The 54,974-nt window shown below is 69.6% G+C and carries 52 protein-coding genes and 7 pseudogenes (2 of these 59 running past the window's edge); 28 read left to right on the top strand and 31 right to left on the bottom strand.

Translation table 11 applies throughout. From position 1 onward, the window contains the following. Positions 1 to 693, top strand: the 3' portion of a protein-coding gene (locus ACGFZQ_RS45265) for a helix-turn-helix domain-containing protein (RefSeq protein ID WP_393845394.1). It extends 405 nt beyond the left edge of the window; 693 of the gene's 1,098 nt are visible here — the last part of the coding sequence; its start codon lies off the left edge, out of view; the stop codon is at positions 691 to 693. On the opposite strand, the gene ACGFZQ_RS45270 is transcribed toward ACGFZQ_RS45265, so the two are convergent. The 3 genes and pseudogenes from ACGFZQ_RS45270 to ACGFZQ_RS45280 form a co-directional block, all read right to left on the bottom strand. After that, the gene (locus ACGFZQ_RS45270; RefSeq protein ID WP_393845395.1) at positions 657 to 1,070 is read right to left on the bottom strand and encodes a cytidine deaminase family protein; all 414 of its coding nucleotides are present in this window, start codon (positions 1,068 to 1,070) and stop codon (positions 657 to 659) included. The two genes, ACGFZQ_RS45265 and ACGFZQ_RS45270, sit on opposite strands and share 37 nt — an antisense overlap. 21 nt (positions 1,071 to 1,091) lie before the next feature. After that, positions 1,092 to 1,385: pseudogene (locus ACGFZQ_RS45275) on the bottom strand (IS630 family transposase); the annotation flags it as partial. Positions 1,386 to 1,424: 39 nt separating this feature from the next. Next, complete coding sequence (locus ACGFZQ_RS45280; protein WP_393845396.1) at positions 1,425 to 2,099, bottom strand: uridine kinase; 675 nt, start codon at positions 2,097 to 2,099, stop codon at positions 1,425 to 1,427. Between the two features lie 407 nt (positions 2,100 to 2,506). Between ACGFZQ_RS45280 and ACGFZQ_RS45285 the strand changes: the two are divergent. Next, positions 2,507 to 2,985 (top strand): annotated as a pseudogene (locus tag ACGFZQ_RS45285) (ATP-binding protein). Between the two features lie 35 nt (positions 2,986 to 3,020). On the opposite strand, the gene ACGFZQ_RS45290 reads toward ACGFZQ_RS45285, so the two are convergent. The 4 genes and pseudogenes from ACGFZQ_RS45290 to ACGFZQ_RS45305 form a co-directional block, all read right to left on the bottom strand. Next, positions 3,021 to 3,389, bottom strand: a complete 369-nt coding sequence (locus ACGFZQ_RS45290; protein ID WP_393845397.1) for a hypothetical protein — start codon at positions 3,387 to 3,389, stop codon at positions 3,021 to 3,023. 307 nt (positions 3,390 to 3,696) lie between these two features. Further along, the gene (locus ACGFZQ_RS45295) at positions 3,697 to 4,422 is read right to left on the bottom strand and encodes a transposase (RefSeq protein WP_393845398.1); all 726 of its coding nucleotides are present in this window, start codon (positions 4,420 to 4,422) and stop codon (positions 3,697 to 3,699) included. 164 nt (positions 4,423 to 4,586) lie between these two features. After that, positions 4,587 to 5,441: a class I SAM-dependent methyltransferase gene (locus tag ACGFZQ_RS45300; RefSeq protein WP_393845399.1), complete on the bottom strand. Its 855-nt coding sequence runs from the start codon at positions 5,439 to 5,441 to the stop codon at positions 4,587 to 4,589. Positions 5,442 to 5,741: 300 nt separating this feature from the next. Continuing rightward, a pseudogene (locus tag ACGFZQ_RS45305) lies at positions 5,742 to 5,954 on the bottom strand (hypothetical protein); the annotation flags it as partial. A 131-nt stretch (positions 5,955 to 6,085) separates the two neighbouring features. Between ACGFZQ_RS45305 and tap the strand changes: the two are divergent. The 3 genes and pseudogenes from tap to ACGFZQ_RS45320 all read left to right on the top strand — a co-directional run. Further along, positions 6,086 to 7,540 (top strand): annotated as a pseudogene (tap, locus tag ACGFZQ_RS45310) (telomere-associated protein Tap); the annotation flags it as partial. Between the two features lie 10 nt (positions 7,541 to 7,550). Then, a complete protein-coding gene (gene tpg / locus ACGFZQ_RS45315) occupies positions 7,551 to 8,108 on the top strand; it encodes a telomere-protecting terminal protein Tpg (protein WP_393845400.1) in 558 nt (185 codons plus the stop codon). Positions 8,109 to 8,268: 160 nt separating this feature from the next. Then, entirely contained in the window at positions 8,269 to 8,976 is a 708-nt protein-coding gene (locus ACGFZQ_RS45320) for an alpha/beta fold hydrolase (protein ID WP_393845401.1), read from the top strand. 55 nt (positions 8,977 to 9,031) lie between these two features. Here ACGFZQ_RS45320 and ACGFZQ_RS45325 read toward each other — a convergent pair whose 3' ends face one another. The 3 genes and pseudogenes from ACGFZQ_RS45325 to ACGFZQ_RS45335 form a co-directional block, all read right to left on the bottom strand. Continuing rightward, the gene (locus ACGFZQ_RS45325; RefSeq protein ID WP_393845475.1) at positions 9,032 to 9,901 is read right to left on the bottom strand and encodes an endonuclease/exonuclease/phosphatase family protein; all 870 of its coding nucleotides are present in this window, start codon (positions 9,899 to 9,901) and stop codon (positions 9,032 to 9,034) included. Positions 9,902 to 10,113: 212 nt separating this feature from the next. Next, a pseudogene (locus ACGFZQ_RS45330) lies at positions 10,114 to 10,365 on the bottom strand (arsenite S-adenosylmethyltransferase); the annotation flags it as partial. A 115-nt stretch (positions 10,366 to 10,480) separates the two neighbouring features. Further along, positions 10,481 to 11,173 carry a TetR/AcrR family transcriptional regulator gene (locus ACGFZQ_RS45335; RefSeq protein ID WP_393845402.1) on the bottom strand — a complete coding sequence of 231 codons (693 nt, stop codon included), beginning with the start codon at positions 11,171 to 11,173 and terminating at the stop codon, positions 10,481 to 10,483. Between the two features lie 53 nt (positions 11,174 to 11,226). Here ACGFZQ_RS45335 and ACGFZQ_RS45340 point away from each other — a divergent pair, with 53 nt between their 5' ends. Next, the gene (locus tag ACGFZQ_RS45340; protein ID WP_393845403.1) at positions 11,227 to 12,345 is read left to right on the top strand and encodes an FAD-dependent oxidoreductase; all 1,119 of its coding nucleotides are present in this window, start codon (positions 11,227 to 11,229) and stop codon (positions 12,343 to 12,345) included. Positions 12,346 to 12,468: 123 nt separating this feature from the next. On the opposite strand, the gene ACGFZQ_RS45345 is transcribed toward ACGFZQ_RS45340, so the two are convergent. The 3 genes from ACGFZQ_RS45345 to ACGFZQ_RS45355 are packed head-to-tail and all read right to left on the bottom strand — an operon-like array spanning position 12,469 to position 16,134. Beyond that, the gene (locus ACGFZQ_RS45345) at positions 12,469 to 13,536 is read right to left on the bottom strand and encodes an NAD-dependent epimerase/dehydratase family protein (RefSeq protein WP_393845404.1); all 1,068 of its coding nucleotides are present in this window, start codon (positions 13,534 to 13,536) and stop codon (positions 12,469 to 12,471) included. Continuing rightward, on the bottom strand, positions 13,533 to 15,203 hold the full coding sequence (locus ACGFZQ_RS45350) for an AMP-binding protein (RefSeq protein ID WP_393845405.1): 1,671 nt from the start codon (positions 15,201 to 15,203) through the stop codon (positions 13,533 to 13,535). Before ACGFZQ_RS45350 ends, ACGFZQ_RS45345 begins: the two co-directional genes overlap by 4 nt. Before the next feature lie 4 nt (positions 15,204 to 15,207). Beyond that, on the bottom strand, positions 15,208 to 16,134 hold the full coding sequence (locus ACGFZQ_RS45355) for an alpha/beta fold hydrolase (protein WP_393845406.1): 927 nt from the start codon (positions 16,132 to 16,134) through the stop codon (positions 15,208 to 15,210). A 199-nt stretch (positions 16,135 to 16,333) separates the two neighbouring features. Between ACGFZQ_RS45355 and ACGFZQ_RS45360 the strand changes: the two genes are divergently transcribed. From ACGFZQ_RS45360 to ACGFZQ_RS45380, 5 genes and pseudogenes are all read left to right on the top strand, one after another. Next, positions 16,334 to 17,362 carry a 3-oxoacyl-ACP synthase III family protein gene (locus tag ACGFZQ_RS45360; RefSeq protein ID WP_393845407.1) on the top strand — a complete coding sequence of 343 codons (1,029 nt, stop codon included), beginning with the start codon at positions 16,334 to 16,336 and terminating at the stop codon, positions 17,360 to 17,362. 43 nt (positions 17,363 to 17,405) lie between these two features. Then, positions 17,406 to 17,666 (top strand): acyl carrier protein, encoded by a 261-nt coding sequence (locus ACGFZQ_RS45365; RefSeq protein ID WP_393845408.1) that lies wholly within the window; start codon positions 17,406 to 17,408, stop codon positions 17,664 to 17,666. Next, entirely contained in the window at positions 17,663 to 18,895 is a 1,233-nt protein-coding gene (locus ACGFZQ_RS45370) for a beta-ketoacyl-[acyl-carrier-protein] synthase family protein (RefSeq protein ID WP_393845409.1), read from the top strand. The genes ACGFZQ_RS45365 and ACGFZQ_RS45370 overlap by 4 nt, the downstream gene beginning before the upstream one ends. Positions 18,896 to 18,994: 99 nt before the next feature. Next, a pseudogene (locus ACGFZQ_RS45375) lies at positions 18,995 to 19,141 on the top strand (transposase); the annotation flags it as partial. A 407-nt stretch (positions 19,142 to 19,548) separates the two neighbouring features. Then, entirely contained in the window at positions 19,549 to 19,755 is a 207-nt protein-coding gene (locus tag ACGFZQ_RS45380; RefSeq protein ID WP_393845480.1) for a hypothetical protein, read from the top strand. 523 nt (positions 19,756 to 20,278) lie between these two features. On the opposite strand, the gene ACGFZQ_RS45385 is transcribed toward ACGFZQ_RS45380, so the two are convergent. The 3 genes from ACGFZQ_RS45385 to ACGFZQ_RS45395 all read right to left on the bottom strand — a co-directional run bounded on the left by ACGFZQ_RS45385 (position 20,279) and on the right by ACGFZQ_RS45395 (position 22,553). Beyond that, positions 20,279 to 21,373, bottom strand: a complete 1,095-nt coding sequence (locus tag ACGFZQ_RS45385) for an FUSC family protein (RefSeq protein WP_393845410.1) — start codon at positions 21,371 to 21,373, stop codon at positions 20,279 to 20,281. Between the two features lie 338 nt (positions 21,374 to 21,711). Continuing rightward, positions 21,712 to 22,038, bottom strand: a complete 327-nt coding sequence (locus ACGFZQ_RS45390) for a hypothetical protein (RefSeq protein ID WP_393845411.1) — start codon at positions 22,036 to 22,038, stop codon at positions 21,712 to 21,714. Between the two features lie 218 nt (positions 22,039 to 22,256). After that, complete coding sequence (locus ACGFZQ_RS45395) at positions 22,257 to 22,553, bottom strand: hypothetical protein (RefSeq protein ID WP_393845412.1); 297 nt, start codon at positions 22,551 to 22,553, stop codon at positions 22,257 to 22,259. A 334-nt stretch (positions 22,554 to 22,887) separates the two neighbouring features. On the opposite strand from ACGFZQ_RS45395, the gene ACGFZQ_RS45400 reads away from it, so the two are divergent. The 3 genes from ACGFZQ_RS45400 (at position 22,888) to ACGFZQ_RS45410 (ending at position 27,143) form a co-directional block, all read left to right on the top strand. After that, complete coding sequence (locus ACGFZQ_RS45400) at positions 22,888 to 23,196, top strand: transposase (protein ID WP_393845413.1); 309 nt, start codon at positions 22,888 to 22,890, stop codon at positions 23,194 to 23,196. 1,142 nt (positions 23,197 to 24,338) lie between these two features. Next, positions 24,339 to 24,827: a GNAT family N-acetyltransferase gene (locus ACGFZQ_RS45405; RefSeq protein ID WP_266590011.1), complete on the top strand. Its 489-nt coding sequence runs from the start codon at positions 24,339 to 24,341 to the stop codon at positions 24,825 to 24,827. A gap of 813 nt (positions 24,828 to 25,640) precedes the next feature. Next, the gene (locus ACGFZQ_RS45410) at positions 25,641 to 27,143 is read left to right on the top strand and encodes an MFS transporter (protein ID WP_393845414.1); all 1,503 of its coding nucleotides are present in this window, start codon (positions 25,641 to 25,643) and stop codon (positions 27,141 to 27,143) included. Positions 27,144 to 27,248: 105 nt separating this feature from the next. On the opposite strand, the gene ACGFZQ_RS45415 is transcribed toward ACGFZQ_RS45410, so the two are convergent. Continuing rightward, entirely contained in the window at positions 27,249 to 27,497 is a 249-nt protein-coding gene (locus tag ACGFZQ_RS45415; protein WP_393845415.1) for a hypothetical protein, read from the bottom strand. Positions 27,498 to 27,786: 289 nt separating this feature from the next. Between ACGFZQ_RS45415 and ACGFZQ_RS45420 the strand changes: the two genes are divergently transcribed. Together ACGFZQ_RS45420 and ACGFZQ_RS45425 are read left to right on the top strand one after the other, a co-directional pair. Beyond that, positions 27,787 to 27,927 (top strand): hypothetical protein, encoded by a 141-nt coding sequence (locus ACGFZQ_RS45420; RefSeq protein WP_393845416.1) that lies wholly within the window; start codon positions 27,787 to 27,789, stop codon positions 27,925 to 27,927. Next, a complete protein-coding gene (locus ACGFZQ_RS45425; protein ID WP_393845417.1) occupies positions 27,917 to 28,102 on the top strand; it encodes a hypothetical protein in 186 nt (61 codons plus the stop codon). Before ACGFZQ_RS45420 ends, ACGFZQ_RS45425 begins: the two co-directional genes overlap by 11 nt. Positions 28,103 to 28,219: 117 nt before the next feature. On the opposite strand, the gene ACGFZQ_RS45430 is transcribed toward ACGFZQ_RS45425, so the two are convergent. Beyond that, positions 28,220 to 29,248 (bottom strand): amidohydrolase family protein, encoded by a 1,029-nt coding sequence (locus ACGFZQ_RS45430; protein WP_393845418.1) that lies wholly within the window; start codon positions 29,246 to 29,248, stop codon positions 28,220 to 28,222. A 48-nt stretch (positions 29,249 to 29,296) separates the two neighbouring features. Then, entirely contained in the window at positions 29,297 to 30,916 is a 1,620-nt protein-coding gene (locus ACGFZQ_RS45435; RefSeq protein ID WP_393845476.1) for an FAD-dependent oxidoreductase, read from the bottom strand. A gap of 284 nt (positions 30,917 to 31,200) precedes the next feature. Here ACGFZQ_RS45435 and ACGFZQ_RS45440 point away from each other — a divergent pair, with 284 nt between their 5' ends. The 3 genes and pseudogenes from ACGFZQ_RS45440 to ACGFZQ_RS45450 all read left to right on the top strand — a co-directional run. Next, a complete protein-coding gene (locus ACGFZQ_RS45440) occupies positions 31,201 to 32,505 on the top strand; it encodes a cytochrome P450 (protein ID WP_393845419.1) in 1,305 nt (434 codons plus the stop codon). A gap of 744 nt (positions 32,506 to 33,249) precedes the next feature. Then, a complete protein-coding gene (locus ACGFZQ_RS45445) occupies positions 33,250 to 33,900 on the top strand; it encodes a DUF2637 domain-containing protein (protein ID WP_393845420.1) in 651 nt (216 codons plus the stop codon). Positions 33,901 to 34,025: 125 nt separating this feature from the next. Beyond that, positions 34,026 to 34,207, top strand: a pseudogene (locus ACGFZQ_RS45450) (ISAzo13 family transposase); the annotation flags it as partial. Positions 34,208 to 34,387: 180 nt separating this feature from the next. Here ACGFZQ_RS45450 and catC read toward each other — a convergent pair. The 12 genes from catC to ACGFZQ_RS45510 all read right to left on the bottom strand — a co-directional run bounded on the left by catC (position 34,388) and on the right by ACGFZQ_RS45510 (position 45,070). Then, positions 34,388 to 34,666 carry a muconolactone Delta-isomerase gene (catC, locus tag ACGFZQ_RS45455; protein WP_393845421.1) on the bottom strand — a complete coding sequence of 93 codons (279 nt, stop codon included), beginning with the start codon at positions 34,664 to 34,666 and terminating at the stop codon, positions 34,388 to 34,390. A gap of 12 nt (positions 34,667 to 34,678) precedes the next feature. Next, entirely contained in the window at positions 34,679 to 35,536 is an 858-nt protein-coding gene (gene catA / locus ACGFZQ_RS45460) for a catechol 1,2-dioxygenase (RefSeq protein ID WP_393845422.1), read from the bottom strand. 34 nt (positions 35,537 to 35,570) lie between these two features. Continuing rightward, positions 35,571 to 36,674: a mandelate racemase/muconate lactonizing enzyme family protein gene (locus ACGFZQ_RS45465; RefSeq protein WP_393845423.1), complete on the bottom strand. Its 1,104-nt coding sequence runs from the start codon at positions 36,672 to 36,674 to the stop codon at positions 35,571 to 35,573. Next, entirely contained in the window at positions 36,671 to 37,906 is a 1,236-nt protein-coding gene (locus ACGFZQ_RS45470; RefSeq protein WP_393845424.1) for an amidase, read from the bottom strand. The genes ACGFZQ_RS45465 and ACGFZQ_RS45470 overlap by 4 nt, the downstream gene beginning before the upstream one ends. A gap of 54 nt (positions 37,907 to 37,960) precedes the next feature. Beyond that, positions 37,961 to 38,485 carry a 4-hydroxyphenylacetate 3-monooxygenase, reductase component gene (gene hpaC, locus ACGFZQ_RS45475; protein WP_393845425.1) on the bottom strand — a complete coding sequence of 175 codons (525 nt, stop codon included), beginning with the start codon at positions 38,483 to 38,485 and terminating at the stop codon, positions 37,961 to 37,963. 58 nt (positions 38,486 to 38,543) lie between these two features. Next, positions 38,544 to 39,497 (bottom strand): PDR/VanB family oxidoreductase, encoded by a 954-nt coding sequence (locus ACGFZQ_RS45480; RefSeq protein WP_393845426.1) that lies wholly within the window; start codon positions 39,495 to 39,497, stop codon positions 38,544 to 38,546. A gap of 63 nt (positions 39,498 to 39,560) precedes the next feature. Next, a complete protein-coding gene (locus ACGFZQ_RS45485; RefSeq protein ID WP_393845427.1) occupies positions 39,561 to 40,328 on the bottom strand; it encodes an SDR family NAD(P)-dependent oxidoreductase in 768 nt (255 codons plus the stop codon). After that, the gene (locus tag ACGFZQ_RS45490) at positions 40,325 to 40,855 is read right to left on the bottom strand and encodes an aromatic-ring-hydroxylating dioxygenase subunit beta (RefSeq protein WP_393845428.1); all 531 of its coding nucleotides are present in this window, start codon (positions 40,853 to 40,855) and stop codon (positions 40,325 to 40,327) included. The genes ACGFZQ_RS45485 and ACGFZQ_RS45490 overlap by 4 nt, the downstream gene beginning before the upstream one ends. After that, positions 40,845 to 42,119, bottom strand: coding sequence for a Rieske 2Fe-2S domain-containing protein (locus ACGFZQ_RS45495; RefSeq protein ID WP_393845429.1), 1,275 nt, complete (start codon positions 42,117 to 42,119; stop codon positions 40,845 to 40,847). Before ACGFZQ_RS45495 ends, ACGFZQ_RS45490 begins: the two co-directional genes overlap by 11 nt. Then, entirely contained in the window at positions 42,116 to 42,484 is a 369-nt protein-coding gene (locus tag ACGFZQ_RS45500) for a hypothetical protein (protein ID WP_393845430.1), read from the bottom strand. Before ACGFZQ_RS45500 ends, ACGFZQ_RS45495 begins: the two co-directional genes overlap by 4 nt. 37 nt (positions 42,485 to 42,521) lie before the next feature. Continuing rightward, a complete protein-coding gene (locus ACGFZQ_RS45505; protein WP_393845431.1) occupies positions 42,522 to 43,691 on the bottom strand; it encodes an acyl-CoA dehydrogenase family protein in 1,170 nt (389 codons plus the stop codon). A gap of 140 nt (positions 43,692 to 43,831) precedes the next feature. After that, positions 43,832 to 45,070 carry an ROK family protein gene (locus tag ACGFZQ_RS45510; RefSeq protein WP_393845432.1) on the bottom strand — a complete coding sequence of 413 codons (1,239 nt, stop codon included), beginning with the start codon at positions 45,068 to 45,070 and terminating at the stop codon, positions 43,832 to 43,834. Between the two features lie 226 nt (positions 45,071 to 45,296). On the opposite strand from ACGFZQ_RS45510, the gene ACGFZQ_RS45515 reads away from it, so the two are divergent. From ACGFZQ_RS45515 to ACGFZQ_RS45555, 9 genes are all read left to right on the top strand, one after another. Beyond that, on the top strand, positions 45,297 to 46,400 hold the full coding sequence (locus ACGFZQ_RS45515) for a Gfo/Idh/MocA family protein (RefSeq protein WP_393845433.1): 1,104 nt from the start codon (positions 45,297 to 45,299) through the stop codon (positions 46,398 to 46,400). 8 nt (positions 46,401 to 46,408) lie between these two features. After that, a complete protein-coding gene (locus ACGFZQ_RS45520) occupies positions 46,409 to 47,317 on the top strand; it encodes a sugar phosphate isomerase/epimerase family protein (RefSeq protein ID WP_393845434.1) in 909 nt (302 codons plus the stop codon). Between the two features lie 60 nt (positions 47,318 to 47,377). Continuing rightward, on the top strand, positions 47,378 to 48,487 hold the full coding sequence (locus ACGFZQ_RS45525; protein ID WP_393845435.1) for a Gfo/Idh/MocA family protein: 1,110 nt from the start codon (positions 47,378 to 47,380) through the stop codon (positions 48,485 to 48,487). A gap of 39 nt (positions 48,488 to 48,526) precedes the next feature. After that, positions 48,527 to 49,417, top strand: coding sequence for a sugar phosphate isomerase/epimerase family protein (locus ACGFZQ_RS45530; protein ID WP_393845436.1), 891 nt, complete (start codon positions 48,527 to 48,529; stop codon positions 49,415 to 49,417). A 103-nt stretch (positions 49,418 to 49,520) separates the two neighbouring features. Next, positions 49,521 to 51,029, top strand: a complete 1,509-nt coding sequence (locus ACGFZQ_RS45535) for an ABC transporter substrate-binding protein (RefSeq protein ID WP_393845437.1) — start codon at positions 49,521 to 49,523, stop codon at positions 51,027 to 51,029. A 39-nt stretch (positions 51,030 to 51,068) separates the two neighbouring features. Further along, positions 51,069 to 52,010 carry an ABC transporter permease gene (locus tag ACGFZQ_RS45540; protein WP_393845438.1) on the top strand — a complete coding sequence of 314 codons (942 nt, stop codon included), beginning with the start codon at positions 51,069 to 51,071 and terminating at the stop codon, positions 52,008 to 52,010. Beyond that, positions 52,007 to 53,785 carry an ATP-binding cassette domain-containing protein gene (locus ACGFZQ_RS45545; RefSeq protein WP_393845439.1) on the top strand — a complete coding sequence of 593 codons (1,779 nt, stop codon included), beginning with the start codon at positions 52,007 to 52,009 and terminating at the stop codon, positions 53,783 to 53,785. Before ACGFZQ_RS45540 ends, ACGFZQ_RS45545 begins: the two co-directional genes overlap by 4 nt. Beyond that, positions 53,782 to 54,639, top strand: coding sequence for an ATP-binding cassette domain-containing protein (locus ACGFZQ_RS45550; protein ID WP_393845440.1), 858 nt, complete (start codon positions 53,782 to 53,784; stop codon positions 54,637 to 54,639). The genes ACGFZQ_RS45545 and ACGFZQ_RS45550 overlap by 4 nt, the downstream gene beginning before the upstream one ends. Continuing rightward, positions 54,636 to 54,974, top strand: the 5' portion of a protein-coding gene (locus tag ACGFZQ_RS45555) for a nuclear transport factor 2 family protein (protein ID WP_393845441.1). 144 nt of this gene lie beyond the right edge of the window; 339 of the gene's 483 nt are visible here — the first part of the coding sequence; its start codon is at positions 54,636 to 54,638; its stop codon lies beyond the right edge, outside the window. Before ACGFZQ_RS45550 ends, ACGFZQ_RS45555 begins: the two co-directional genes overlap by 4 nt.

Genomic DNA, 54,974 nt, shown 5'->3' on the forward strand with positions numbered 1-54,974 from the left:
GCCCTCAAGCCCTGGCAGTACCAGTCGTGGTTCTTCCTCCGCGACCCGGACTTTGGCGCCAAGGCCGGCCGCATCATGGACCTGTACGCCCGCGCCTGGAACGGCGTCCCGCTGGGCGAGGACGAGTACGTGATCTCCGCGGACGAGAAGACCTCCATCCAGGCCCGCTGCCGCGGGCCCTGGTGGCAAGCGAGTTGCTCAGTCACAGCAGAGGAGTGTCCACCGGCCCCAAGTCTCCGGGGGTGTTGGCCGGTTCACGGCGGATACGGGGCTGCATCGACCAGCGGGCGGTGGCGCGATGATCGGTTCTTGCGAATCCGCTGCCGTCTGCCTTCAGATGGACCTGGTGGTCTCGGCTGTCAGCGGCAGGGGGCTGAAAGGGCCGGGCCCGCGAGCCGGCGCACGGCTTGGGTGATGTTACTGCTGAGGGCGAAGTACGCAGAGCGGTACCTTCCCAGAGGCGGACACTCCCCTTCCATGCCCGGTCGCCGCATGCGAGAGCACCAAATCCCCCCGCAAGCCCGCCGACAGCTGACCCGGCAGAGCCACGCCAAGACGCTGGAAGGCAAGCAGCGTGGGTTTCGCAGCCAGTGCCGCATCAGGCAAAGTCCGCCCTGTTGTCGGCCGGCGGTTCCAGCTTGCGCTGAGTGGCGCGGTTACTCGGCGTCGAGTTGGTGGTCGGCCCAGATGTAGCTTTCGGGGAGCAAGTCGGTGATGAGGACGGTTCGGATGCGTTCGTCTTCGCCGACGATGACCCTGAGGGCGGGGAAGTAGTCGAGAAGGACCTGCCGGCAGCGGCCGCACGGGGGGACAACCCCTCGGTCGCGGTCGCCCACGGCGACGATCGTGACCAGGTCGTAGGCGCCCTGGGTGGCTGCCGCGCCGATGAGGACCAGTTCGGCGCAGGGTCCTCCGGTGAAGTGGTAGGCGTTCACCGCGGTGACGATCCGTCCGTCCCGGGCACGGGCCGCGGCAGCCATGGTGTGGTTGTCGCCCCGACAGCGAGTGTGCGCGACGTGCGCTGCGGCCTGGATGAGTTCGTGGTCGACGGGGTGGGTCTGCGTGGTCATCTTCTCTGCCTTCGTCAGGTGTCAGGCGACGTTGGCGCGAGTGACGATGGCGTGCAAGCGAATATCGGCGGTGTGCTTGTTCCGCCAGATGACGTAGCGGCGGATCATGCTGCTCCGGTCCTTGTGGCCGGCCTGGTCGGTGCCGTCCAGCGTGAAGTAGCGCAAGCCGGTGAACGGGGCCTCGACGCGGTTCAGCCAGGAGCTGTTGGTCGGTGTGCAGGTGCGTTCGACGTGGGTGGCCTTGGCCCGGTCGCCGACCCGGGTGTCCTTCTTGGTAGTCAGGTGCGGGGAGAAGTTGTCGAGCACGATCGCAATGGCTTCGCGGGCGTGAGATGTGCTGCTGCCACAGGGGGTCTATGGGGAACCGGGGCGGCTGACCCAAGGGCTGGTCGGCGGCGCGACGACGATCTCGGTGTCCGGGTTGTGGTCGGTCTGCGGAGGGCCGGCGACGATCACGGTGGCTCGGGCCCACGGCTGTTCTCGCAGCATGAACGGCAGTTCTTCCAGCAGCCAGTTCGCCACGTGCTCCTGCTGCCCGGGGGAGTCACCGTCGCGGACGGCCGACAGGCGCTCCTGCTCATCGAGGTCACCCTGCATCCACACCGAGGCGTCCCACCACGGGGCGAGCTCTTCGCGGATGACGCCGGTGCCCTCGACCCAGATGAAGTCGGCACCGGCGGGGACGGTGATCGATCCAGGCCGGGCGTGGGTGATCCAGGCCGCCGGGCGGAAGTCCACCGCCTCCCCCCGGTGCAGGGGTCGCAGGATGTTCTCGACGAGCACGGCGCCCCAGTCGAAGTAGGCGTGGTTCCAGGCGATGTCGTCGGTGTGCACGAGGGCGGAGTTGGGCACCACCTTGCGTAGCCGCTCGGCCAAGGTCGTCTTGCCGGCGCCGCCCCGGCCGTCGATCGCGATCACCCGCGGACGTCCGGTGACGTCGGGTGAGGCCTCGCGCAACTGCCGTACGGCGTCGAGCATGGTCACCACCCGCCAGCCGGCGGCTTCGATCTCGCCTGGATGCAGATGCATCGACACCATGTCTCCGCAGGTGAGGGCGTGCGTCCGGCCTGCCTGGACGGTCCGCCGGTCACCTGACCCTATCGACGTCATAGTCGAGAGGCCACGTCGGTGTCGGGCGGCGGAACCCGATCCTTTCGCCGGCCCCTGTGTCTGCCGGTTTGGTCCCGAGTGCCGTGGAGGGACACTGGAGGCGACCAGACGGGCGATCCAGCGGCTGGTGTCGCACGCCAGACGGGCGATGTCCCACCCCAGCCCTGTCATCGGGACACCCTGTGCGCCGAGACCGAGCCGCTGATGGCTCTGCTGAACCGGACGGCTGCCACCCGCGTCGAGGTTGGCCGCCGACCGTTGTCGGTCTATGGCGAGCTGACCGGAACCCGTCCCTTCACCATCAAGCCGCCACCGGCGGACCCCCGTTGAGTCAGTTGACCGGCAACCGCATCCCACCACGGCCGTCAAGCTCGGCCCACCTCACCCCACCTGGCCGAAGCCCTGAGCCAGTATGTCCAGCGGGCTGATGAGGCCAAGACGGGCTACCCCGACCTCATCGACCTGGTCCTGGCCGATGAACTCGCCGTCCGCGAAGACCGCCGTCTCCGTCAGGGCCTGCGGACCTCGAAACTGCCGCACCACAAGACACTCGACGACTACGACTTCTCCAGCCGAGGCCAACCAGGTCTCCCAGGTGATCTCCAAGCGCTACGAAAAGGGGCCGATGATCCTGACCTCGAACAAGACCTTCAGCGAGTGGGGCCAGGTCTTCGGCGACGAAGTCCTCGCCGCTGCGATCCTCGACCGCCTCCGCCACAACGGCGACGTGATCTGCCTCAACGGCCCCAGCTACCGGCTCAAGAATCGGCTCGCCGCCATCGAACGCGACACCAACGCGGCCTGACTGCCTGAGTCTGCGCAGCCCATGGGTTGGTGGCTTCACTCGTCGAGGTACTGGTACTCCCCGTTTGCGCTTCCGATCGCTACACCCCCATCGCGGACCTGCCACTCACTCATGCCCTCGACTTCGTGGCTGACGAGGAAGAGGCCGGTGACCAGGTCGTTGTCATCATCGGAGGCAGGAATCCGCGCTACGAGACGCAGTTGTTCCAGAAACCAGTCAACGGACTGCTCGCGTATGTCAGCGCCGAAGAAAACCCAGTTGGTGCAGTTGTACTGCCGCGCCGGGAAGCCCCAGCCTCCGCTATACGTCCGATCGGGGTCTTCGGAGCTGACGATCTCCTTGACCCGGGCAAGCTGCCGATCGTCGCACTCCAACCACCCCCTGATCCGGACGAATACACCCACGACGGTCACTCCCTCGTGCCTTAGACACTGCCCTGTTGAGCGTCCACCGTGACGCCGAATCGAACGATAGGCAGAACGAGCCCAGCCTCGCAAAGGGCTTGATCAGCGCCGGTCGGGCGTCAGTCGCAGCCTTTGACAACTGAGCACGTTCATCTGCACCCGACTGAGCACTTCACCGAGTACGCCGACACCAGGGCGACGCAGCCGGCTCCGCCTCCTCCTGCGGTTCCTCCGGCTGGGCCGGCGTGGGACGCGAGCAGCCACGGTGCCCGTAGACGCACTTCTCGGCGGCTTCGCCCAGGTTGTGTCAGAGATGCCATCGGTCGGCGACCTGGAGGGCCTGCGGGGCGCCGCGGGTGGCACCTTCGGCGAAGTAGGGCGCCCGGTCACGGCAGACGCTCTCGATGCCGGGCCGCTCGGCGAGCCAGGCCGCGAGCGTGTCCGCCTCCCGATCGGGAAGGGGGCCGACCGGGCGACGTGTCTCGACGTCGACGAGCACGGTTCCGTAGACACGGCCCTTGCGCTGGGCGTACTCGTCCACGCCGACCACGCGGGGTACGTCGGTGGCGGGGGCCGGAAGCGAGGCGATCAGCCTCAACAGGGTGTTCCGGCCGGCCGGAACCTTGAAGGATTCCGTCGTCCGGGCGCCGGCCCGGCCCGCGAGCGCAAGACCGACCGACACCGGCATCGACCGCAGCCGCTCGGTCCGTCGCCCGAACCTGCGGGTGAGACCGGGTACTTGCTCGGCGAAGGTCATGCGCTCGCAGGATTCCTCCTCGCAGAACCTCCTCACCCGCAACGAGACCACGCCGACCTTGCCCGCCGTCGGCAAATCGCGAGGAAATCGCAGGCAGGAGCCGTGTATTCGCCCCGACCAGCAGCGACCAGCACCCGCCCCCGGACAGGCCGCCCGTCCTGCGGCCGTACGGGCCTCGACCCGGACGACCGTGTCGATCACCTCGACCGATACCACCAACGCGCCCTTGACCGAGGAAAACTGCAGCTCGTTCAACTGCCGCAGCACTTCGTTCACGGCGAAGGAGTGTTGACCACACCACCATCCAGCCAGGCGATTTTCGGGCGAGCTCAAGTGGTCGTAGGCGGTCAGTGCGCGCATGACCGGCTGGCCGCGCATGGACCTGGGCTCCACTCATCAGGCCCCGTTGGAATCGATCGTCCAGGGAGCCGGGAGGCGCTCTACCGGCGGACCGCCGAGATCAGACCGCCGGGCCCCTCGTCGTGCTGCGGCGGGGTGCTGATCGGGCGGCCGTAGGCGGCAGCACGCTCGCGCAGGGTGTGGCTGCCGGCCTCCCAGCCGTGCCCGGCCAGCCAGCCCACCGGGTCGTCGGGCATCTCCGATACCCACATGGACGCCGCCGATCCCGGCACGGCGTCCGCGCTGAAGCGCTCGATCACGCCGCGCGAGCCCAACGTCAGCCCCATCCGACTGCCTGCCGCCGACTGCGCGCTGATCCGGGCCAGCAGCAGCTCCACCGCGTCCTCGGGCAGATAGATCAGCAGTCCTTCGGCGATCCACGCGGTCGGCATTTCCGGGTCGTGCCCTGCGGCGGCCAGTGCGCCTGGCCAGTCCTCACGCAGGTCCACCGCGACGGTGATCCGCTCGCAGCGTGCGACGGCCCGCTCCTGGCGCAGCACCGAAGCCTTGAAGTCCAGTGGCGTGGCGGTGTCGACCTCGAACAGTCGGGTGCCCTCGGGCCAGTTCATCCGGAAGGCCCGGCTGTCCATGCCGGCGCCGAGCAGCACGACCTGCCGGACCCCGGACGCGGAGGCCTGCTCCAACAGGTCGTCGAGGAACTTCGTCCTGATGACGATGGAGAACGCCACGCCCAGCCGGCGGCGTCGCGCGGCCTCGTCACCGGGCAGCGGCGGCGGCGAGGAGGGCCCCAGGCCGCCGGCGGTGGCGAAGGCCTGTGCCAGCGGGTCGCGGAACAGCGCGTTCTCCCGCTCGCTCTCCAGCGCCCGCACCCTGGCCACCCCCACCGCCGTGGCCCACACTCCCGACGGCTGCACCCGCTCCTGCTCATCAGTCACCGCGCCAGCCTAGATGATCGATTCCAAGAGGGCCTGACGAGTGGAGCCAGGTCCATACGCGGCCGGCCGGTCATGAGCGCACTGGCCGCCTACGACCACTGAGACCACCGTTAGGCGCAGATCAACAGTCACCCTGTGTACGCGATCACATGAAGTGGGCCAGAGCTTCCATGTGGCCCCCCGGCCGACTCCAACGGGCCCCATTCTGGGGATGATTCGCGAAGATCAGGCGTCGTGAAGCGGCCCTGGAGCGCGGCTTGGTCTGGGCGCAGGTGCTGCACGGTCAGACCCCGTAGTGGCTCAGGGATGGGGACCAGCCTGGGTGTATAGGCAGGGCATGCTGGACGGTCGGGAGGTACGGGAGGTAAATGTGCCGCGGGCCAGGCGGTAGGACTCGGTGCCGGTTTCGACGGGGGTGGTGTTGAAGGTGAGCCGGTCGACGATCGCCGCCTAGAGCCGCGGATCGGCAGAGGTCTTGGACTAGCCGGTGAACGCCTCGTTGGAAGCGATCGCGCGGGTGGTTGCGGCCCTGGGCGCGGGTCCGTCGGACGCGGATCCGGCTGGGGAAGAGCGCCCTCGCAGTTCTCGCCGGCGGCGGCGTCACCCATCGGGCCTGGCTCGGTGACCGTCGGTTCGGGTACGTCGAGGAGCACAAGGTCATCAAGCAACTGGCCCGAGCCAACTGGCAGTTGACGAAGCGTGGGTTCGGGCCGTGGGCGCGGATCTACCGCCCGGCGCAGGGCTCGGAGCGCAACTGCGTGCAGCTGTGCATCCCGTCGTGGAACGCGCTCGACACCCGTCACTGGGCCGACGCCGCCCAGCTTCCGCCGGCCGACCTCGCGCGGCTCCTGGGCACCTATGCGGCCCGGGTGATGACGCCGCGCGGCTCCACCGCCGTCACGGGCCTGGAGCTGATGACCGCCCTGCACCCGCCGACCCGCGCCTCCGGGCCCGACGCCGACGGCAAGCGGCACTCCGAGCACAACCCCGGCTCGCTGGGCAAGGACCCGGTGGACTGCGCGCCGTGCGAGGCCCCCGACGGGCACCCGCTCCTCGCCGGCCTGCCGCGTTTCCACCGCCGTACCCCGGCGGAGGTTCTCGTGGAGGAGGCCTACGACTGGGCGCGCCCGCTCACTGACGGCGAATGCCTTCGCCCCCACCTGGTGGGCATCGACGTGAACATGGCCTTCGCCGCCGGTGCGAACGGCCTCACGGTCGGCCTCGGGGCGCCGACGCACGTCAAGAATCCCGTCTTCGATCCGAAACTGCCCGGTTCCTGGCTGGTCGACCTGTCCCACGTCGACCTGTCCCGCGTGAAGGTGGCCAAGGACAGGTGGGCGGAGCTGGATGCCGGGCTGCTGCCGTCGCCGTTCACCCCGAAGGGCGAGCGCCCCGGAGGACCGGCCTGGTATGCGACGCCGACGGTGGCGTACGCGGTGGAACTCGGCTACGACATCGCGCCGATCGAGGCATACGTGCGCTACGACAACGGCCGCTACCTGGACGGCTGGTACAACCGGCTGCGTGACGCCTACCTGGCCACGATGGCCGACCTCGGGGTGGGCGCCGACCTTGCGCCGGAGGAGTTCCTCGCGGCGATGGACGGCTACCGGCAGCGTGACCCTCAGCTGGCGATCGTGGTGTCCTCGGTCAAGGCGACCGTGAAGGGCGGCCTGGGCAAGCTGCGTGAGCGCCCGCGCGGGGAGGGTTGGAAGCCGGGGCAGCCGTGGCGGGCCCTTGCCCGGCCGACGTGGCGCCCGGACATCCGCGCCGCCGTCATCTCCCGGACCCGGGTCAACATGCACCGCAAGATCGTCAAGCACGCTGCCTTCACCGGGCAGTACCCGGTCGCGGTTCTCTCGGACTGCGCCGTCTACGCGTCCGACGGACCGTCGCCGCTGGACTTCCTGCCCTACCGGGACGGCAAGCCGCTGCCGGGCGGCTTCAGGCTCGGGGTGAACCCGGGCCTGGTGAAGTGGGAGGGTACCCAGAGCGTGCTGTGGGGCGAGGGTGTCCGCGAGCAGTTCGACGCCCCGGACCTCAACCTCGCCCGCTACATCAAGGACGGCACCATCACCGAGCAGGACACCGGGGAGTAGGTAGAGCGCGATGAGCGTGTTCGGGGATGGCCTGGATGCCGTGGTGCACAAGGCGTTCACCCGCCCTGCGCCCAAGAGTGCGGGCGCGCAGATGCGGTACCTGGTCAGGCAGCTCAAGGGCACCCGGGCGGTCGCCCAGATGCTGCGGATCTCCCAGCGCACCGTCGAGCGGTACGTGAAGGACCAGATCAAGAAGCCGCGTCCGGACCTCGCCGCGCGCCTGGAGGCCGAGGTGAAGAAGCGGTGGCAGCCGCAGATCCGCGCGAAGGCGCGGCAGAGGGCGGCGAGCACCGGCGGCATCGTCATCGACACCCGCGCCCGGATCGGCTACACCGCGCCGATCGGGACGACGGACGAGGACCGGATCCGGCACCTGACGGTAGCGCTGCCGCCGCAGTACGCCGCCCGCCTCTTCGACGCCCAGGAGCAGGGTGCCGGCGAGCAGGAGCTCCAGCGGATCGCGGCCGAAGCGCTCAAGGAGGTGTACTTCCAGGACAGCGGCCGCCGGGCCGGTCAGCTGGAGGAGGTCCGCCTCACCGACATCGAGTACCTGGAGTTCGACCTCTGACCCGCCGTCGCCTGGAAAGTCGGGGGCGGGCCGCGTGAGTCGAAGCGCGACAGTCGTCACGAAGGCGGAGCTGTTGTCGCCGTTGCCGGCCGTGGTCGGTTCGGTTCGGCTGTCGGTGAACGGTGCTTCTGGTGCGCGGGCGCCCCGGTATTTTCCCGGGATGGCTGATCATCACGCGGTTGACGTCGGAGGCGTCCGGCTGGCCTATCAGGTGTCCGGACCGCCGGACGCTCCGCCGCTCGTCATGTTGCACGCGCTGGGCGAGGATGCCACTGACTGGGACATCGTGGCAGCTGTCTTCGCCCGCAGTTGGCGTGTCTATGCTCTCGATCTTCGCGGTCACGGCCGCAGTGACTGGCCGGGGAAGTACTCGCTGCAGCTCATGCGGGACGACGTGCTCGGTTTTCTGGATGCACTGGCACTTGACCGGGTGGATCTGGTGGGGCACTCGATGGGAGGGGTCGTTGCCTATCTGCTTGCTGAGGATTGTCCGCAGCGTGTGGACCGGCTCGTCCTGGAGGACGTTCCGATCCCACGCCCTCGGAAACCGACCACTCCGAGCAGGCCGGACGGGAAGCTGATGTTCGACTGGGACATGGTGCCGGCCGTCAGACGGCAGATCGACACGCCGGATGCGGGATGGCTGGAGCGCCTCGACAGGATCACCGCCGAGACCCTTGTCGTGGCTGGCGGGCCACGCAGTCACGTGCCCCAGGAGGGCATCGTCGAGATGGCCCGTCGTCTTCCTCACGGGCGGGTCGTCACCATTCCGGTCGGGCACTTGATCCACAAATCCGAGCCGGTGGAGTTCACGAAGGCCGTTCTGGCGTTCCTGCGGTCGGGGGAGAACCCTGACCTGCACGGGTGAGCCGAAGTGCGGGCGTTGTGGCCTGGGCGGGCTGGTTGTCCTCGGGATCGCTCCTTCAGCCCAGTGTGAGCCGAGCGGTGACCGGCAGGTGGTCGCTGCCGGTGCGCGGCAAGGTACGGATCTGGCGGACGGCTGCCGAGCGGGCCATGACCTGGTCGATACGGGCGGTGGGGAAGGCGGCGGGGAAGCTGAAGGCGAAGCCTCGCTGTGCTGTGTTCATCCGTGAGGTCAGCGGGGTCAGCCCACGGTCGTCGACGGTGCCGTTGAGATCGCCGAGCAGGAGGACCGTTTTCAGGTCCTCGGCGGCGATGGCCTTGCCCAGCAGGCCGGCGCTCTCGTCCCGCTGGGAGGATGCAAGGCCGCTCGCCCGGACGCGGACCGAGGGCAGGTGCGCGACGTACACCGCGATATCGCCGTGCGGTGTGTGGACCACGGTCCGCAGCCCGCGGCTCCAGACATCCGCGATCCCCTGGGGTTTGATGTCCACGAGCCGGTCACCGGTCAGTGGGTACTTCGACCAGAGTCCGACGGTGCCCCGGACGGCGCGGTACGGGTAGTCCGGGGCGAGGGTCTGCGCGTACACCGCCAGCGCCGGGGGCACCAGTTCCTCCAGCGCGATGAGATCGGGCCCGGTGTCAGCCAGGGCGCGGGCCGTGCCCGCCGGGTCGGTGTTCTCGTCGCTGACGTTGTGCTGCACCACGACCAGATCGTGCGGGCCAGGCTCCGCCCCGGGCAGGAGCATCCCGCCGAAGAGGTGCGTCCAGGTGGCCACCGGCAGCAGCAGCGCCACCAGCGCGGTTGCTGAACGGCGCAGCAGTGCCAGGACGAGCAGCACCACGACCACCAGACCGAGCCATGGAAGGAACGCTTCCAGCAGACTGCCCAGGTGGCCCGCGGAGTTGGGGACCTTCCGGTGGAAGGCCATGAGCCCGGCCGTCAGCAACGCGAGCACGGCGGGGACCCGTCCCTCTGTCCAGGCCGGCCGGCCCCGTGGATCCCGCTTCGTGCTCCGGCCCGCAGCCCGCGGCCCGGATCGGCGTCGCGTCCATCGGGTCACTGCCACCTTCTGCTCCACCATGGTTTCCCGTCTGCTTGACCTTGCTGTTCAGGACGGGGCATCAGGTAGATCGGTTTCGACAGCCCCGCTTTCGCCGCACCGGCACCCCTTCGACGGGCGGTGAGCAGGACACCGATGCCGCCGTCGGCGCCGAGGTCCAGGACGCGCTCGCCTTCGCGCAGGTCGGCTGTGGCGGTGGGGTTGCCGCAGCCGAGCGCGGCGGCGACCGCCTCGGCGGGCAGGGTGTCGCGCTCGTCGGCGGCGTAGAGGGGGGAGCCGGAGTTGTCGTCGATCTCGATGGCCTCGGGGCTGCAGCTGGCGGTGCCGCCCTCGGCGTCGGACGCTGTCGGCGTCCCGATGGCAGCATCAGCGAGTGGTGGCGGCGCAAGCCGGCGTGGCCCGTGGACACCGACCCCGGCCTCGCTCACATTCGGCAGAAGCCGAGTGTCACGCCGGGGGCCGGGTGAGTTTGGCGGCCACGGCATCGAGGACCCAGTCCAGGCCGGTCGCGAATGATGTCTCGGCGTCCACGTCCGTGCCGTCGTACACGGCCTTGGCCAGCGCCGGGAAGCGGCCCGTGGCCAGCATTCTCGTCACATGCGGGCCGGCGGCGCGCTGCCAGTCGCGCTTGGACAGGCCCGTGGCGCGCTCGGCCCGCAGGTTCGCGATCTCGCGCCTGATCGCGCCGGTGACGTAGGCGCTGACAGTCTCCACCGCGCGCATGACGGTGTCGATGTCGGCGAGGCCGTCGAGAGCGGCCAGCCTGGCCTCGGTCACGGCGAGGCCGTTCGGACCCAGAGTTGGGCGGCCGCCGAGCAGGTCGGCCATCCATGCGTGACGGAGAGCGGCCTGCCTGGTGAGGTGGGCGAGGGTGCGGAGCGCCTCCCGCCAGTCACCGGGCTGCGCCGCGGGGAGAATCTCGGCGTGCACCTCGTCCACCATGAGGTCGAACAACTCCTCCTTGGTGGAGATGTATCTGTACAGCCGCATCGGGCCGGCGTCCAGGCGGGCGGCGATCTTGCGCAAGGACACCGCCTCCAGCCCGCCCTCGTCGGCCAGCGCGATGGCGGCGGCGACGATCCCCTCCCGGTCGAGCGGCACGGGTTGAGTCGGCGGCTCCGGCCGGTCCCACACAGTCATGGTGACACCGTACCCTTGCGATGCATCGTAACGAAGAAATACAGTGTATCGACATGAGACATCGCATCGCAGTCGTCGGGGGCGGTCCTGCCGGCCTCACCTTCGCCCGCGTCCTGCACCGCCATGGTCACCCCGTCACCGTCCTCGAACGCGATCCCTCCCCTGACGCCCGCCCTCCAGGCGGCACGCTGGACCTGCACGAAGGGATGGGCCAGCTCGCACTGGACAAGGCGGGCCTGCTGGCGGAGTACCAGGCGCTGTCCCGTCCCGAGGGGCAGGCCATGCGCATCGTGGACACGGACGGGACCGTCCTGCGTGACTGGCGACCCAGTCCAGATGACCGGGCCAATCCCGAGATCGACCGCGGGCATCTCCGTGACCTGCTGCTCGGCCCTCTCGATGTCCAGTGGGGCCGGGGCGTGACGCAGGTGGCGCCGGGGACCCGGGATGGCGTACAGGTCCATTTCGCGGACGGGCGACAGGAGACGTTCGACCTCGTGGTCGGCGCGGACGGCGCCTGGTCCCGGGTCCGCCCGGCAGTCTCGTCGGTGACGCCGCACTACACCGGCGTCACCTCGATCGAGACCTCCCTCGACGACGTCGACACCCGCCACCCTGACCTCGCCCGGTTGATCGGCGACGGTTCCGTGGCTGTGTACGGCGTGAACCGAAGCCTCGTCGCCCAACGCAACAGCGGCGGCCACGTGAAGGTGTACACCAAATTCCGCGCGCCGCTGGACTGGCACGCGAACCTGGATCTGGCCGACGTCGAGGCCGTGCGATCGAGCCTGCTGGCTCTGTTCGACGGCTGGGCCGCTCCCGTTCTCGACCTCCTCCGCCACGGCACCGCTTTCGTCCACCGCCCCTTCTACGTCCTGCCCGTGTCCCACACCTGGACCCACGTCCCCGGGGTGACGCTTCTGGGCGACGCCGCCCATCTGATGCCCCCACTGGGGGTGGGCGCGAACCTCGCGATGCTGGAAGGCGCCGAACTCGCCGAGTCCATCGCCACCGTCCCTGGAGATCTGGACGAGACCGTCCGCGCCTTCGAGGAACGGATGTGGGCGCGGGCCGGCAAGTGGGCGAAGATCACGACGGCCGGTCTGGAACGCCTCGTGAGCCCGGACCCCGCCGAAGCCCTCGCCCTCTTCGAGCAGGTCCAGCCATCCTGACCGCCGAGCAGGAGAAAACCAGCACTCTCAGCCCCGCTGGAGGAGAACGTCGGCTCCATGCCCCCGACCGTACGGACGCCCCGCAAGTGCATGGGGGCGCTCGCCCGTACCTCTTCGCTTGTTCTATCTTCCAAGCGGGGGGTTGAGCTGGTCATTCGTAAGATCGGTGGACCCTGTGGTTCTTGTCGCTGTTGGATGGCTCAAAGAACTCGGCCGCCCGGAGCCCGGCGACGACTCGTGGCTCTGCCAAGAGTGGGCGGTGGGCGTGTAGTCGAGGTCGCGGCGAGCCGCGGAGATGTCGAACCAGTGGGCGCGTGTGAGTTCGGCCGCCAGGAAGCGCGTCAGCAGGGGGCGGTGTCGACTGCGCGTTGCCTTGGCCGTCAGTTCGAGGAGTGTGGCGGCTGCGCGCGCGGCCGTCGCGGATACCGAGCGGATCTCCGCGGTGATGCCGTGGTGTGCCAGCAGGCCGCGGACGGTGGCGGCGAGGGTGCAGGGAAGGCCCTGAGTGATGAAGTAAGTCGACCCGGCCAGGGGGGAGTTCGCGGTGAGCTTCTCCACGGCGAGCACGTGGGCGTCGGCGGCGTCGGTGACGTGGACGGTGTCCACGTGGTTGGCGCCGGTTCCCGGGAGCAGCAGTCTGCCCTGCCTGATCGCGGCGTGCAGGCCGGGCAGCAGGTGGGGGTCTCCCTCGCCCCAGATCAGGTGGGGGCGCAGCGACACGGTAGCCAGCGGGGAGCGGTTGGCGGCCAGGACCAGTTGCTCCGCCCGGGTCTTGGACCAGGGGTAGGGGGCGAGGAACCGCCTGGGGTAGGGGGTGGACTCGTCGGCCTCCTCCAGGTCTCGTCCGGCGAACACCACGCTGGCGCTGGAGCAGTTGACCAGCCGGGGCACCCCATGCCGCCGACAGGCGTCGATCACGGCTGCGGTTCCCGCGATGTTGACGGACGCGAATTCGCGTCGCGGCCCCCATACGTCGGCCAGCGCGGCGGTGTGCACGACGGCCTCACAGCCGCGTACGGCGTCCGCGACCGCCGCGGTGTCGCGGATGTCGCCCAGCACGGTCTCGGCCCCGTTCGGCGGCAGCGCGCGGCGGCCGCGTTGCAGGGAACGTACCTCGTGGCCGCGGGCCATCAGGCGTCGGCAGATCTCCGCACCGAGGAACCCGCTGCCGCCGGTGACGAGGACCTTCATACGCGATCCTCCATGGCGTGTGCGGTACGGGGGTTCGCTGTCAGGCGTTGGTGTGCCCACTGGGCGAGCGCGCCTCGCTCGATCTTCGAGTTGTGCCGGATGTCGACCGGGAACCCGGGGTGGAAGACGATCGTGCGGATCTGATCGCCGCCTTCCAGCCCGGCGAGAGTCCGGCGCAGGTCCCTGGCGATGCGGGTCCGTTCGGCGCCACGTCGTGGGCCGTCGGTTTCCACGCACAACGTGGGCCGGGGGTGCCGACCGTCGCCGGCGTCGACCAGGGCGGTGCGGCGAACTGCGGCGACTGTGTTGCAGGCCGGCTCGACGCACTCGGTGTACAGGGGGCCGTTGGCGCTGGGTACGACATGGGCCTTGCGTCCGCAGTACCAGAGGTTGCCTTCAGCGTCGGTACGGCCGAGGTCGCCGGTGCGGTGCCAGAGGTACCCGTCGTCGGGGATCTTGGCCTGGGCGTCGGCGTGCGGGCGGCCGAAGTAGGTCTGGCTGACCGAAGGGCCGCGGACCGCGATCTCTCCGATGGCGTGGGCGGGTGGCGGCGCGACATCGGCCCAGTGGGCGATCGGTCCGGCCCCGGCCGGGATGATCTCCACGTGCAGCGACGGATGCGGGCGGCCCACACAGCGGCCGCCGCCGCGTTCGGATGTGGCGCGCACGGCGCGCAGGGTCTCGCCGTCGGCCGCGCACACCGGCAGGCTCTCGGTGGCGCCGTAGACGGTGCGGATCACGGCCTCGTCGGGCAGCGCGGTGGTGAGGCGGTCCAGCAGGTCGTACTCCAGCGGTGCGCCGAAGGTGGCGACCGACCCTACGCCGGCGAGGGCCGGTTCGGCGCGGCCGTCCGCGGCCAGGACGGACATGAGTGCCGGGGAGCCGAGCAGGGAAGTCGCGTTCGAGCGTGCCACCGCCTGGAGCAGGTCGTCGCGGCGGGCCCGGGCCGGCCTGCGGAAGTCCATCCGCGGGATGACGACGGTGACGCCGAGTGCCGGGCCGCCCAGGGCGAAGGGCAGGAAGCCGACGAGCATGGCGGTGCGCGGCCGGGCGCCGAGCAGGTCCGAGGTGGCGCCGCATTGCCGCACCAACTGCTCGTTGGTGTAGACGACGCCTTTCGGTGTGCCGGTGGAGCCCGACGTGTAGGCGATCAGAGCCGTGCTGTCGTCAGTGGCCGCCAGCGACGCGCGTGGTGCCGTACGGGCGAGGGCCGTGATCGTGGGCCACGGCCCGGAGCCGGTGGAGATCACCGTGCGGACACCGGGGACCCAGCCGCGCAGCACGCGTGCCACGTGGGCGAGCGGCTCACCGACAAAGGCCTGGGGGTCGGCCTCGCGCAGGCACTGGCGCAGCGCCTGGCGGGGCAGGCCGGGGTCGATCAGCACAGCGCAGGCGCTGAGCGCGGACAATGCGTACACCGTGGTGAGCAGGTCCCGTGGGCGGCGGGTCATCACCACCGCGCGCGTGCCCGGCCCGATGCCGGCGGCGGCCAGCGCGTCCGCGGTGCGCAGGCATCGGGTGTACAGGCCGGCGTACGTGACGCGTTCGCGGTGCCGGCCGTGGAAGGTGTCGAGTGCGACAGCGCCGGGCTGGGAACGCCGCCAGTGCGACAGCTGTCCGAGCAGCCCCACCTGCGGGCCGGCCAGGGCGGGTGCGGAGTCGGGCATGGGGTCAGCTCCGCCCTTTCGGTTGGCGGGCGAGGAACTCCCGGACACAGGCGATGACCTCGTCGCGGGCATCCTCCTGGACGAAGTGCCCGGCGCGTGGAAGCAGCTTCACCTCGGCCGAGGGGAAGCGGCGCCGCCACTCGGCGAGGAAGCGGTGATCGAAGACGGGGTCCCGGCCGCCCCAGCACACCAGCATGGGCAGGGCGGTCATCTCCGGTGCTTCGACGGGGCCCACGTCGACCAGCGGCCACGCCGGGTCGGCGGGAGTCAGTGGAATGTCCTGGATGAAACGGAGCACCGCCAGACGCCGATGCTCGCCGCGATAGGGCGCCACGTAGGCACGGCGTACCGGCGCGGGCAGCGGGGACGTCACTCCAAGGCGGGAGGCGGCCAGTGCGAAGGCGTTGGTGCGGTGCACGAACCACGCCGGAAGGCGGCCTCCGCTGCGGATCAGGCGCAGATACCACGGCAGCCGGTGGCCGGCCGGCACGGGGAAGGCCGCCGAGTTGAGCATGACGATGCGGGAGAGCCATTCTGGGTGGCGGCGTGCCCAGGCCATGCCGATGATGCCGCCCCAGTCGTGCCCGACCAGGGTCCAGCCCCGGTCCGGCAGGCCGCGTTCGGTCACCAGGTACCGCACCAGGCGGTCCAGGTCTGCCAGGCGGCTGGCGGCGGTGTAGGTGTATGCGGGCGGTCGGGGGCGGTCGGACAGGCCCATGCCGATGTGGTCGGGCACGATGCAACGGTGACTCTCGCGCAGGTCGCGCACCAGGTGCCGCCACATGTAGCTCCAGCTGGGGTTGCCGTGCAGCATGAGCAGCGGCGTACCCGCCCCTTCGTCCAGGTAGTGCTGACGCACACCACCATGCGCGAACCAGTGGGGGGCGAAGTCGTAGTCGGGATAGGCGGATACGGCCTTGGGCAGTGACACCGCAGCATTGTCGGCGTCCCTGGACGGATGCCGTGACCTGCGTAACTCCTAGGGATGAAGTCCCTGACCATGATCACTCCCAGGGGTGAATCGGCACCGGCACCCGTTTGCGGTGTGTCGCCTGGTGTCAGTTCACTGATCTCTCCTGCCGCCGCCGGTGGCGCCCGACGACGACTGCGGCCAGGGCCGAGGAGACGACATGACTTCCATGACCAAGCCCCGCCACAGCGCGATCCGCCGAGTCGCAGTCCACGTGCCCGAACACCGGCAGACCGGCAAGGAGATCGAGGACGACATCCGCTCCCGAAACCCCGGCGTCCGCCTGCTGCCAGGACTGCTGCGGCAGATGTACGGGTTCCAGGAGCGCCGCGTCGCGCCGGCCGGCACCTGGCCCTCCGACCTGGCCGCGGCAGCCGGCCGCAGCCTCCTCGACGAGTGCGGCCTGAGTTCCGAAGCCGTGGACCTGCTCATCTTCGCGTCCGCGAGCGAGGACCTGGAGGAACCCGCCACCGCCCATGTCGTGGCCGACAAGCTCGGCATCGCGGCACCGGTCTTCGACGTCCAGAACGCCTGCAACGGCTTCCTCAACGCCCTGGAGATCGCCGACGCGCTTATCGGAACCGGCTGTTACTCCCGGGTGCTCATCGTCACCGGGGAACGGGGCAGCACGCTCTCCCGCCTCCCGGCACGTGACCGCGACGAACTCGCCTTGCTGCTGCCCGCTCTCACTCTCGGCGACCTTGGTGCCGCTGTGCTGGTTGAGGCAAGCAACCGCCCCGGGCTGCTGGGTGTCCGTTGGTGCACCAACTCGGCCGGCTGGCGGGCCGCGACGGTGACCAACCCGTACTTCTCACCAGACGCGCAGCCGCCCTTCGTCCGCTTCGACTCCGAAGCCCTGGCCGCCTCCTTCACGGGGATGGAGAAGTTCTGCATCGCCAAACTGGCCGAGTGGGGCCACAACCCAGACGATCTGGATCTCGTCTGCCTGCATCAGGCATCCGTTCCCTTCACCCACGCCATGGTGGAGTCCACCGGCCTCGCCCAGGACAAGACCATCGCCACCTTCCCCCGCTACGGCAACGTCGCCACTGCGAGCCTCCCCCTGCAACTCGTCGAGGCATCCCAGGAAAACCGGCTCCAGCCCGGCGACCTGGTGGCCTTCCTCGGTCTCGCCAGCGGAGCTTCCGCCGGAATGCTCCTCATGGAGTGGCACCCCGACGCAGCTTGACGATGCATCCCCCCTCACCACAACGACCACGCAAGGACGCCGCATGAACGACACCACCGACACCTACGACCACGTCCGGGCTGTCCTCACCTCCACCTTCCGGATCCCCGAAGACGAGCTGTCCCCGGACCTCACGCTGGAACAGCTCGACCTGGACTCCCTCGCACTGGCCGAATTCGTCCTGGTCCTCGAAGAACGCCTCGACGTGAAACCTGACAGCGAGCGCGCCTCCCGGACCACGACCCTCGCCGAAGTCACCGCCCACCTCGATGAGCTGCGCGCAGCCACGGCGTCCCCTCGATGACCCCCACGAAGCCGCCGATCGCCGTCACCGGGCTCGGCCTGGTCACCGCGGGAGGCAAGGGAGCCGAAGCCACGTGGAACGCGGTCTGTGCGGGGCAGTCCCTCGCCGCGCACGACCCGGTCCTGGACGGCCTGCCCGTCGACTTCTCCTGCCGGCTCCCCAGCAGTGAGGAGGACATCGACCGCGCCGTCGGCCGCAAGTCCTGGCGCATGGGCCGGTTCGCCAAACTCGCCGTCCTCGCCGCCCGAGAGGCGGTGCGCGACGCGGGTCTGGATCCGACGACCTGGCAAGGCTCTCGCGTGGCCACAGTCGTCGGCTGCGGCATGGGCGGGACCGAGAAGTGGGAAGAACAGTACGCGCGGCTGGACCAGCACGGCCCCGAACGCGTGTCGCCCCTGACCATCCCCTTGATCATTCCGAACCTCGCCGCCGGTGAGGTTTCCATCGACCTGCACGCCCACGGCGTCAGCCTCGCGCCGGCCACCGCCTGCGCCTCCGGAGCCACCGCGATCGCGCTGGCTCGTGACCTGCTCGCGGCCGACCTCTGCGACGTCGCCGTGGCGGGCGGCACCGAAGCCGCGATCAGTCGAATGTCCACGGTCGGTTTCTGGCGCATGGGTGCCCTGTCCGGGCGGACCGACCTCGCCGCCGGGGCATCCCGCCCCTTCGCCGCCGACCGCGACGGCTTCGTGATGGCAGAGGGCGCCGGCATCCTGATCCTCGAACGCGCAGCGGACGCAGCCGCCCGAAAAGCCCGGCCCCGCGCTTTGCTCACCGGATGCGGTAGTACCTCCGACGCCCACCACCCCACCACCCCGGCGCAGGGCGCCCACGGTGCTGAAGCGGCCCTGCACACCGCTCTTCACGAAGCAGGCCTCGCCCCCGGCGACGTGGACCACGTCAACGCCCACGGCACGTCCACCCCACTCAACGACGCCACCGAAGCCACACTGATCGCCCGTGCCCTGCCACACCGACCCAGCGTCACTGCCAACAAGGGCGTACTCGGCCACACACTCGGTGCCGCCGGTGCGATCGAGGCGGCCCTCACGGTCCTGACCATCCAGCACCGACGGGTCCCGCCGATCGCCAATCTCCAGGCGCCCGCTCCCGAGTTCGATATCGACTGCGTCACCAAACAGCCCCGCCCCCAGCACGTACGCACAGCCGTCAGCCACTCCTTCGGCTTCGGCGGCCACAACGTCGTCCTGGCCTTCACCCAGGCGTGAAGAAAGAGTCGAACGGTTCGGGAATTTCGACAGCACCGAATGAAGCTGCGGCTCTGCGGTGGGCGGACCGCGCTGTTGGGGCAGTTGATCGCCCCGTCCATGCCGGCGCGTGCGGCGCGGATTCCCGGTATCGACGAGTTCGCGTTCCGTAAGGGACGGACCCGTGGAACGGTAGTCGTCGACACCGAGACCTCCAGGCCGGTGGACGTATTGCCTGACAGGGAAACCGCCACGGTCGCCGACTGGCTCCGTGAGAACCCTGGCGCCGAGTCCCCGACGCGCTGGAAGTGGCAGATCGCCGGCACCTCCTCCAGAATCTGTCGACGGCCGTGGAGAAGACGTGCCGCAGCCACCGCGACTGCCTGCGGCGGCCTGATGGCACAGTCTCCGGCCGGCAGTTGGCTGTCCCGGAGTCCCGCCTCCTCGACCGGGTCCGTCAACGCCATTGAGATCCGCAGGGCACGGCGACGAGCCGGTGCACACCAGGTGCATCACAAGCCGGTCCGTCGCCTTCACCCTGTTCCGCAATGCGGACGCGACACAGCTACTGGCCTGTGGGGGCGTCAATCGCGAAGCGCCGAAGGGGCCATGACGGCGGCACCGCCGGTGAAAATCCCCACGCCGAGCGGCCAACGGTCATTACTCTGCCGCTCATGCCCAGCGCCAAAAGCCCCGCCGACACCATGTTCCGGCGCCTCCTGTGCTGCATCTGCGGCCAGAGCACCGCCGACGCCGACGACTACGTACTCCTCGGGATCAGCACCCCCGGCATCCCTACCGAGCAATGGCTCGGCGCGCATGCCGAACACCTCAACAGCCTCCTCGCCCGCGGCTTCTCAGTCGAGGTGCACAAGATGTAGCCCTAGGCAGGCGGCGTGCCCGACCAGCTCACGCGAGGCCCGCGTGACTGATCAAGCGACGCCGGTAGCCTCGCGGCATGCCTGTCCGCCCGCGGGGCTGGTGTGATGAGGTGACCCTGGTGACCGGCCCGCTATTTTCGCGGATGCCTCGTGCGGTGTGGGGCCGCGTGATGGTGGTGGTGCTGTTGGGCGGCGATCGTGAGGGTGAGGGCTTCTACGGCGTCGACGGTTGCGGCGCACAGGGCGACAAGCACGGCCGGTCGGCGTTCCGTCAGGGTCGTCGCCCGACACAGCTGGTGATCCGGTCTTCTTGTAGGCCGTCAGCAGGTCGGTGCGGGCGAGGTACGAGTCGAACACGGACCGCAGTGCCCTGGGGACGACGGTCTCGGCCCCTGCGGCGGCACGGGCGAGAGCGGAGAGATGCTGGTGCACCGGATCGGCCAGTTCGGTCAACTCCGGCACGACGTCCCGCTCGGTGCGCGGCAGGTGTTCGCGCAGAGGGTGGCGCATCCTGCGACCCTGTTCACCTGAGTGCTGATCTGCTCCAGTTGCTCGTCCGACCAGGGGTTGTGGTGTTCGGCCGGCTCGGCGTGCGCCTGCTCTGCCGCCGCCACCAACTGCTCCTGTACGTCCCGGGAACGCGTCCGCAGCCTGTCGAGGGCTGCGAGATTGCGTCGACGTCGGCGTAGCCGGTGAGCAGGTCGGGCAGCGGCCTGTCCTGCACCCGTAGCCACTCCGCGAGCAGGCCCGGCACGCGATGGATCGACCAGGTCGGCCAGAGCAAGAAGATGAGCACGGCGAGTGTGGCGCCGACCACCGTGTCGGCCGCCCGTGACCACGCCGCGGGCCCCGGCAGCCCGCCGATGTGGTGGATCAGGAAGACGATCCAGGTGGTCAGCCACAGATTGAGCATGAGCTGCCCGGTGCGCAGGGTCACGAAGGACACCGCCGCCAAAATCACCGTGAGGGCCGCGAGGCCGCCGGGCGACCAGTTCGGCATGGAGAGCGCCCAGGCGAGAAGGCCGCCCAGTACGGCTCCGGTCGCGCGTCCGCAGGCGCGGGCGAGGGTGTGGCCGTACTCCGGAAAGAGCACCAGCATGGTGGTGAGAGCCACCCAGAAGCCGTGCGCCGCAATTCCAAGCCCACCCCACCCGCCGATGGAGCGGCCGATGACCTCGGCGATCACCACACCGAAGGCCAGTCGCACCGCGTGCCGGAAGATCGGAGACTGGGGATGCAACTGAGCCCGGATACGGCGGGCAGTGCGGGCGACCGAGGGGGTGTCGGCGTACAGTCCCGGCACCTCGGTGTGGGGTTCCAGCGCGTCGCCGAGGCGCTCGTCGGTCGCGCGGCCGGCGAGCAGCTCGGCGAGCCGCAGCCGCGCGGTCAAGGACTGCGGGCCACGCCCTGGCGAGGCAGCCGCCCACGACTCCAGCAGGGTCCAGACGTGGTCGGGTGTGCGGTGCTCGCGGCCCGAGGCCACCGTGCGGGAGATGTCCCCCAGCACCTGCGCGGCGGCGTCCAATGCCTGCCGGTCTCCAGCCACAGCCGGTGCCGTCAGACGTACGGTGTGCAGCGCGCGGCGGACGCGTTCGGCCTCTCCGAGCAGCCCGAACATGGCCGCCGCGGCCGGCCGGCTGAACTGGGGGAGCAGATCCAGGGCCTGGCGCGCCGCGGTGAACGGCGCTGTCCCGACCAGCGCGGCGGACGCCGCCGACGCCGCGACCGACGCGTCGGCGAGCGACTGGGACGCCGCAGACCGCGGTCAGCACCTTGTCAGGGGTCGCCCCTGCCCAGGCCGGATCGTCGATGAAGTGGACGTGTGCCTCGTACCCGGCGTGGCACTGGCGGCTCCACGGAGACTCTTGCCGTCGACCGCCAGTGCACGCAGCCCGCCCTCGGTGTGAGGGCGACTAGGAGAGCCTCAGGGGCGCCTGCGGCGCACGGGCACCTGTCTTACATCCCTTGTGTCTGCCGCCCCTCGAGTTCCGTCTTGACGGCAAGCGCCTTCGCCAGCACCCTGGCCCGGTAGGGATTCGCGGCACTCAGGGCCGATGCCGCCGCCACCGCCTCGTCCAAGAGTGCCAGCCGCTGTTCGGGCAGTTCCCGCACCAGCGACGAGGCGCTGGCCTCCACCAGAACGTACGCCAGCTTCGACCCGTACACTTCCGGCTCGACCTGTGTCAGCAGGCGGTAGATCCGCAACCCCTCGGTGCCGCGGACCACCCGCCGGTTGGCACTGAGCAACTGGACCCTCGCCCGCATGACCATGTCCTGATCCATCGATCCCCCTCCGTTCCCTCACCCCCACCTGCACCCGTCCCACGACGGGACAGCACGACGAACGCGTCGACACCCGAGAACGGATGCCGACACGGACGTCGGAGAGTGGATGACGACGAGTCTGCGGGCAGGACACCGCCTTGGACAAGACTGAACGGACGTGCGCTCCGTCCTACCGCAAACCACGTCCGAGCAGGCATGATGGACCTGACACTCACTCAAGCCACCGGCTCACCCAGCGCGATCATCGAGTGATGTGGAAGCTGGCGTGTCGCTCCGTCGTACCGGTCGGGGGTGGTAGCCCCCGCCGTCGGCATGGCCGGGGCGGTCACGAGCTCTCTGGCCGCGTGGTCTCTTGAATAGCGGCAGATCACCCTGGCCAGTGCGTTGAGGGCTTCCTGTCGCGCGTGCGCCGTGTCCCGCAGCGCGGCCAGGGCTTCGGGGGCGGCGGACGGCAGTCCAACTGATTCCGGGTCCGCACCGGCATGGCGATCGCCGCAAAGGCGGGCGATCACGAGCTCCCCTGAACTTTCCTCCGAGACCATCGCGGCGCGGGGAGCGAAGCCCGTCTTGCCGACCGAGGATCAGTAACGGGACCTTGTCCCGTTCACCAAATGACGGCCCGCCAACGCCCTTCCTGGCCGCGAACTCCAAACAGGCCATGCACACCCGGGACATCGCGCGGCATCTCGGGCTCCCCACCTCGGGGCGCCCCCTCAGCAGCCTCACCGCGCAAATCTGCTACTGGGCCCGCAACGGCCGACTCATCCGCACCGCGCCGAACACCTACAAGATCATCCTCCCTGACACCTCGACGCCATCACCGAATCATCAACTTCGTGGCACTGGGTGCTGGATGTGGTCCGCTATGTCGTCGACAATGGCGTCAAGTGGGCGAACCTGCCCCGTGACCTCCCGCCGTGTCGGCGGGTGCACGCGTTCGCCCGCCGCTGGCAGGTGACGGGCTTGCTCGTCGAGCTCCATGACCGGCTTCGCGACAAGGTCCGCGAGAGGGAGGGCTGTTCACCCGACCCGACGGCTGCGATCGTGGACTCGCAGTTCGTGCGGGCCGCGGCGAACATCCCCCGCCCGACGTCCGGTTGGAACGGTGGGAAGCCTGCGACAGGCACCGCGAGCGGACCCCAGCCGCGCAAGTAGACCGACGACGTCGAAGGTCCTCCGCATCCTGTACTTCGTCACCGCCCTGCGCACTGTTTGACTCACCATGCGAAGCCGTCCATTGGATCACCACCTACCCACCCGCTCCGCCGCAGCCCGCATATCAACGACCGCCTGCCCGGCTCCTCGACGGCTGCCCTGAACTCAGGACCGCCCACGACACTGGTCCGCCGATTCGCCACCACGCTCGAAAGCCGCGGCGCAACGTGCTTGCAAGAGGCGCTGGACAACCTTGTGGACAGCGGGCTGGCGCCGCTCAACGGCCTTGCCGCAGCCTGTGCGAAGACCGACAATCTTGCCAGAGCCGTTGAAGTGCTCGGCCGAGTACGGATGAACGTGCTCCGTGTGTCGGAGTCAGCCGAGCCCTTTGCGGGGTCGAGTTCGTTCCAGTGCCCAGGGCACGGGGAGCGATCGTCGCCTACCTCGGCGGCATGGAACTGCACACCGACGGCGCCCGTACCACCGGCACCCGCTACTACACCTGCGGCAGTGCGAGGAGATCGGTGCCCAGTTCGTCCCAGCGGACTGCCACGGCGTCCACGAGATGCTGGGTTATGGCCTCGGCGTCATGACCGAACCGGCATCTGCAGGCGGCAAGCAGCAGGGGAGGGCGGCGGGGGTCTCGGTGCTGCGCCGCTGCCAGGTCGTCAGGTGGGCTTGGGCGAAGGCCTCGTTGCTCAGGCTCATCGGATGTGGAAGTTCTGGTGCAGCAGGCGCTGGAGGCTGGTGATCAGGCGACGCCGGACCTGCTTCGGGCTGAGTGCCTGTGTCAGGTCCTTGCATGACAAGTCGAGTGGTCTGTTAATGCAGGTCAGTAGCTCGTCGCTTCGGGCGGATCCGCCCGAAGCGACGGCTGGGCCACAGGTACCGCCCGCCGTACGGTGGTCCGTATGGGCGGGGACGGGATACCCCGGCTGCGTCTGGTCGTCGTCGCGATCGACGGGGCGGACCGAGGTTGTGCCGGGGGTGTGGTGGTCCGTTTCGGCGTCCATCGGCGCTCAACCAAACGGCATACCCGATCAGCACCCAGCTCCATGACCTCGTGACCTGGGAAAAGGTGATGCGCCCCCGGGCGCGAAAAGCATTGGTGGTCCCACGGCGCGTGCCGACATCCTGTCCGCATGCTGATCAGGGAAGCCAACACCGAGGACTGGCCTGTCATTTGGCCCTTCTTCCACAAGATCGTTGCCGCTGGTGAGACCTTCACCTATCCGATCGACCTCAGCGAGGAGCAGGGCCGCGACTGGTGGCTCCTGCCGGCCCCGAACCGCACGGTCGTCGCCGTCGACGACGCCGGAACGGTCCTCGGCACGGCAAAGATGAACAACAACCACATGGGCAACGGCTCGCACATTGCGAGCGCCAGCTACATGGTCGACCCGGCGCACTCTGGGCAGGGCGTGGGCCGAGCACTGTGTGAGTACACGGTGGAGTGGGCGCGCGCGGCCGGCTTCCGGGCGATGCAGTTCAATGCGGTCGTCGAGACGAACGTGCATGCGGTGAAACTGTATCGGTCCATCGGTTTCGAAGTGCTTGGCACGTTGCCGGAAGGCTTCCGACACCCCTCGAAGGGCTACGTCGGGCTCCACATCATGCACCGCGCACTCTGAGACACAACAGAAACTGAGACAGACGATCCAGGATCCGCCACCCGCCGTTCGGATCAGCGTCGATGGACGCCGATCCGAACGGCAAACAGAGACCTGTTCCGCTGCATAGCCCCGTGAGCAGCGCAAAGAGGTTCAGACACAGCTTCTGAGGGTGTCCGGCCGGTGGCGCTCGCCGGTTGCGGGGTCGAGGAGAACCCGCCGTGCGCGAGCAGTTCGGCGTTTGCGCCGAGGTAGCCGGAGCGGATCCGGGTCCGCCGCTGGTCGTCGAAGGTGACGTGGATTTCCGGCGCCGGCCGCGAAGGTGAGGTCGCCCAGCCGGTTCGATGCGGCCAGGGCGGCTCGTCGAGGTCTCACGCGCCGAGGGCCAGACCGGCCCCGCCGGCCGGCAGACGACGCCGGAAGGGACGGGACGAGGACGCGGACGAGGGCGTGGCGGACGTGCTCATGGCGGCTCCCTGACAGTGGGCTCGGTTATCCGATGCCGCAGACGCCATCCAGTGCATTGGGGCGATCCCGGTGCCGTCGAGGGCTTGCCGTGCACGGTCCTGACCGTCCCGGTGGCTGGAGCACCCCCGGCGGCAAGGCCGCCCCGGAGGACCACACCCGCACACCCTGTTCGTCTTCCGGCTCTGCGCCGAGCCGAAGGTCACGACCCCTGCCGTGCTGCCCTTGGGGGAGGGGCCGCCAAAGGGGACGCCGCCCTTGAGGCCGCGGCGCAACCGTGCCGGGCGCGCAGGCCGGGCTCGACGATCCCGCATCCCGGCGCCCTTTCCTCGGCTGGTGCGACCGGTCGCGGCTGCATAGCGTGATCACATGACCACAGAAACGGCCCGGCCCGCTCTCGACGACCGGCGGTGGAAAGCGCTCGCGGTCTGTCTGGCCGCGGGATTCATCTCGCTGCTCGACGTCTCGATCGTGAACGTGGCGCTGCCTTCCATGGAACGCGGGCTCGGTGCCTCCGAAGCCACCCAGTCCTGGGTGGTGTCCGGGTACGCACTCGCCTTCGGGCTCGCGCTGGCACCGGCGGGACGCCTGGGTGACCTGCGGGGCCGCCGCCAGGCGCTGTTGTTCGGCCTCGCCGTGTTCACGGCCGCATCGGTGGCGTGCGGCCTCGCCACCAGCCCCACCTGGCTGGTGGTGTGCCGGCTGATCCAAGGTGCGGCCGCCGGTGTGGTCGCACCACAGACGTCGGGGCTGATCCAGCAGATGTTCCAGGGTGCCGAGCGGGCCCGGGCGTTCGGCTTCCACGGCAGCGTCGTCGCGGTGTCCACCGCAGTGGGCCCGCTGGCGGGCGGACTGCTGATCCACGCGTCCGGCACGGCCGACGGGTGGCGCTGGGTGTTCTTCGTCAACGTGCCGATCGGGGTGGCGGCCCTCGTCGCGGGGAACCGGCTGCTGCCCCGTCTCCCGGTGCCGAACGACAGACGGGAGAAGTTCGACCCGTTCGGCGTACTGCTGCTCGGTGCGGGCGTACTCGCCCTGCTGCTGCCCCTGGCGCAGGAGCAGCAGTGGCAGGGCCGGGCCAAGTGGCTGCTGATTCCGGTGGCCGCACTGCTGCTCGGGGCCTTCTGGGTGTGGGAGAGGACCCAGGGACGCCTGGGGAAGGCACCGCTGGTCGACCTCGGGCTTTTCTCCCTGCGCTCCTTCACGCTCGGCGCTCTCATCAGCCTCATGTTCTTCGCCGGGCTGACCACCATCTTCTTCGTCCTGTCACTGTTCCTGCAGAACACCGCGGGATACAGCGCGCTCGCCGCGGGTGTGACGATCCTGCCGTTCGCGGCCGCCTCGGCGGTCGGCGCGGCCATAGGGGGTCGGCTGGTGATGCGTTACGGCCGCAGCCTGGTCGTCATCGGCCTGAGCGCGGTGGCTCTCGGGCTGCTCGGTGTCGTCGTCGCCGTCCAGCTGGTGCCCGGGGACGGCGTGGGCTGGGCCATGGCGCTGCCGTTGGTCATCGGCGGAATCGGGTCCGGACTCACGGTCTCACCCAACACGACCCTGACGCTCACGCTCGTGCCGGTACGACGTGCGGGTGCGGCGGGTGGGGTGCTGCAGACTGGCCAGCGCATCGGCTCGGCCATCGGTATCGCCGTGGTCGGCTCTGTCTATTTCGCCCATGTCGCCAACCACGGGCGCTCCACGACAGCCCTTCAGCTCGGGCTGCTCACTGCCGTGGCGATCATCCTTGTCGCCCTGGTCCTGGCGGTGGCCGACCTGCGGGAGCGCCGGGCGCATCCCGGACGCGACGGCCTTGCGGCGGCGGTACCGCGGGGCCTCGGGGAGAGCGGGGCCGGCGAGAAGGTGGGGCGCGGGGTCTGACACCGGGCGGGGATCGGAGAAGTGCGCCGCCCAAGGGACAGGCGCCCCGGCCCCGAAGAAGCGCCCTGGCCGCAGGATGAAAGGATCGGCGAGGGACGCCGGGCGTCAAACCTTCGACGTGCGAGGCCGCCGACGCGCTTCGAACAGGACCAGCGAAATCTTCACCGCGGTCGAAATGGTCAAGGCCTGCATGAAGGGCATACCCATGAGCCACAGTGCCATCATCATGGCCGTGAGAACCAGGAATACTGGCAGCAGCATGGTTTCCTTGACCGCGGAACGCAGAACACGCCGAAGCGTTCGGGGCTGATCCGCCGTATCGACTGCGCTGACGCGGATTTCTTCCTCGTCCACCTGAGGCATTCTGTGTCCTTCCCGCGAACTCGTTTCCGCTAGCGAGCCTAGGTACGGCGGGATCGGGCTGCCACCGCTGCTACTCCGACACCGCCGGTACGCGGCCGGTGAAGTGAGCCTGCACGCCCGACCGGAGGCACGTTCGGTACGTCGCGTTCGTCGCCGTACTCCTCGGTGTGGGCGTCGGTGCCTTCCCGACTGCCGCGTCACCGCGAACCCTGACGGTGTATCCGGCCGCCCCGGGTACCGAGGGAGCGATGGGCTGCGGGCGGAAAGGGTGACGGGCAGGGTGACGGGCTTCTCCAGCGTCGGTCTGTGTTCCCTGGCCAGCGACGGCAACCAGGTTCTCCACCACAACAAGTACTGCGTCAAGACGGCCCGGCTGCCGTTCGTGCAAGGCTCGGGCATCCTGCTGGCCGGTGACGCATGACGTGGTCGCGGGCGACAGCGGCCGGTCCTGGCTGTCGGGCGGAATCGTGCCGTTCAAGAGCTTCGTCGGCGCGGTCAACGAGAAGAACCGCGTCGACGAGAACTGGATCACGGCCAAGCCCCCGCCGGAACTGTGCGCTGAGGTGAACCCGCGCGTCGGCCGTGCGGCTCGGTGAGTCGAGCCGCACGGCCAACGTCCGTCCGAGCGCCGAGCGCCGAGCGCCGAAAGTGAGCCGGGCAGCGATTCTCCGTGGCACTCACACCCGCGTACGAGGACGACCCGCCGTGCGTGCTCAGGCCGACGCGAGGGTGGGCAGGAGACGCAGGGCGTTCCCGCGGTTGATGTGACCGCGCTCCTGGTCGCCGAGGGCGGGATCCCTGTCCAGAGCGGGAGTTGTCACATCGGCGACCACCCGGGTGGGAGTCGGCGGCCAGTCGCTTCCGTAGAGGATGCGGGAGGCGCCCGCGGCGGCCAGAAGAGTGGGGGTGGCCGACGGCGACATGGGCGCGGCCGTGTCGTAGTAGAAGCGGTGCAGGTAGTCGCGGACGCGGCCGGGATCGACGGCGGGGACGAGCTGGCGCCCGAAGACCTCGATCCGGCTCGCGATGTAGGGGAGGTACCCGCCGCCGTGCGGGAGGATGAACGTGAGCCGCGGGAAACGGTCCAGAGTGCCGTTCATGATCAGGCTCAGTGCGGCGCGGGTCGTGTCCATGAGGAAGTCGCACACGAACGGCGGTACACCTTCGGGCGCGCCGGAGGTGTTCACCTGCATGGGGTGCGTGCTGATCACAGCGGCACGTTCGTCGAGTTCCGCCATGATCGGGTCGAGCCCGGGGTCGCCCAGATATGTGCTGCCCGTGCTGGTGCGCGCACTGACGCCTACCGCGCCGAGCTGGTCCATCCCATGGGTGACGGACCAGCGGGAGAGCTCGGCGTCGTCGAGGAAGACGGGTGTGAAGAAGGCGAAGCGGCCGGAGTGCCGGACGGTCAGGTCGCCCGCGGCATCGAGGGCGATACGCGCGCTCTCCTTGCGTGTCGCCGTGTCCTGGAAGCGTCCCAGCATGGCGACGGTGAGGATGCTGGTGCGCGTGCCGGTCAGATCCATCAGGTCCAGGGCGGCGGCCTCGTCCCACCGGGTCCACGGCGGCAGCCCGTCACGGTCCGCGATCCCGTTCTTCTCGGCCCACTGCACCCATTCGGGGGAGGTGTAGTGGTGGTGGACGTCTATTCGTTCGCGCCGGGCGTCGTCGGTGCTCTGTGCGGTGCGCAGACCTATGTCGCCTGGAGCCTGCGGGTCGGTGGTCTCGGCGGCGTGAGGCATGGAAGGGCTCCCTGTGGTGGGACGGTTCGAGGGCGTCGGAGAGCGGGTTCAGCGGCTGAGGAGGCCTTGCAGAACGTGCGTCAGCTCGTCCTCGGGGTTCGCGGGGAGGTCGCCGGAACGCCAGGCGACCATTCCGTCGGGGCGTACGAGCACTGCGCCCTGCGGGGTGACGCCGTGCGTGGCGGCCCAGTCCTCGGCACCGGCGGCCAGGGCGGGCGAGGTATCGACGTCGAAGTCCGGGCCGGCTCCGGCGCGGTAGGACACCAGGGGCACGCCGAGCTTGGCCGCCGCGGCGTGAGCGGCCGCCGGCCACGGCCCGTCCGCTAGGCCGCAGAGGAGGACGAAGCACTGCTCGTACAGGTCGATGGTCGACTTGGTGTCCCCGTTGTACACGACGGACATGTGCGGCGCCCGGGTGCCGGGGTCCGCCTGCAGGCGAAGATCCTGCGGGATGGTCGGCGCGTCGGTGTCGGCGCCGGACACGGCCGTGGAGACATAGCGGTAGCCGAGGGACACGGTCATCAGGTCCGTGCTCTGGCCCGCCCCCTGCGCGGCCGTGTAGCCGGGGTGCTGCTCGCGTGCGGCCTGCTCGATGGCCCGGGCACTCGTGGCCAGTGCGACCGGGCGCCGTTCGTTCTCGTAGGTGTCCAGCAGGCCCTCTCCCGCCCAGCCATGCAGTACGGCCGTGATCTTCCAGGCGAGGTTGTGCGCGTCCTGGATGCCCGTGTTGGATCCGAAGGCGCCGGTGGGGGGCATCTCGTGGGCCGAGTCACCGACGAGGAAGACGCGTCCCTGCCGATAGCGGTCGGCGACCCGGTCCGCCGCGTGCCACGGGGCGCGTCCCGTGACCTCGACGTCCAGGTCCCGTACGCCGGCGGCGGCCCTGATGTGGTCGGCGATGCGCGTGTCGGTGAACGACTCGAGCGTCTGGCCGCGCTCGGGGAACCACGGGACGTGGAAGACCCACTTCTCCTCGTTGTCCACGGGCAGCAGGACCCCTTCGCCCTCGGTTCCGTTCAGGTAGCACACGAGGAACCGCTTGTCCCCGACCACCTGACGGAGGAGCTTGCTGCGGAAGGTGACGCTGACGTTGTGGAACAGGTCGCCCCCGCCGCTCTGCCCGATGCCCAGCCGCTCGCGCACGGGGCTGCGCGGCCCGTCGGCCGCCAGGAGGTAGGCGGTGCGCAGCGCGTACGTCCGGCCGCTCTCCCGCTCGCGCAGTTCGCACGTCACGCCGTCCCGGTCCTCGGTGAAGGAGATCAGCTCCGTACCGAAGCGCACGTCCCCGCCCAGTGCACGGGCGTGCGCCAGCAGGACCGGCTCCAGGTCGTTCTGGCTGCACGCGCACCGCCGGGTGGAGCACACGTTCGTCTCGGGCGCTGCGCCGGTGAGACGGGCCGAGAGCCATCTGCTCTCACCGCCCGACAGCTTGTCCGTCTGCATGATGCCGTGATTGCCGGACAGGACGGCCGCGGCCTTTCTGATGTCCGGTTCCAGCTCGGCGGTGCGGAACAACTCCATTGTCCGCATGTTGTTCCCCCGGCCCCGGGGATGTTCGGAAGTGGCGGCCCGGCGCTCGGCGACCATATGGGTGACGCCCAGTCTTCCCAGAAACACCGACGCGGACAGTCCGACAAGCGAACCGCCCACGATCAGTACCGGCACCATTTCTTTGTCGCGCGTGTCCACGGCCCGTCCTCCTCCAGTGACCCAGCGGTAGTTCGGGCAGCGATTCGCATTCATGGCGGCCCTGGATCCGAACTTGTCACAGGCACCGGGGGTCGGCAATCGAGCCTTCCCCCGGACGGCACACTCTGCTTTCCGCTTCCGTACCGTTCCGATGACTTGGGTCCGCGTCAGGGTGAATCGCGTTTTCCCTTTCCGAGTGGCGTCAATGCATTCCACGCTTGCAGCCGACCTGTGCCACCGTGGGAAGAGAAGAAGGGCCGTCGATGACTCAGATGCAGGAGCAGGAGATCGCGGACGAGACAGCCCGGGCGGTGGACGCGGCATCCCGTGGTTGCCCGGAGTACCGGGCCAACCCGCACCCCGTCTACCGACACCTGCGGGAGAACGCGCCGGTCTGCCGCATCACCCCGCCGCACGGTGTGCACTCGTACCTGATCACCCGGTTCGAGGACGCGAAGGCCGCCCTTGCCGATCCCAGGATCAGCAAGGACATGTACGCGGCCATCGATGCCTACCGGTCCATCTTCGGCGACTCCTCCATCGCCCTGGACGACAACATGCTGTTCGCCGACCCGCCGAAGCACACGCGGCTGCGCCGGATCGTCAGTCGTGCCTTCGTGCCCCGCCGTATCGAGGCGCTGCGTCCACGGATCCAGGAGCTCACCGACACGCTGCTCGACAACTGCTCCTCTCTGCAGCCCGTCGATCTGCTGTCGGCCTTCGCCTTCCCGCTGCCCCTGCAGGTGATCTGCGAGCTCATCGGCGTCCCCGAGGAGGAGCGGCAGGAGGTCCAGCAGTGGTGCAGTGTTGTCGCGCGGACCGGTTTCAGCAAGAAGGACAAGGATCGCCTGGCCGAGGCGGAGAACACGCTCCGTGAGTACTTCGAGGTCCTGATCGCCCGTAAGCGCAAGGCCCCCGAGGACGACTTGCTCAGCGTCCTCATCCAGACGAGCGACGAGCAGGAGTCGCTGACGGACGGTGAGTTGCTGTCCACGCTGTGGGTGCTGCTGTTCGCGGGCCACAAGACGACCGCGTACCTCATCGGCAACGCCGTCTACACCCTGCTCACCCATCCCGAGCAGCTCAGGCAGGTGATCGACTCGCCCGACCTCCTCCCGAACGCGATCGAGGAGATCATCCGCTTCGAGGGCTCGGTCGAGAACGCGACCTTCCGGCACGCCTTGGAGGACATCACCATCGCGGGGACGCTCATTCCCAAGGGTTCGCTGGTACAGATCGCGGTCACCTCGGCCAACCGGGACGCCGCCGCGTTCGAGAGCCCCGACACCTTCGACATCGCCCGGCCGGGCGTACAGAGCAAACACCTGGCCTTCGGTACGGGGCCGCACTTCTGCCTCGGCGCACCGCTGGCGAGGATGGAGATGCAGATCGCCCTGACCTCGCTCTTCCGCCGCTTCCCGCAACTCTCCCTGGCGCTGCCGGCGGACGAGGCCAAGTGGCTCACCGTGCCCTTCCCCGCCTTCCGGGGCCTGACCGAACTGCCCGTCGTCCTGGACCCCTCCAAGATCCTGGACGACTGGGCGTCCGGGATGGTCGACTTCGCGTGACATCACGGGCGTAGCCCGCGACCGACCCCGCCGCGCAGTCGGGGCAGGCGGCGAGACGCTCGGCGAGCGGCGTCTGCTCGGCGGGGTCGATCCTCAGCTGGTGGCGGATCTTGTCGGCGACCCAGTCGGTGACGTAGGTGCACCAGTAGCCGACGTAGGGGGGCCACTCGGCCGGGTCCTTGTCGGCTTTGGACCTGTTGGAGGCCGCGGAGACGGCGATGAGCGCGCGAGGGTTGTCAAAGTCGTTGGCGTAGGCCTCGCGTGGTTCGGCTGTCCGTCGACTCACCAAGGCTGTGGGTCGGCAGCCGAAACCTCCATCTCTCCCAAGGCACCTGCGAGTTGGTGGACGCGGCGGACGGCCGGGTGACCGAGCCGCTGGGCCTCCGGAGCGTCTGGGGCGACGCCGAACAGGCTCTCCTCGTCACAACGGGGGGCGATTGCAACTCCCGGGCGTCCACGGCCATCAGGACTGTCTGGACAAGGGCTGGGGGACCGGTCCCGCCGAACACGCCGAGGGCCCTGACCTGATGGACGAGACGGGAGTCAACGCGCTGCGCACGGCCCATTATCGCCAGGACAGTTCGTTCGTTCCGGTGGCATCCTGGGCCTGACCTGCACTGCTGCTGACCCGGGCAGGCATTCTGACGGCCTGTCAGAAGTTCCCGCGAGTTCCCTCGACTTCCCGGGATTTCCCGTGGAAATGTGCAACGGATGTGCAACGGGCGCGGGGCGGGGGAGGGCCCGGTGAGCACGCAAGAAGAGCCCGGCGAGCACCGGAACGCTCGCCGGGCCCTCGACGTCGAGGCATGGGTGCGGCCCCTGTGTGCGCTCGTTGTGGCCGGAGTCGCGGCTTATGCGCCATACATCCATCAGCGGTCGTTCGCTCTGCAGGGCGGGGCGGACCGGGTGAGTGCCTCGTTGTGGCCGTTGTCGGTGGACGGGCTGCTGCTGTTGTCGACGCTTGGTCTGCTGAAGCAGGAGAGCGATGTCGGCCGTCGCGCCAAGTGGGCGGTCTGGGCGGCGTTCTTGCTGGGTATCGCCGTTTCCTTGGCCGCGAATGTCGCCGCCGCTTCGAGGCTGGAGTGGCGGTCGGTGCTGGTGGCCGGCTGGCCGCCGGTGGCCTTGTTGCTGTCGGTGGAACTCCTGCTGCACCGGACGGGGCGTCGTCGGCTGGATGGAACAGCGTGGGGGCTCGGCCGGGATGGGGTGGATGCGGGCGGGGCGGAACTAGATGAGGATCCGCTGCTAGCGCAGGCGAAGAGGCTCGATCTTCAGCATCGGGATCTGCATCAGCGGCCGGCTTCGGCAGAGACACTGCGCGAGGAGCTATTACGTCGGAGCGAGAAGGTCGAGGTCGTTGGCTGCGCGGGTGCGTGGTCGACTGGAGGAGGGTGAGGATGGAGGGAGAGGCCGGGCGGGATGACAGTATGTCGAGCTGCGGGGCGGGTGAGGTGCTGCGTTCGCTCGACTCCCGTTGCGTTGAGCAAGTCTCCCCGGCTGACTCGGTCGGCCCCGCAAGAAGCGCTTCAACCGTCGGACACCTGCTGCACACCCTGGGCTACAGCTGCAGGGAACCGCGAAGACGACGGAGGGCATCAGGCATCCGGACCGCGAAGCCCAGTTCTCCCACCCAAATGCCACCGCCATCGCCTTCCTCAACGACGCTCAGCCGGTGATCAGCGTCGACACCAAGGCCAAGGAATCCACCCTCGCCCTGGTCCCGGCGATCGTCCGACGCAGCGACGACATGCGCGGCTTCGTCGTGCTGCCCCAGTGGATCGCAGCGTCCCGAGCCCTGGCATGGGGCCAGAGTTTCGGCTACTCGATCTACTTCACCTGCCTCGACGACATGGTCCGCCGTTTTCCCGGGGAGATGAGGGGGTCAGCTGATGGCGGAAGGGTGCTGGGCCAGCGGGGTCACGGTGACATCCATGTACGGGAAGAGTGGTAGGCCCCACAGGAGTTCGTTGAGCCGGTCGTTGTCGATGACGTCGAAGACGCTGAGGTTGGAGTACTGGCCGGCGCAGCGCCACAGGTGCAGCCATTCGCCGGAGCGCTGGAGTTCTTGCGCATACTCCTTCTCGGCGGCGACGGTCGCCGCCCGGAGCGCCGGGTCGAGATCGGGTGGCAGGTTCACGGTCATGTGGACGGCGAAGAGCATGACGGTCTCCGGTCAGGAGGCGGGATCGAGGACGAGGTCGTAGGTGACCTGGCTGCCGCCGTCGCCCGTCGGCTGCGGGTCGATGACGAGTTCCGGTTTGACGGCGGACGCCACGTCGTCCTCGACATGCTCGCCGCCGCGGAAGTACAGCTGGGCGGTGAGCGTCTCGTGGCCGGGCGCGGAGACCTTCAGGTGCAGATGGGCCGGGCGCCAGGGGTGCCAGCCTGCGGCGGCGATGAGCTTGCCGCAGGATCCGTCGGTGGGGATCTGGTAGGGGGCGGGCTGGATGGTGCGCACCGCGAAGCGCCCCGCCTCGTCGGTTTCGATGGCACCGCGCAGGTTCCACTGGGGGATGCCGGGTGCGAACTGCGCGTACAGGCCGTCGTCGTCGGCCTGCCACATCTCCAGCAGCGCGCCGGACAGGGGATCGCCCGAGACCCCCGTGATCTGGCCCTGGAAGAGGAGCGGGGTGCCCGACTCGTCTTCGCGCATCGGCAGGGTGCTGACACTGGGGAGGGCGGGAGCGCCCGGCACGTAGTACGGCCCTTCGATGGTTCCCTTGCTTCCCTTGCGGTCGGCGCCCGCGACCTCCTCGACGACGTGCTCGATCCACACGTCCAGGAAGAGCGGCCACTCTCCGTCCTCTCCCACGGAGATCAGCCACGACTTGAGTGCGTTGTACTCCTCGTACGTCACCTGGTGCCGACGGATGACGTCATGAACGGCGGAGATCATCTCCGCGGCGAGGGTGTTGACGCGCTCGGTGTCGGCGACGACCCGGCCGGACGCGGCACTCTTGTCGGTGCGGAAGCGGTCGGTGGCCGAAGCACCGGATGCGGCGGCCGTGGCTTTCGAAGTGGTCTCGGACATGATGTGCGGCTCCTTTGCCGGTGGGAAATGCGGTTCAGCGGTCCTGGCGGTATCGGGTGAGCTTGTCCGGGTCGATCACGACACCCAGACCGGGCAGGTCCCGTACGGCGAGCGTGCCGTCGGTGATCGTGACCGGTTCGGTGAGCAGGTCGTCGCTCATGTCCAGGAAGTTGGAGAGTTCGCCGGCGCGGCGGGAGGCGGCGGCGTACGCGGCGCCGAAGGCGACCGTGCACACCGTGCCCAACTGGCCGTCGATCTGGTTGCCCATCACCACCTCGGCGCCCATCCCCTCGCACTGGAACAGCACGCGCTGGGACAGGGTGAAGCCGGTGCGGGCCGTTTTGATGCTGATCGCGGTGGCCGCGCCGTCCAGCAGGGAGCGGGTCACCTCTGCGGGCGTGGTCGCGGACTCGTCCGCGACGAACGGCACGTGACTCTGTCGTACGAGCCAGCGGCGCCCCAGCACGTCGTCGGCGGGGCACAGCTCCTCGGCGAGTGTGATGCCGACGGGTTCGAGGGCGCGCAGGGCGGCGGCGGACTCCGAGGCGGTCCAGCCGCGGTTGCCGTCGACGTACAACTCGGCCTCGTCGCCCAGAGCTTCGCGGAGCGCCCGGCACACATCGAGGTCGAGCGTGACGGGCCGCCGCCCGACCTTCACCTTGAAGGTGGTGATGCCGTACGTGTCGCGGATGCGCTCGGCCTCGGCGGCCATCCGGTCCGGGGCGTCGAAGCCGAGCATGTGCGAGACGCGCATCCGGTCGGTGTAGCCGCCGAGGAGCTGGGTGACGGGTTGGCCCAGGGCCTGACCGGCCAGGTCCCAAAGGGCCACGTCTATCGCCGACTTGGCGGCCGGATTGCCGACCGTGCGGTGCAGACGGGCGTGTACCTGCTCGCGTGCGAACACGTCCATGCCCGTGAGCTGCGGGGCGAAGATCTTCTCGACGACGCCGATCACGGACTGCTGTGTCTCGCCGTAGGTGAAGGGGCGGGGTGGCGCGTCGGCGACTCCGACCAGCCCTTCGTCGGTGTGGACCCGGACGAGCACGTGCTCGGCGCTGTGCACCTCACCGCTCGCGAAGCGAAGGGGTTTCACGTACGGGATCGAGTACGGGACCGCCTCGATCGCGGTGATCTTCATCGGGTGCCTCCCGCGGCCTCATGGATGAGCGCCTCCGTGAGCTGGGCGATGCCGAGCAGACGGGCCACGCGGTCGGGGTGGCCGATGAGTTGGAGGCCGAGTGGCATACCGTGCGGGTCGCGGTGGCCGGGGACGGTGACGACGGGCAGGCCGAGCAGTTGCCAAGGGCGGCTGAGCACGGGGGTGCCGGTGGCCTCCAGCCCGAGCGGGGCGGGGCCCGGGGCGGCCGGAGCGAGGATCACGTCGACCCCGGTGAGCAGGTCCAGGACGCGGGCGCGGGCGGTGCGGGCGGTGTCCTGTGCCGCGCCGTATTCGCCCTCGGGGGTCCGGCGACCGCGCTCCAGCAGTTCACGCAGGGGCGTACTCAGCGACTCCGGGTGCTCCGCCTCGGCGGCCAGCGAACGCGCGGCCTCGTACGCCATGACGGTGGCGTGGGTTTCGGCGAGTTCGGGTGTCCGGACCTGGCCTGCCAGGTCGTTCGTCCTGGCGCCGGCTGCCGTCAGGGCTCTGGCGGTGCGGTCCAGCGCGTCGAGCATCGCCGGATCGATGTCGGCCAGTTCGGTGCCGGGCCAGATCAACGCCCTGATCCCGTCCGGGACTTCGGTGCTGGTGCCGTCGACGGCCTCGACCGCCGCCGCCAGGTCGGCGACCCCGGCGGTAAGCAGCCCCGGCGCATCCAGGCTCGGGCTGAGCCCGGTGAACCCCCGAGTCGACCAGGCGCCGACCGGGGCGACGTACCCGGCGACACCGCAGAAGGACGCCGGCCTGGTCAGCGAACCCGCCGTCTGCGAGCCCAGTGCCAATGGCACCACGCCCGCCGCGACCGCCGCCGCGGACCCACTGGAGGAACCGCCCGGCGTGTGGGCGAGGTTGTGCGGATTGCGGGTCGGGCCCGGCTGGAAGTACGCGAACTCGGTGGTGACCGTCTTGCCCAGCGGGACCGCGCCCGCCCGGCGCAGCCGGTCCACCAGCCAGGCGTCGGACGTGGCGACCCGACCTTGCCGGAGCGGGGAGCCGCACTCGGTGGGCAGCCCGGCCACGTCGATGATGTCCTTGACGCCGACCGGCACACCCCGCAGCGGCCCGCCCGTGACACGCCCGGCCGCCTCGCGCGCACCCTCCCCGTCGACGAGAACCCAGGCACGGATGTCCGGCTCGGTCTCGGCCAGGCGCCGCAGAGCGCCGTCGACCGCTTCGCGGGGGCTGTGCGCGGCGGGGGTCAGTGAGGGCACGTCAACCTGCTTTCGGAGTAGGAGTGTTCCTCAAGGGGTGTTCCTCAACGAGCCTCAACAGGCCACCGGCGGCGCCGAGTCCAGCCGGTGGAAGGTGCGGTTGAAGTAGACGAGGCTGTGGCCGCCCGGCCGGGTGCGGATCTGCTCGATCTCGACGAACAGCACGCTGTGGGTGCCCATGGCCTTGGAGTCCTTGATGGTGCCGACCACGGTCACCACCGCGTCCTTGAGGACCGGCACGTCATGCGTCCGGTCCCAGATGTCCCAGGTGAAGCGTTCGGCCATGGAGGCCTCGGTCGCGCCGGCGAAGTGCATCGCCAGCTCCTGCTGGTCCCCGCCGAGCACGTTGACGCACACGCGACCGTTGGCACTGAAGACGTCGTGCATGGCGCTCTTGCGGTTGACGCAGACCAGGACGGTCGGCGGATCGTCGGTCACCGAGCAGACCGCGCTGACGGTGATGCCGCAACGGCCGTTCGGTCCGTCCGTCGTCAGGATGTTGACGGCCGCGGGAAGGTGCGCCATCGCCTCCCGGAAGTCCGCCCGCGTCGGGGCGCGTTGGGTGTCGTACGCGTTCATGGTCGTTCGTTCCTCTCTGCGCCGGACTCCGGCGCGGCGCATCGCTCGGCGTGCCCGCTCACCACAGTTCGACCACCAACCGGGGTGACCTGGAGCGTGAGACGCACGCCGCGATCTGGTCGCCCGTCGCCTTCTCCTTGGCGGTCAGGCAGTGGTCGCGGTGGTCGGGCTCGCCGTCGAGGACCCGTAGGACACAGGTGCCGCAGATGCCTTCGCGACAGGAGGTGTCGAGCGGCACCCCGTTGTCCTCCAGTACCTCGGCGATGCTCTTGTCGGCCGGCACGGTGTAGACCTCGCCGGTGTCGAGTTCGACCTCGAAGCTCTCGCCGGGGGCGGCGTCCGGCTGGTCCGCCGCCTGGAACAGCTCGGAGTGGATCTGGGTCGCCGGCACACTTCGGGCCGCGAGCGCGGCGACCCGTTCCATGAACCCCTGGGGTCCGCAGGTGTAGACGTGCGCGCTCGCCGGGAGATCAGTGAGCGCGTCGGAGAGCGCCCGGATCGCCGTCTCCCGCCCGTGCCCGAAGTGGAAGACGACCCGGTCGGCGAAGGCGGACTCCTCCAGCCAGCCTGCGAAGGCCGCTTCGGTCCGGCTCCGAGCCGCGTAGTGCAGCGTGAAGTCAGCACCGGCGCCGAGTAGTTCGTATGCCATGGCCAGCAGCGGCGTGATGCCGATGCCGCCCGCGATCAAGTGGTGCTCGCTCGCGTCGGGGGCGAGGCCGAAGAGCTGCCGGGGGGCGCCGATGCGCAGCTCCGTGCCGGTTTCCGTCTTGTCGTGCAGGGCCTGGGAGCCGCCCCGGGACGTCTCCTCGCGTTTGACGGCGATGGTGTAGGCGCCGGGGTCGTGCGGCGGTCCGCACAGCGAGTAGGGGCGGGTGATCCCGGTCGGTCCGGTCACGTCGATGTGGGCACCGGCCGGGTAGCCGGGGAGCGGGCCGCCGTCGGAGCGGGCCAGCCGGAGGACCTTGACCGCGTCGGTGACGGCGACGGCCTCGGTGACGGTGACAGTGAACATCCGTCTGCCTTCACGTTCGGGGCGGAACCAAAGGGGCGAGGGGCTTGAGCGCATGTCGGGGCTTCAGCGCATGTAGAGGCCGCCGTTGGCGTCCCAGCACGCCCCGGTCACCGCGTCCGCGTTGTCCGCCGCCAGCAACACGGCCATGTCGGCGATGAACTCGGGGCGCCCGAGGCGCCCCACGGGAATCGAGGCCTCGATCTGCGCGAGCTTGTCCGGGGCGACGCTCTCGCGGACGGACGGCAGCTCCTGTGGACCGGGGGAGATGGCGTTGACCGTCACGCCCTGCGGCCCGAGTTCGCGGGCGAACACCTTGGTGAGCGTGGTGACGCCGCCCTTGGCCGCGGCATAGTGCGCGCCGGTCGCCGTGCCGCCGTTCTGTCCGGCGAGCGAGGCGATGTTGACGATGCGTCCGTAACCGCGGTCGGCGAAGTACGCGCCGAGCACCTGGCAGCCGAGGAACGTGCCGTCGAGGTTGGCCGACACGACCGAGCCGAAACTGTCGGGGGTGATGTCCATCAGCGCCTCGACCTTGGAGTGGCCCGCGTTGTTGACCAGGACATGGACGGCGCCCCAGCGTGCGACCAGGTCGTCCAGCACACGAACGAACGCGTTCTTGTCGCGGACGTCCAGGCCGAGACCGACCGCGGAACTCCCGGCCGGGTCCAGGGCGGCCGCGGTCTTGGCCGCGGCTTCCGCGTCCAGGTCGGTGACGGCGACGCGGTAGCCGCGGTCGTAGAACCGGGAGGCGATACAGGCGCCCAGACCGCGAGCCGCTCCGGTGACCAGCGCGACACGCGGCTGGGTGTCCTCCCACCCTTCCGGGCTCACAGGAGGAACCCCGACGCCGTCACGGCGTCCTCGGAGTTGATCAGACATACGACCTTGCGCACGATCCGGGGACCGTCGTCGGTGAACGTGACGCGGTGCGTGACATCGGCCGCCAGGACGAAGGTCTCGCCGCGCTTGTAGCCCACGACCACCTGCGCCGAACAGATCTCGATGGAGTCCTCGGACTCGTCACGGGCGGCGACCGTGAAGCGGGAGACGGAACGGACCGTGCGGGCCGCGGCCGTCGCCGAGATGGAGAAGCCACCGGTCAACCGCTCGATGCGCATCCGGCGCATCCGGTCGTCGTCGTACACCAGGTTCAGCGAGCCGGCGAAGTCCGTCGTCTCGGGGTCGATGGGGATGACGTACTCGCCGCCCTCGGCCCAGAGCGTGTCCCACTCCTCGTAGCGCTTGGCGTCCAGGAGGCGGGCCTCGCGCCAGATCAGGGACAGAGCGGCGAGGGCACGGGGATCGTCGAGCGGCAGCTCGGCATCCGCAACCGCCGTGCTGACGGCGTTACTTGACATCGGTCATCATCCTCTTCCACATCGCGTACGCCTCCCGCATGCCGGTCTCGTCGGTCGCGTGGGAGGTCGGCCGGCCCAGGTCGTCGGGCTTCTCCCGGCCGAGGCCCCGGTTGACGAGGATCGGCATGTCGACGTCTCCGGCCACGCCGCGCTGGACGCGGTTCCAGGCCTCGGCGTCGTCGGGGCTGCCGAAGCCGAACGGGCCCTGGAAGTGCTCGTGGATGCGGAGCCGCTCGCGGTTGACGATCTCGGGGCCGCCGTCCAGGCCGAGGGCCACATGCCGGATCTCCGTCTCCGCGACCGAGATCGGCCGCAGGACCCGGAAGAACGACATCGACATGGCCACGTTCGGGAACAGGTTGAGGTTGAAGCCCGCGCCGTGCAGCGAGCGCACGATCCGCCGCACGCGCTCCGGAGGCAGGTCCTTCGACAACTCCTCGATGACGTGACCGAAGCGGTCCTGGAGCTTCTCGGTGCCGTCGTCGACGTCCAGGTCGACGTGCTCGGCGACGGAGACGGACACGCTGTGGCCGTTGCCGAGAGCGTGGGTGACCGCGCTCTCGTCGGTCATGATCGACAGCATGCTCGCGGTCTCGGCGTCCACCGACGACATCCAGGAGCGGTGCACGATCGGGAAGTGGTACCAGTCGGTCGTGTTCTCCAGCTGGATCTTCCAGTTGCCCTGGAAACGGAACCTGTGCTCGCCCTGCACCTTGATCGGATAGCCGGCGCCCTGCTTCATGAAGCGGTCGATCCACAGCCGCGCCCCGCCGAGGAAGTCCTCCAGCGGTTCGATCTCGTGGTCGAAGCTGGCGAAGATCATGCCCGCGTACGTCCCGACCTTGAGGCGTTGCAGCGGCAGGTCCTTCTTCTCCGTGACGTTCTCGTAGCCCTCGGGATAGGGGATGCCGCGCAGTGTGCCGTCCAGGGCGTACGACCACGCGTGGTACGGACAGGTGAAGCCGTTGCCGTTGCCCTTGGGGACCTCGCAGACGCTCGCGCCGCGATGGCGGCAGCGGTTGAGGAGCACATTGATGCCGCCACGGCGATCGCGGGTGACGATGACGGGACGGCGGCCGACCCACGCCGTCTTGAAGTCGCCCGCCTTGGCGACCTCGCTCTCGTGCGCCACCCACACCCAGGTGCGGTGGAAGATCCGGTCCATCTCCAGCTCGAAAAGCTCCGGGCCGGTGTAGAGAGTGCCGGCGACGCGGTCGTTCTCGACGAGCGCGGCGATGTCGGGAAGCTCCGGGGACACGGTCATCGGGTGGCCTCCGGCTCCGGCAGCGGACGGCCGACGCGCGCCTCGATCTTCATGTAGCGCCACAGCCCGTGCTCGCCGACCTGGACGGTCCGGAAGAGGTTGCAGGCCGCGGCGACCGTCGGCTGGTCGGTCACGTCGGCGAGCACGTACGACGTCCAGGGCCAGGAGCCCGAGGGGCCGACCATGTGCTGGTCGTCGTCCATGGTGCCGAGGACACTCACGCCGGGCAGCTCCCAGAGCTGGGAGAGCATGGTCGTGAAGCCGTCCCAGACCGCCTTGCCCTGACCGGTGGGCAGATCGAAGAAGTTCTGGTTGACGCCGATGCAGAAGAGCACGCGCAGGGGTTCGTTGCCGGGCTCGGGCATGGAGAGGTACCTGCCTTTCAAGGGTGACCGGGGCTTGTCAGAGGTAGCCGGGGAAGGGCTGGACGCCCATGAGGACCGCGCCGGCTCCGTCGTACATGCCCTCCTGGAGGAAGGCGTGCTGCGGGACGACGGACGCGTCGCGCAGGAAGCGCTGCATCGGGTTGCCGTCGGCGATGGCCGGGATGCCGCTCAGCTGGTATGCGGCGCGTACGACCTCGAACGAGGTCTTCGCGAGGTGGGCGGAGGCGAGCCGTAGCAGACTGGCCTGCTCGGAGGTCGCGGGATCTCCCGCCTCCACCGTCGCCCACACCTCGCCGGTGGTCTCGTAGAAGAAGGCGCGCGCGGACCGGAGTTGGGCCTCCGCCTGGCCCACCGCGATGCGGTAGGTGGCGCGCTCGGCGGGCTTCGGGGCGCCGGTGAATCCGGCCCGTCCGCCACTGGCGATCGCCTGGTCGAGTGCGGCGCGGGCGACTCCGAGACCGACCACGGCAAGGACCTGGGCGGCGTAGGGGACGGTCGGATAGCGGTACAGCGGTTCGTCGACGGTGGGTTCGCCGCCGCGTACGAACGTCCACTCCTCGGGGACGAGCGCCCCGTCGGCCACCAGGTCGTGGCTTCCGGAGCCGCGCAGACCGATGACGTCCCAGTTCTCGACGATCTCCAGCTGCTCGGGGCGCATCACAGCGGTCAGTGGACGACCGGCGTTCTGCTGACCGCCCTTGTCCTGACTCTTCTTGATGCCGACACCCAGGATGTCCGCGCCCTTGCAGCCGCTGGCGAACTTCCACCGGCCCGAGACCCGGTACCTGCCGTCGACCAGTTCGGCCGGCTGTACGGGGAACAGGCCCCCGGCGAAGGCCACATCGGGTCCGTCGGCGTACAACTCGGCCTGGGTCTCCAAGGGCAGCGCGGCCAGGTAGACGAGGGCCGAGCCGAAGCTGGCCACCCAGCCGGCCGATCCGTCGACCTCCGATATCCGCTCGATGAGCCGCAGGAACTCGGCCGGCGGCAGTGCGTCGCCGCCGAAGCGCTTCGGGGCGCCCGCCCGGTAGAGGCCGGCTCGTTTGAACTCGGCGACCATGTCCCGGGGAACGTGGCGCTTCTCCTCGAACTCCGCGCGCCGCTCGGCCACTTGGGAAAGCACGCGGTCGAAGGCCGCTCGGGCGTCGGAATCGACGGGTGCCGGGGAATCCAGCGACTGCGTCATGGGACGAACTCCTCGCGTTGCCGGGCGGTCCTCGATCCCGCCGTGCCTTCACGCTAGGCGCGCCAGGAACGGGCCGACAATTGGGAGTTGGCTGGAGTGTGTAGGGGATTCCTTTACACGGTCAGGCCCTCCAGGAACCCTTACGTGGGTTCGCTCGCCAGGAGTCGTGCGATGCCCGGGGGGCTGAAGATGTCCCGGGTGGCGAGCGCGATCCCGCCGTGGATCCCGGCTACGGCGCCGAGCTGGGTGGTGGTGATGGTGAGTTTGCGGGTGGCCAGTGGCAGGGCACGCTGGTAGACCACCGCGCGCACGCCGGAGAGCAGATCGTCGCGGAGTTCGCTCAGCGGGCCGCCGAGCACCAGGGTGCGGGGGTTGAACATGTGCACCAGCATCGCCACCACCTCGCCGATCTCGGTGGCGGCCTGGCGCAGCGCGTGCAGGGCGGGCGGATCGCTGTTCGCCACCCGCTGCGCCAGTTCGTGCGCACCGTGCAGTCGGTCCTCGCCCGTCGTCTCGGGAATGCCGAGGCTGCGCAGGATCGCCCGGTGCGAGGCGAGCGCTCCCACGCAGCCGATGTTGCCGCAGGCGCACAGCACGTCGCCACCGCCGACCGCCCGGATGTGGCCGATGTCGCCGGCCGCCCCGTCGGCCCCGCGGTACACGTCACCGTTCGCGGTGACGATCCCGGCGCCGATACCGCTGGCGATCTTGATGCACAGCAGCGGAGTGTCCGCCGCGTCCTGGCCGGCCTCGCCGAGCGCCATCAGGTTGACGTCGTTGTCCACCACGACCGGGCAGCGGAAGACGGCACGCAGGTGCTCGGCGACGGGGTAGCCGTCCCATCCGGGCATGCCGGTCGGACGTACCGCGCAGCCGTGCTGGAAGTCGACGGGGCCGGGCAGGCCGACCACCGTCTCGCGCACCCGGTCCGGGTCGCGGCCGTGCTTCGCCAGCAGGCTCGACAGCCGCTCCGTCACCGCGTCCAGCACCGCCCGGGGGCCCGCGTCGATCCGGATGTCCACGGTCTCGTGCGCGATCACCCGCTGGGTGAGGTCGGCGATGGCGACCTGGCTCGACAGGGTGTCGATGTCCGCGACGGCGATGGTCCCGGCCTGCGGGCTGATCGTCAGGACCCGCGGCGGGCGTCCCCGGACCGACTCCCTGCTCTCCAGCTCCTGGAGTATGCCGCGCGCGACGAGGTGGTCGACCTGGTGGCCCACGGTCGAGCGGGCGAGGCCGCTGCGCCGGGAGATCTCCGCGCGGCTGGTCGCCTCCCCGGAGACCACGAGGTCCAGCACCCTGCGCAGCGCGACCGGCACCGGGGAGGACGGGGCCGTCCCGGCGGTGTGTCCCTCGCTGTATCCGTCGCCTTTATGCATTCCAGTGACCTTAATGATGCCGCCTTCCGTCCGTCAACGGACTCTTCAGGCCAACGATGTCGGGAACGCGCCGAGATCTTTTCCGTTCAGGCCTCGGGTTTGGTCGATTTTAGGCCCTGTAGAAAATTAAATAGGGCCTCTTGTGCTTTTCCAGCGAACTAAACGATGGTGATGCGCAACGCGGCGTTCAGGCCGCGGTCGGTCGGAAGACGGCGGAGGTGCACCGGTGAGTGGTTCCCTGCGGGCGGTCGTGGTCGGGACCGGGATGATCGGCGCGGTACACGCCGCGGCGATCCGCTCTGCCGGGGGCGTCCTCGCCGGAGCGGTGGCATCGACTCCCGAGCGCAGCGCACAGGTCGCCGAGGAGTGGGACGTACCGGCTCGGTATCCGGACTTCGACGCGGTACTCGCCGACGAGAGCGTCACGGTGGTGCACCTCTGCACGCCCAACGCCCTGCACGTCCGGCAGGCCGAAGCGGCCCTGCGCGCCGGCAAGCATGTGATCTGCGAGAAGCCGCTGGCCACGTCCGCCGCCGACGCCGAGCGGCTGGCCGAACTGGCCGCGGATACCGGACTGTTGCTGGCGGTTCCCTTCGTCTACCGCTATCACCCCCTCGTCCGGGAGATCCGCGACCGCCGGCTGCGCGGTGAGTTCGGGGCGTGGCAGCTCATCCACGGCAGCTACCTCCAGGACTGGCTGCTGGCAAAGGACGCGACGTCTTGGCGGGTGGACCCGGCCGAGGGCGGGCCCTCGCGGGCCTTCGCCGACATCGGATCCCACTGGTGCGATCTGGTGGAGTGGGTCGCCGGAGTCCGCTTCACCGAACTGACGGCCCGCATCGGCACCACGTTCGCGAACCGGCCCACCGAGGACGTGGCCGCCGTGCTGCTGCGCACCGAGGACGGTGTCCTCGGCACGCTGACGGTCTCCCAGGTCTCGGCGGGCCGCAAGAACCGGCTGTGGTTCGAGCTCGACGGCGCCGATGGCAGTGCGGTGTTCGACCAGGAGAACCCCGAGACCGCCTGGCTGGGCGCCCAGGACGGCGCACGGATTCTTATGCGCGATCCGCAGCACGGCTCCGCCGAGCAGCGGCGCCTGTCCCGGCTGCCCGCCGGACACGCCCAGGGCTACGCCGACTGCTTCAACTCCTTTGTCACCGACGCCTATACGGCCATCGAGGGCGGCGCGCCCGAAGGCCTGCCCACCGGTGCGGACGGGGCGCGCTCGGCACGGCTCGTCGAAGCCGTGCTGCGGTCGGCCGGCTCCCTCGCATGGACCGGCGTGGACGGCCCCGTCCACAGCCACGAGACCCAGAAAGCCCCCGTATGAAACTCGGAATGCTCACAGCCTGTCTCCCGAGCCTCTCCCTGACGCAGATCGCCGCCTGGGCGAGCGAGGCCGGATACGAGGCTCTGGAGGTCGCCGCCTGGCCCGTCACCGGCGGCCGTGACTTCGAAGCCGCACACCTGCCGGTGGCCGACTTCGGCACCCAACAGGCGGACGAAACAAGGCAGTTGTTCGAGCACCACCGCCTCCAGCTCTCGGCGCTCGCCTACTACGAGAACAACCTCCACCCCGACGCCGGGCGCCGTGAAGAGATCCACGCCCACCTCAAGAAGGTCATCGACGCCGCGGCCGCCCTCGACGTTCCGTACGTCGGCACCTTCGTCGGCCGCGACTGGACCCGGCCCGTGGCGCACAGCCTCCGAGAGGCCGAGAAGATCTTCCCCGAACTCGTCGAGTACGCCGGCGAACGCGGCGTACGCGTCATCATCGAGAACTGTGTGATGGAGGGCTGGCACCCGGACGGCTACCCCGGCAACCTCGCCTACTCGCCCGAGCTGTGGGAGTGGATGTTCTCCCTCGGGCTCTACCTCAACTGGGATCCGTCGCACCTCACCTGGATCGGCGTCGACCCGGTGAAGACCATCGCGCCGTACGCCGAGCGGATCGTCCACGCCCAGGCCAAGGACGCCGAGATCCTGCCCGGCGCGATCGACCGCTACGGCTTCTTCGGCAAGGCGGTCGAGCGCGACGACCCCTGGGACAACGGCTGGTGGCGCTACCGCGTACCGGGCCGCGGCCAGGTCGACTGGAACGCCGTCGTGGACGCCCTGTACGAGAACGGCTTCACCGGGACGCTCTCGGTCGAGCACGAGGACCCCGTGTGGAGCGGCACCGAGGAGAAGGTCAAGACGGGGCTGGAGATCGCCCACCGCACGCTGCGGCCACTGATCGTGGCCTGACGGGACGTCCCCCCACTCGACCGACACACCCCCCAACTGACAAGAAAGCGCAGGAGATTCATGGCTCAGGAGAACACGCGGCACCGCATCGGGATTCTGGGCGCGGGCAACATATTCGGCCGTTACGTCGAAGGCCTGCGTAATTTCCCGGAGCTGGAAGTGGTCCGCGTCGCCGATGTCGACCCGGCCCGCGCCAAGCAGGCCGCCGCCGAATTCGGCATCCCGGAATGGGGGGACGACACCGAACTCCTCGCCGATGACAGCGTCGAGATCATCATCAACATCACGCCGCCGCAGTTCCACGCGAAGACCACCATCGCCGCGCTGGAGGCCGGAAAGCACGTCTACACGGAGAAGCCCCTTGCCGTCACCGTCGAGGAGGGCAGGAGCATCCTCGACGCCGCGGCGCGCACCGGGCGGCTGCTGGGATCGGCTCCCGACACCTTCCTGGGCAGCGCGGTGCAGACCGCGCGGCACGCGATCGACGCCGGGCTGATCGGCGAGGTCGTCGGTACCACCGCCTTCGTACGCTCCAGCCGCGCCGAGACCTGGCACCCCGACCCCCGCTCCTTCTTCCAGCCGGGCGCCGGGCCCGTGTTCGACATGGGGCCCTACTACCTGGCAGCCCTCATCAACTGCCTCGGCCCGGTGAGCTCGCTCTCCGCGGCCACCCGCATCGGCGCGAAGACCCGCAAGGTCACGAGCCCCGACCGCGTGGTCGAGGAGATCACCGTCGAGGTGCCCACCCACGCGTCCGCCGTGCTGACCTTCGCCTCCGGGGCGATCGGCACCGTCCTGATGAGCTTCGACGTCTGGGACACCGAACTGCCCCGGATCGAGATCTACGGCACGGAGGGCACGCTCGCGCTGCCGAACCCCAACTTCTTCGACGGCGACGTACGGATCAAGCGCCACCAGGACAGCGACTGGGAGGTGCTCACCCCGGTGACCGAGCTGTTCGGCGCCGTGGGCACACCCGAGCAGCACCGCCGGGGGCTGGGCGTACGGGATCTCGTCGGCGCGCTCGCCGGCGAGCCGCACCGCGCGAACGCCGGGTTCGCCTTCCACACCCTGGAAGTCCTCGCGAGCTTCGAGATCTCGCAGCAGGAGCACCGGGTCGTCGCGCTGCAGAGCAGCTGCGAGCGCCCCGAGCCCCGCTACGCCCACTGATCCCGAGCCACGCCCCGCACACCGAAAGGACCCGAGAACGTGAAGATCAGGCAGGACCGTCTCGCCATCAACCCCCTGCAGTGGGTCGCGAGCCCCGAGGGCTGGATCGATCCCACCCTCGCGCCGCCGCTGGAGAACAGGCTTGAGGTCATCCGCGACGCGGGCATCACCGCCGTGCACAGCGACGTCCCCGGCGACATGACGGCCGCGACGTACGCCGCGCTGCTGGCCGAGTACGGGCTCAGCGCCGCGCCCGGATACATTCCCGTACGGCTCACCGAGGACGAGACCGAGCGGCAGCGGTACCGGGACACCGCCGCGCGGCTCGCCGAACAGCACGCGGAGCTCGGTGTGCCCACGATGTTCCTCGCCATGGGCATGGCCAAGGACGCGGTACGGGTGGCCCGCCCGGCGGTCGGCCAGGACGCCGATCAGGACCGGCTGGAACGCGTACGGGACCTGCTGGCGGAGACGGCCGGGATCATCCGCGCCCAGGGGATCACCCCCGCCTTCCACCCGCACGTGGGCACCTGGGCCGAGACCGAGGAGGAGACCCGCTTCATCCTCGACACCGTCGACGCCTCGGTCCTCGGCTTCGGTCCCGACATGGGCCACCTGGCCTGGGCGGGCGCCGACGCCGCGCAGCTCGTCCGCGACTACGCCGACCGTGTGGCGAGCGTCCACATCAAGGACCTCGACCTCAACCTTGCCGCACAGGCAAGGGAGGCGGGCTGGGACTACCGCAGGACCGTGAAGGCCGGCCTGTGGTCGGAGCCGGGCCACGGAAACGCCGACATCGAAGGGTTCGTCGACGCACTCCCGGACGGCTTCGACGGCTGGCTGATCATCGAAGTGGACCGAGGAGCCCAGGCGACCCCGGAGGAGAGCGTCCGACGGTGCGGAGAGTGGGCCGCCAAGTACGTGCGGTGACCCACAGGCTCTGAACGTCGAATGACTGGTTGTTCACACCCCGGGGAGCGGGACGACCAGGGGGAGCCGAGGAGACAGTGGTAATGGAACAGATGGAGAGATCATGCGCAAGACAGCGGCGTTCATCGGCGCCGGATTCCTGACCATCACGACCGCGGCCTGTGGCGGCGCCGCCTCGACCGGTGCCGCCGGCAAGACGCTGACCATCTCCGAGTCGGTCACGGCCACGCCGTGGGACCTCGCGAAGGCCAGCATGGGTCCCGAGGCCCAGTACTACCAGCCGGTCTACGACACGCTGATCCGGCTGAACACGAAGAACGAGCCCACCCCGAACCTGGCCACTTCGTGGACGTACGACAAGGCCCAGACCACCCTGACGCTGAAGCTGCGCAGCGGTGTGAAGTTCACCGACGGCACGGCGCTCGACGCGCAGGCCGTCAAACAGAACCTCCTGCACACCAAGAGCGGCACGGGCACGGCCGCCGGCGAGATCCAGGACATCTCGAGCGTCGACGCCGTGGACGCCCGGACCGTCGCCATCAAGCTGAGCCACCCCACCGCCGCCCTGCTCCCGGCCCTTGGCCAGGTCTCCGGCATGATGGCCAGCCCCAAGTCACTGGACAACCCGAAGGCTCCCGTCGGCTCCGGCCCGTACCAGCTGGACACCTCGGCGACCACGGCCGGACAGACGTACACCTACACGCGCACTTCGGGCTACTGGAACGCGAAGGCCTTCCCGTACGACAAAATCGTCATCAAGTATCTGGCCGACCCGACGGCACGTACCAACGCCCTGCTCTCGGGCCAGCTCGACGGCGCCTCGCTCAGCCTCAGCCGTGTCAAGACCGTCAAGGGCCGCGGCCTGAACGTCGTCACCTACCAACCCGGCGACATCGAGGGCCTGTTCATCTGGGACCGGGCCGGCAAGATCGTCCCCGCGCTCGGCAAGCTCAAGGTCCGGCAGGCGCTCAACTACGCCTTCGACAAGCAGGCCATCATCAAGACGGCCAAGACCGGACTCGGCGAGCCCACCACACAGCTGTTCGCCCCTGGCGAGGAGGGCTACGACGCCTCGCTGAACTCCACGTACTCCTACGACCCGGCGAAGGCCAAGAAGCTCCTCGCCGAGGCCGGCTACCCGAACGGCTTCTCGGTCACCATGCCGGACCTGTCCGCCCTCTTCCCGCAGGAGCAGGCGGCCCTCACCCAGTCCCTCAAGAACGTCGGCATCAAGGTGAAGCTGGACAACCTGCCGAGCGACCAGATCTTCAGCAGCATGCTCTCCGGCAAGTACGCCCTGACCTACTTCAAGCTGGGCGCCCCGACCTCGTGGGACAAGGTCCAGCTGGAGCTGACCAAGAACGCGACCTGGAACCCCTTCAAGTACGACGACCCCAAGGCCGACGCCCTGATCACCCAGATCTCGAAGGCATCCGGGGCCGAGCGCACCGCGCTGCTCAAGAAGCTCAACACCTACGTCGTCGACCAGGCGTGGGACGCCCCTTGGACTCCCACCGTGAACGCCTACGCGACCGCCAAGGACGTGAAGGTGACACCGCAGCCCGGCATCAATTTCCCGCCGATCTACAACTTCGCGCCGGCCAAGAACTAGCGGCGAGGCCGCTGCGACCCACGGAAGGAGGAACTGACCGTGCTTGTCTTCTTGCTCCGGCGCATCGCCGCCGGTGTCGTCCTGGTGGTCGTCGTGGCCACCGCGACGTTCCTGCTGCTCAGCCTGACCGGCACCGACGTGGCCCGCAACATCCTCGGCGAGACCGCCTCGCCGTCCCAGGTGTCCGCCAAGGCCCATGAACTCGGCCTCGACGAACCCCTGGTGGTCAGGTACGGGCACTGGATCGACCGGGCCGTGCAGGGCGATCTGGGCCAGTCCTGGTTCACCGGTGACTCGGTGAACCAGTCCCTGGCCAACACCCTTCCGGTCACTCTCTCCATCGTCCTCGTCGGCATGCTGATCGCCCTGGTCCTCAGCATCGCGCTGGGGACCGTGGCAGCACTGCGCGGCGGCTGGGTGGACCGCGTCGTGCAGTTCGCCGCGGTGCTCGGCACGGCGATCCCCAGCTTCCTGATCGCCCTGGTCCTCGCGGTCGGCATGGCGGTCCAGCTCAGACTGCTGCCGGCCACCGGATATGTCGCGCTCGGCACATCCGCCACGGGATGGCTCCAATCGGTCATCCTGCCCGCCGTGGCACTGGCGGTCGCGGCCACCGCGGCCACGGCGATGCAGGTGCGCGGGGCACTGATCGACGTCCTGCGGGCCGACTTCGTCCGCACGCTGCGCAGCCGGGGACTCAGCACCCGCAGCGTCGTGTACCGGCACGCGCTGCGGAACGCCGCCCCACCCGCCCTGACCGTGCTCGCCCTCCAGTTCATCGGCCTGATCGGCGGCGCGGTCGTCGTGGAGAAGGTGTTCGGGCTGCCGGGCATCGGCACGCTCGCCAACTCCGCGGCCGTCCGGGGAGACGCGCCCGTCCTGCTCGGCACGGTCGTGGTGACCGTGGCCGTCGTCGTCGCCGTCAACCTGCTGCTGGACATCGCGTACGGCTGGCTCAACCCGAAGGTGCGTGTCTCATGACCGTCCCGGAGACCGCGGCGCTCCCCAAACGGGACCGCCTCCTGCGCCGGACTCTGCGCGACCCGGTGGCCGTCGGCTGCCTCGTGGTGCTGGCGCTGGTGATCCTCGCGAGCCTGGCCGCCCCGCTGCTCACCGACCACGCACCGGACCACAGCGACCTGTCGGCCACCCTCGCACCGATGTCGGGAGCCCACCCGCTCGGCGGCGACGGCGTCGGCCGGGACGTGCTGTCACGGCTGCTGTACGGCGGCCGGACCAGTCTGCTCGGCGGCACGCTCGCCGCTTTGGTCGCCTTCCTGGTCGGCGGACCGCTCGGCCTGGTCAGCGGCTTCTACCGGGGCTGGTTCGATGCGGTCGCCGGCTGGATCATCAACGTGATCATGGCCGTGCCCGCCATCATCGTGATGCTGGTGGTGATGGCGGCCATCTCCCAGGATCTCAACGTCGCGATGGTCGTCCTGGGCGTCATCATGGCGCCGATGGTCTTCCGCCTGATCCGTGCCTCGGTGGTCTCGGTGCGCGAGGAACTGTACGTCGATGCCGCGCGGGTCTCCGGCCTCGGCGACCCCCGCATCATGCGGCGGCACATCCTGCCGGTGGTCGTCGCGCCCTCGGTCATCCAGGCGACGCAGCTGTTCGCGGTGGCGATCGGCATCCAGGCCGGTCTGTCCTTCCTCGGCCTGGGAAAGTCTTCCCAGGCCAGCTGGGGCGCGATGCTCAACGACGGCTTCACCAACGTCTACACCACACCGACGCTGCTGGTGTGGCCGGGCCTCGCGATGGGCGTGACCATCCTGGCTGCCAGCCTGCTCGGCAACGCGGTGCGCGACGCACTGGGAACGACCGAGACCCGGGTGGTCCGCCGTCGTCGGCCGGCGCCCGGGAAGACCACTGCCGGGGTGCCGTCCGATCGCCTGCTCACCGTGGAAGGCCTCCGCATCAGCTACCCGAAGCCCGGAGGTTCGGGCGGTTCCGGTGGCTCCGGCGGTTCCGGTGGCGACAAGATCGTCGTCGACGGAGTCGATCTGACCGTGGAGCGCGGTGAAGTCCTGGGCCTGGTGGGCGAGTCGGGTTCTGGCAAGAGCCAGACGGCTTTCGCCGTCCTCGGACTCCTGCCGAACGAAGCCGAGGTGACGGCGGATCAGATGTCCTTCTCCGGCAAGGAGTTGCTCGGCGTGAGCCAGGCCGACCTCAACGCCCTGCGCGGCCGCGGGATCGGATACGTACCGCAGGAGCCCATGTCCAACCTCGACCCCTGCTTCCGTATCGGCTCCCAGCTCGTCGAACCCATGCGCAAGCATCTGGGGATCTCCAGGGGCGAAGCCCGCACCAGGGCGCTGGAGCTCCTGGCGCGCGTCGGCATCCCGGACCCGGAGCGGGTGTTCACGTCGTACCCGCACCAGGTCTCGGGCGGTATGGCCCAGCGCGTACTGATCGCGGGCGCGGTGTCCTGCGATCCGCAACTGCTCATCGCCGACGAGCCGACCACCGCGCTCGACGTCACCGTCCAGGCCGAGGTGCTCGACCTCATGCGCTCCCTCCAGCAGGAACGCGAGATGGGCATGATCCTCGTGACCCACGACTTCGGCGTCGTCGCCGACATCTGCGACCGGGTCGCCGTCATGCAGACCGGACGCATCGTCGAGACGGCACCCATCGAGAGGATCTTCGCGTCGCCCGAGCACGCGTACACGCGGATGCTCCTCGATTCCACGCTCGAAGGCGGCCCGGCGCGCGCCGCCCTGGGCGCCCCCTTGAAGGAGGTGACGTCATGACCGGCGGCCCCGCGGCCCCGACCCCGCTGCTCGAACTCGAGGACGTCGTCGTGGAGTACCCGGGCAAGGGCCGCCGCGCGCAGCCCTTCCGCGTCCTGCACGGAGTGTCCCTGTCGATCGCACCCGGCGAGACACTCGGCCTGGTCGGCGAGTCCGGCTCCGGCAAGACGACCCTGGGCCGGGCGGTCCTCGGCCTCGCCCCCGTCACCAGCGGTGCGATCCGCTACGGCGGAAGGCCGGTCTCGGGGCTCGGCAAACGGGAGCGGCGGGCGCTGAGCAAGGACATCCAGGTCGTCTTCCAGGACCCGTTCACCTCGCTGAACCCGGCCATGACCGTCATGGACATCCTCACCGAACCGATGCTCGTGACCGGTGTCTCGCGCACCGACGCGGAACGCCGCGTCCAGACCCTCCTCGACCAGGTGTACCTCCCGCACGACGCGGCGGGGCGGCTGCCGCGGGAGTTCTCCGGCGGCCAGCGGCAGCGGATCGCCATCGCGCGCGCCCTGTGCCGGGATCCCAAGCTGATCGTGTGCGACGAGCCGGTCAGCGCCCTGGACCTGTCCACGCAGGCACGGGTGCTCGACCTGTTCATCGAGATCCAGGAGGCCACCGGGGTGGCGTATCTGTTCGTCACGCACGACCTCTCCGTCGTACGGCACATCAGCCACCGGGTGGCCGTGCTGTACCGCGGCGACATCGTGGAGACGGGCGCCGCCGCCCAGGTCACCGAGCACCCCGAGCACGCCTATACGAAACGGCTGTTGCTCGCCGCGCCCGTGCCCGACCCCGAGCGGCAGGCGCAACGCCGGGCGGAGCGGCTGCGGTTGGCGCGGGAAGGGGACGCGTCATGAGCGAAAAGCCGTCCGAGAGCGAGAGGCCGTCCGAGGGGCCGGCCGTGGACACGCGATCCATGGTCGTGGACACCCTGGCCCGCTATCTCGCCCTCTGCGACGTTCCGGTTCGTACGGAAGGCGAGCTGGGGGACCTCTTCACCGAGGACGCGGTCTGGGAAGGCGGCGGCAGCGAGTACGCCGAGAAGTTCGGCCGCACCGAGGGCCGCGAGGCGATCGTCGAGATGCTGTCGGCCCACCTGCCGCCCACCCCTCACTTCCGTACGAACGTGCACCTGCTCTTCCCCGGCACGGTGGACGTCAAGGGCGTCACCGCCCGGGGGAGTTGGCCGATG

It is taken from the genome of Streptomyces sp. NPDC048254, from assembly GCF_043201895.1.
Lineage (GTDB): Bacteria > Actinomycetota > Actinomycetes > Streptomycetales > Streptomycetaceae > Streptomyces.

Bases quoted from the DNA above. Each gene is read 5' to 3' on its own strand.
- ACGFZQ_RS45380 (WP_393845480.1), top strand. From the start codon at position 19,549: ATGCCCAGCGCCAAAAGCCCCGCCGACACCATGTTCCGGCGCCTCCTG.
- tpg (WP_393845400.1), top strand. From the start codon at position 7,551: ATGAGCGTGTTCGGGGATGGCCTGGATGCCGTGGTGCACAAGGCGTTC.
- ACGFZQ_RS45550 (WP_393845440.1), top strand. From the start codon at position 53,782: ATGACCGGCGGCCCCGCGGCCCCGACCCCGCTGCTCGAACTCGAGGAC.
- catA (WP_393845422.1), bottom strand. From the start codon at position 35,536: ATGTCCGAGACCACTTCGAAAGCCACGGCCGCCGCATCCGGTGCTTCG.
- ACGFZQ_RS45500 (WP_393845430.1), bottom strand. From the start codon at position 42,484: ATGCCCGAGCCCGGCAACGAACCCCTGCGCGTGCTCTTCTGCATCGGC.
- ACGFZQ_RS45370 (WP_393845409.1), top strand. From the start codon at position 17,663: ATGACCCCCACGAAGCCGCCGATCGCCGTCACCGGGCTCGGCCTGGTC.
- ACGFZQ_RS45335 (WP_393845402.1), bottom strand. From the start codon at position 11,173: ATGACTGTGTGGGACCGGCCGGAGCCGCCGACTCAACCCGTGCCGCTC.
- ACGFZQ_RS45365 (WP_393845408.1), top strand. From the start codon at position 17,406: ATGAACGACACCACCGACACCTACGACCACGTCCGGGCTGTCCTCACC.
- ACGFZQ_RS45535 (WP_393845437.1), top strand. From the start codon at position 49,521: ATGCGCAAGACAGCGGCGTTCATCGGCGCCGGATTCCTGACCATCACG.
- catC (WP_393845421.1), bottom strand. From the start codon at position 34,666: ATGCTCTTCGCCGTCCACATGACCGTGAACCTGCCACCCGATCTCGAC.
- ACGFZQ_RS45495 (WP_393845429.1), bottom strand. From the start codon at position 42,119: ATGACCGTGTCCCCGGAGCTTCCCGACATCGCCGCGCTCGTCGAGAAC.
- ACGFZQ_RS45440 (WP_393845419.1), top strand. From the start codon at position 31,201: ATGACTCAGATGCAGGAGCAGGAGATCGCGGACGAGACAGCCCGGGCG.
- ACGFZQ_RS45430 (WP_393845418.1), bottom strand. From the start codon at position 29,248: ATGCCTCACGCCGCCGAGACCACCGACCCGCAGGCTCCAGGCGACATA.
- ACGFZQ_RS45360 (WP_393845407.1), top strand. From the start codon at position 16,334: ATGACTTCCATGACCAAGCCCCGCCACAGCGCGATCCGCCGAGTCGCA.
- ACGFZQ_RS45390 (WP_393845411.1), bottom strand. From the start codon at position 22,038: ATGGATCAGGACATGGTCATGCGGGCGAGGGTCCAGTTGCTCAGTGCC.
- ACGFZQ_RS45505 (WP_393845431.1), bottom strand. From the start codon at position 43,691: ATGACGCAGTCGCTGGATTCCCCGGCACCCGTCGATTCCGACGCCCGA.
- ACGFZQ_RS45320 (WP_393845401.1), top strand. From the start codon at position 8,269: ATGGCTGATCATCACGCGGTTGACGTCGGAGGCGTCCGGCTGGCCTAT.
- ACGFZQ_RS45435 (WP_393845476.1), bottom strand. From the start codon at position 30,916: ATGGTGCCGGTACTGATCGTGGGCGGTTCGCTTGTCGGACTGTCCGCG.
- ACGFZQ_RS45480 (WP_393845426.1), bottom strand. From the start codon at position 39,497: ATGTTCACTGTCACCGTCACCGAGGCCGTCGCCGTCACCGACGCGGTC.
- ACGFZQ_RS45410 (WP_393845414.1), top strand. From the start codon at position 25,641: ATGACCACAGAAACGGCCCGGCCCGCTCTCGACGACCGGCGGTGGAAA.
- ACGFZQ_RS45280 (WP_393845396.1), bottom strand. From the start codon at position 2,099: ATGCATCTGCATCCAGGCGAGATCGAAGCCGCCGGCTGGCGGGTGGTG.
- ACGFZQ_RS45525 (WP_393845435.1), top strand. From the start codon at position 47,378: ATGGCTCAGGAGAACACGCGGCACCGCATCGGGATTCTGGGCGCGGGC.
- ACGFZQ_RS45490 (WP_393845428.1), bottom strand. From the start codon at position 40,855: ATGTCAAGTAACGCCGTCAGCACGGCGGTTGCGGATGCCGAGCTGCCG.
- ACGFZQ_RS45405 (WP_266590011.1), top strand. From the start codon at position 24,339: ATGCTGATCAGGGAAGCCAACACCGAGGACTGGCCTGTCATTTGGCCC.
- ACGFZQ_RS45350 (WP_393845405.1), bottom strand. From the start codon at position 15,203: ATGCCCGACTCCGCACCCGCCCTGGCCGGCCCGCAGGTGGGGCTGCTC.
- ACGFZQ_RS45345 (WP_393845404.1), bottom strand. From the start codon at position 13,536: ATGAAGGTCCTCGTCACCGGCGGCAGCGGGTTCCTCGGTGCGGAGATC.
- ACGFZQ_RS45270 (WP_393845395.1), bottom strand. From the start codon at position 1,070: ATGACCACGCAGACCCACCCCGTCGACCACGAACTCATCCAGGCCGCA.
- ACGFZQ_RS45520 (WP_393845434.1), top strand. From the start codon at position 46,409: ATGCTCACAGCCTGTCTCCCGAGCCTCTCCCTGACGCAGATCGCCGCC.
- hpaC (WP_393845425.1), bottom strand. From the start codon at position 38,485: ATGAACGCGTACGACACCCAACGCGCCCCGACGCGGGCGGACTTCCGG.
- ACGFZQ_RS45340 (WP_393845403.1), top strand. From the start codon at position 11,227: ATGAGACATCGCATCGCAGTCGTCGGGGGCGGTCCTGCCGGCCTCACC.
- ACGFZQ_RS45465 (WP_393845423.1), bottom strand. From the start codon at position 36,674: ATGAAGATCACCGCGATCGAGGCGGTCCCGTACTCGATCCCGTACGTG.
- ACGFZQ_RS45325 (WP_393845475.1), bottom strand. From the start codon at position 9,901: ATGGCCTTCCACCGGAAGGTCCCCAACTCCGCGGGCCACCTGGGCAGT.
- ACGFZQ_RS45510 (WP_393845432.1), bottom strand. From the start codon at position 45,070: ATGCATAAAGGCGACGGATACAGCGAGGGACACACCGCCGGGACGGCC.
- ACGFZQ_RS45545 (WP_393845439.1), top strand. From the start codon at position 52,007: ATGACCGTCCCGGAGACCGCGGCGCTCCCCAAACGGGACCGCCTCCTG.
- ACGFZQ_RS45385 (WP_393845410.1), bottom strand. From the start codon at position 21,373: ATGTTCGGGCTGCTCGGAGAGGCCGAACGCGTCCGCCGCGCGCTGCAC.